This is a genomic window from Mesorhizobium sp. M0317, from assembly GCF_040321555.1.
In the GTDB taxonomy this organism is placed as follows: Bacteria; Pseudomonadota; Alphaproteobacteria; order Rhizobiales; family Rhizobiaceae; genus Mesorhizobium.
Map to the genome: position 1 here is coordinate 1 of NZ_JAMYRV010000001.1, position 55,738 is coordinate 55,738.

General features: G+C 63.2%; 58 protein-coding genes (1 of these 58 cut by a window edge). 38 read left to right on the forward strand and 20 right to left on the reverse strand.

Annotation, left to right across the window (positions count from 1 at the left end; genetic code table 11):
* Window positions 1-268: 268 nt before the first annotated feature.
* Complete coding sequence (locus NKI88_RS00005) at window positions 269-991, forward strand: RlmE family RNA methyltransferase (protein WP_023711559.1); 723 nt, start codon at window positions 269-271, stop codon at window positions 989-991.
* Between the two features lie 191 nt (window positions 992-1,182).
* On the opposite strand, the gene NKI88_RS00010 is transcribed toward NKI88_RS00005, so the two are convergent.
* Window positions 1,183-2,604: an MFS transporter gene (locus tag NKI88_RS00010; RefSeq protein ID WP_023673037.1), complete on the reverse strand. Its 1,422-nt coding sequence runs from the start codon at window positions 2,602-2,604 to the stop codon at window positions 1,183-1,185.
* 240 nt (window positions 2,605-2,844) lie between these two features.
* Between NKI88_RS00010 and NKI88_RS00015 the strand changes: the two genes are divergently transcribed.
* The 5 genes from NKI88_RS00015 (at window position 2,845) to NKI88_RS00035 (ending at window position 6,218) form a co-directional block, all read left to right on the forward strand.
* Complete coding sequence (locus NKI88_RS00015; protein ID WP_023673036.1) at window positions 2,845-3,090, forward strand: type II toxin-antitoxin system Phd/YefM family antitoxin; 246 nt, start codon at window positions 2,845-2,847, stop codon at window positions 3,088-3,090.
* A complete protein-coding gene (locus tag NKI88_RS00020; RefSeq protein ID WP_023673035.1) occupies window positions 3,087-3,542 on the forward strand; it encodes a PIN domain-containing protein in 456 nt (151 codons plus the stop codon). Before NKI88_RS00015 ends, NKI88_RS00020 begins: the two co-directional genes overlap by 4 nt.
* A gap of 142 nt (window positions 3,543-3,684) precedes the next feature.
* Entirely contained in the window at window positions 3,685-5,187 is a 1,503-nt protein-coding gene (gene guaB, locus NKI88_RS00025; protein ID WP_023742866.1) for an IMP dehydrogenase, read from the forward strand.
* Between the two features lie 19 nt (window positions 5,188-5,206).
* Window positions 5,207-5,776 (forward strand): hypothetical protein, encoded by a 570-nt coding sequence (locus NKI88_RS00030; RefSeq protein ID WP_023673033.1) that lies wholly within the window; start codon window positions 5,207-5,209, stop codon window positions 5,774-5,776.
* A gap of 22 nt (window positions 5,777-5,798) precedes the next feature.
* On the forward strand, window positions 5,799-6,218 hold the full coding sequence (locus NKI88_RS00035) for an MAPEG family protein (protein WP_023682427.1): 420 nt from the start codon (window positions 5,799-5,801) through the stop codon (window positions 6,216-6,218).
* 63 nt (window positions 6,219-6,281) lie between these two features.
* Here NKI88_RS00035 and rnd read toward each other — a convergent pair whose 3' ends face one another.
* The 3 genes from rnd to NKI88_RS00050 all read right to left on the reverse strand — a co-directional run bounded on the left by rnd (window position 6,282) and on the right by NKI88_RS00050 (window position 10,161).
* Window positions 6,282-7,433: a ribonuclease D gene (rnd, locus tag NKI88_RS00040; RefSeq protein ID WP_023708785.1), complete on the reverse strand. Its 1,152-nt coding sequence runs from the start codon at window positions 7,431-7,433 to the stop codon at window positions 6,282-6,284.
* A 75-nt stretch (window positions 7,434-7,508) separates the two neighbouring features.
* Complete coding sequence (locus NKI88_RS00045) at window positions 7,509-8,753, reverse strand: MFS transporter (RefSeq protein ID WP_352653459.1); 1,245 nt, start codon at window positions 8,751-8,753, stop codon at window positions 7,509-7,511.
* Window positions 8,754-8,958: 205 nt separating this feature from the next.
* Entirely contained in the window at window positions 8,959-10,161 is a 1,203-nt protein-coding gene (locus tag NKI88_RS00050; protein ID WP_352653460.1) for an MFS transporter, read from the reverse strand.
* Window positions 10,162-10,251: 90 nt separating this feature from the next.
* Here NKI88_RS00050 and NKI88_RS00055 point away from each other — a divergent pair, with 90 nt between their 5' ends.
* Complete coding sequence (locus NKI88_RS00055) at window positions 10,252-11,031, forward strand: DeoR/GlpR family DNA-binding transcription regulator (protein ID WP_352653461.1); 780 nt, start codon at window positions 10,252-10,254, stop codon at window positions 11,029-11,031.
* Between the two features lie 117 nt (window positions 11,032-11,148).
* On the opposite strand, the gene NKI88_RS00060 is transcribed toward NKI88_RS00055, so the two are convergent.
* Window positions 11,149-12,324: a hypothetical protein gene (locus tag NKI88_RS00060; RefSeq protein ID WP_352653462.1), complete on the reverse strand. Its 1,176-nt coding sequence runs from the start codon at window positions 12,322-12,324 to the stop codon at window positions 11,149-11,151.
* A 481-nt stretch (window positions 12,325-12,805) separates the two neighbouring features.
* On the opposite strand from NKI88_RS00060, the gene aspS reads away from it, so the two are divergent.
* Entirely contained in the window at window positions 12,806-14,599 is a 1,794-nt protein-coding gene (aspS, locus tag NKI88_RS00065; RefSeq protein ID WP_352653463.1) for an aspartate--tRNA ligase, read from the forward strand.
* Window positions 14,600-14,829: 230 nt separating this feature from the next.
* Here the strand turns inward: aspS and NKI88_RS00070 are convergent, their stop codons facing one another.
* A complete protein-coding gene (locus NKI88_RS00070) occupies window positions 14,830-16,020 on the reverse strand; it encodes an aq_1923 C-terminal domain (RefSeq protein WP_023697470.1) in 1,191 nt (396 codons plus the stop codon).
* A gap of 404 nt (window positions 16,021-16,424) precedes the next feature.
* On the opposite strand from NKI88_RS00070, the gene parC reads away from it, so the two are divergent.
* Entirely contained in the window at window positions 16,425-18,677 is a 2,253-nt protein-coding gene (gene parC, locus NKI88_RS00075) for a DNA topoisomerase IV subunit A (protein WP_352653464.1), read from the forward strand.
* 280 nt (window positions 18,678-18,957) lie between these two features.
* Window positions 18,958-20,172, forward strand: coding sequence for an AI-2E family transporter (locus NKI88_RS00080; RefSeq protein WP_023730840.1), 1,215 nt, complete (start codon window positions 18,958-18,960; stop codon window positions 20,170-20,172).
* Here NKI88_RS00080 and NKI88_RS00085 read toward each other — a convergent pair.
* From NKI88_RS00085 to NKI88_RS00095, 3 genes are all read right to left on the reverse strand, one after another.
* Window positions 20,160-21,056: a DMT family transporter gene (locus tag NKI88_RS00085; RefSeq protein WP_023689526.1), complete on the reverse strand. Its 897-nt coding sequence runs from the start codon at window positions 21,054-21,056 to the stop codon at window positions 20,160-20,162. The genes NKI88_RS00080 and NKI88_RS00085 overlap by 13 nt on opposite strands.
* Window positions 21,057-21,177: 121 nt before the next feature.
* Entirely contained in the window at window positions 21,178-21,942 is a 765-nt protein-coding gene (locus NKI88_RS00090) for an arginyltransferase (protein ID WP_023682417.1), read from the reverse strand.
* Window positions 21,943-22,081: 139 nt separating this feature from the next.
* Window positions 22,082-22,552: an RDD family protein gene (locus tag NKI88_RS00095; protein WP_352653465.1), complete on the reverse strand. Its 471-nt coding sequence runs from the start codon at window positions 22,550-22,552 to the stop codon at window positions 22,082-22,084.
* Between the two features lie 190 nt (window positions 22,553-22,742).
* Here NKI88_RS00095 and sthA point away from each other — a divergent pair, with 190 nt between their 5' ends.
* The gene (gene sthA, locus NKI88_RS00100) at window positions 22,743-24,131 is read left to right on the forward strand and encodes a Si-specific NAD(P)(+) transhydrogenase (protein WP_352653466.1); all 1,389 of its coding nucleotides are present in this window, start codon (window positions 22,743-22,745) and stop codon (window positions 24,129-24,131) included.
* 57 nt (window positions 24,132-24,188) lie between these two features.
* Here the strand turns inward: sthA and NKI88_RS00105 are convergent, their stop codons facing one another.
* Window positions 24,189-24,860 carry an alpha/beta hydrolase gene (locus tag NKI88_RS00105; protein ID WP_352653467.1) on the reverse strand — a complete coding sequence of 224 codons (672 nt, stop codon included), beginning with the start codon at window positions 24,858-24,860 and terminating at the stop codon, window positions 24,189-24,191.
* Between the two features lie 217 nt (window positions 24,861-25,077).
* Between NKI88_RS00105 and NKI88_RS00110 the strand changes: the two genes are divergently transcribed.
* Window positions 25,078-26,292, forward strand: coding sequence for an OpgC family protein (locus NKI88_RS00110; RefSeq protein ID WP_352653468.1), 1,215 nt, complete (start codon window positions 25,078-25,080; stop codon window positions 26,290-26,292).
* 15 nt (window positions 26,293-26,307) lie between these two features.
* On the opposite strand, the gene NKI88_RS00115 is transcribed toward NKI88_RS00110, so the two are convergent.
* A complete protein-coding gene (locus NKI88_RS00115; RefSeq protein ID WP_352653469.1) occupies window positions 26,308-27,390 on the reverse strand; it encodes a LacI family DNA-binding transcriptional regulator in 1,083 nt (360 codons plus the stop codon).
* Window positions 27,391-27,535: 145 nt separating this feature from the next.
* Here NKI88_RS00115 and NKI88_RS00120 point away from each other — a divergent pair, with 145 nt between their 5' ends.
* Together NKI88_RS00120 and NKI88_RS00125 are read left to right on the forward strand one after the other, a co-directional pair.
* Window positions 27,536-27,679 (forward strand): hypothetical protein, encoded by a 144-nt coding sequence (locus tag NKI88_RS00120; RefSeq protein WP_352538762.1) that lies wholly within the window; start codon window positions 27,536-27,538, stop codon window positions 27,677-27,679.
* A 64-nt stretch (window positions 27,680-27,743) separates the two neighbouring features.
* The gene (locus tag NKI88_RS00125) at window positions 27,744-27,887 is read left to right on the forward strand and encodes a hypothetical protein (RefSeq protein ID WP_352653470.1); all 144 of its coding nucleotides are present in this window, start codon (window positions 27,744-27,746) and stop codon (window positions 27,885-27,887) included.
* 36 nt (window positions 27,888-27,923) lie between these two features.
* Here NKI88_RS00125 and NKI88_RS00130 read toward each other — a convergent pair whose 3' ends face one another.
* Together NKI88_RS00130 and NKI88_RS00135 are read right to left on the reverse strand one after the other, a co-directional pair.
* On the reverse strand, window positions 27,924-28,298 hold the full coding sequence (locus tag NKI88_RS00130) for a DUF423 domain-containing protein (RefSeq protein WP_023673013.1): 375 nt from the start codon (window positions 28,296-28,298) through the stop codon (window positions 27,924-27,926).
* A 43-nt stretch (window positions 28,299-28,341) separates the two neighbouring features.
* A complete protein-coding gene (locus NKI88_RS00135) occupies window positions 28,342-29,607 on the reverse strand; it encodes a multidrug efflux MFS transporter (protein ID WP_352653471.1) in 1,266 nt (421 codons plus the stop codon).
* Window positions 29,608-29,757: 150 nt separating this feature from the next.
* On the opposite strand from NKI88_RS00135, the gene NKI88_RS00140 reads away from it, so the two are divergent.
* Both NKI88_RS00140 and NKI88_RS00145 read left to right on the forward strand, forming a co-directional pair.
* Window positions 29,758-30,423, forward strand: coding sequence for a GntR family transcriptional regulator (locus NKI88_RS00140; RefSeq protein WP_352653472.1), 666 nt, complete (start codon window positions 29,758-29,760; stop codon window positions 30,421-30,423).
* A gap of 109 nt (window positions 30,424-30,532) precedes the next feature.
* Window positions 30,533-30,766, forward strand: coding sequence for a DUF982 domain-containing protein (locus NKI88_RS00145; protein ID WP_245259900.1), 234 nt, complete (start codon window positions 30,533-30,535; stop codon window positions 30,764-30,766).
* Window positions 30,767-30,838: 72 nt separating this feature from the next.
* Here NKI88_RS00145 and NKI88_RS00150 read toward each other — a convergent pair whose 3' ends face one another.
* Window positions 30,839-30,997, reverse strand: a complete 159-nt coding sequence (locus NKI88_RS00150) for a hypothetical protein (RefSeq protein ID WP_023673009.1) — start codon at window positions 30,995-30,997, stop codon at window positions 30,839-30,841.
* A gap of 178 nt (window positions 30,998-31,175) precedes the next feature.
* Here NKI88_RS00150 and NKI88_RS00155 point away from each other — a divergent pair, with 178 nt between their 5' ends.
* Window positions 31,176-32,147, forward strand: a complete 972-nt coding sequence (locus NKI88_RS00155; RefSeq protein WP_352498389.1) for a glycosyl transferase family 90 — start codon at window positions 31,176-31,178, stop codon at window positions 32,145-32,147.
* A 20-nt stretch (window positions 32,148-32,167) separates the two neighbouring features.
* Here the strand turns inward: NKI88_RS00155 and NKI88_RS00160 are convergent, their stop codons facing one another.
* Entirely contained in the window at window positions 32,168-33,211 is a 1,044-nt protein-coding gene (locus NKI88_RS00160) for an aldo/keto reductase (RefSeq protein WP_352653473.1), read from the reverse strand.
* 244 nt (window positions 33,212-33,455) lie between these two features.
* Between NKI88_RS00160 and ppk2 the strand changes: the two genes are divergently transcribed.
* Entirely contained in the window at window positions 33,456-34,376 is a 921-nt protein-coding gene (ppk2, locus tag NKI88_RS00165) for a polyphosphate kinase 2 (protein WP_023689516.1), read from the forward strand.
* A gap of 189 nt (window positions 34,377-34,565) precedes the next feature.
* Here ppk2 and NKI88_RS00170 read toward each other — a convergent pair whose 3' ends face one another.
* Both NKI88_RS00170 and NKI88_RS00175 read right to left on the reverse strand, forming a co-directional pair.
* Entirely contained in the window at window positions 34,566-35,210 is a 645-nt protein-coding gene (locus NKI88_RS00170; RefSeq protein ID WP_023750459.1) for a dihydrofolate reductase family protein, read from the reverse strand.
* Window positions 35,211-35,320: 110 nt separating this feature from the next.
* Window positions 35,321-36,016, reverse strand: coding sequence for a winged helix-turn-helix transcriptional regulator (locus NKI88_RS00175; RefSeq protein WP_023682403.1), 696 nt, complete (start codon window positions 36,014-36,016; stop codon window positions 35,321-35,323).
* A 176-nt stretch (window positions 36,017-36,192) separates the two neighbouring features.
* Between NKI88_RS00175 and NKI88_RS00180 the strand changes: the two genes are divergently transcribed.
* Window positions 36,193-36,519 (forward strand): DUF1330 domain-containing protein, encoded by a 327-nt coding sequence (locus NKI88_RS00180; protein ID WP_023673003.1) that lies wholly within the window; start codon window positions 36,193-36,195, stop codon window positions 36,517-36,519.
* A 34-nt stretch (window positions 36,520-36,553) separates the two neighbouring features.
* Here NKI88_RS00180 and hemB read toward each other — a convergent pair whose 3' ends face one another.
* Together hemB and NKI88_RS00190 are read right to left on the reverse strand one after the other, a co-directional pair.
* A complete protein-coding gene (gene hemB, locus NKI88_RS00185) occupies window positions 36,554-37,606 on the reverse strand; it encodes a porphobilinogen synthase (protein ID WP_023673001.1) in 1,053 nt (350 codons plus the stop codon).
* Between the two features lie 88 nt (window positions 37,607-37,694).
* Complete coding sequence (locus tag NKI88_RS00190) at window positions 37,695-38,201, reverse strand: pyridoxamine 5'-phosphate oxidase family protein (protein ID WP_023750458.1); 507 nt, start codon at window positions 38,199-38,201, stop codon at window positions 37,695-37,697.
* A 180-nt stretch (window positions 38,202-38,381) separates the two neighbouring features.
* Here NKI88_RS00190 and NKI88_RS00195 point away from each other — a divergent pair, with 180 nt between their 5' ends.
* The 3 genes from NKI88_RS00195 (at window position 38,382) to ldtR (ending at window position 40,557) form a co-directional block, all read left to right on the forward strand.
* Window positions 38,382-39,419, forward strand: coding sequence for an enoyl-CoA hydratase/isomerase family protein (locus NKI88_RS00195; RefSeq protein ID WP_023697452.1), 1,038 nt, complete (start codon window positions 38,382-38,384; stop codon window positions 39,417-39,419).
* On the forward strand, window positions 39,416-39,838 hold the full coding sequence (locus tag NKI88_RS00200; protein ID WP_023736468.1) for a DUF6163 family protein: 423 nt from the start codon (window positions 39,416-39,418) through the stop codon (window positions 39,836-39,838). The genes NKI88_RS00195 and NKI88_RS00200 overlap by 4 nt, the downstream gene beginning before the upstream one ends.
* Before the next feature lie 203 nt (window positions 39,839-40,041).
* A complete protein-coding gene (ldtR, locus tag NKI88_RS00205; protein WP_023672997.1) occupies window positions 40,042-40,557 on the forward strand; it encodes a transcriptional regulator LdtR in 516 nt (171 codons plus the stop codon).
* Here the strand turns inward: ldtR and NKI88_RS00210 are convergent, their stop codons facing one another.
* On the reverse strand, window positions 40,558-40,809 hold the full coding sequence (locus NKI88_RS00210; RefSeq protein ID WP_023711543.1) for a hypothetical protein: 252 nt from the start codon (window positions 40,807-40,809) through the stop codon (window positions 40,558-40,560).
* Between the two features lie 127 nt (window positions 40,810-40,936).
* Here NKI88_RS00210 and NKI88_RS00215 point away from each other — a divergent pair, with 127 nt between their 5' ends.
* From NKI88_RS00215 to NKI88_RS00285, 16 genes are all read left to right on the forward strand, one after another.
* Window positions 40,937-42,190 carry a L,D-transpeptidase family protein gene (locus tag NKI88_RS00215; RefSeq protein WP_023711542.1) on the forward strand — a complete coding sequence of 418 codons (1,254 nt, stop codon included), beginning with the start codon at window positions 40,937-40,939 and terminating at the stop codon, window positions 42,188-42,190.
* Between the two features lie 183 nt (window positions 42,191-42,373).
* Window positions 42,374-44,020, forward strand: coding sequence for a Na+/H+ antiporter (locus tag NKI88_RS00220; RefSeq protein WP_023700554.1), 1,647 nt, complete (start codon window positions 42,374-42,376; stop codon window positions 44,018-44,020).
* Between the two features lie 171 nt (window positions 44,021-44,191).
* Entirely contained in the window at window positions 44,192-45,505 is a 1,314-nt protein-coding gene (gene glyA / locus NKI88_RS00225) for a serine hydroxymethyltransferase (protein WP_023669349.1), read from the forward strand.
* An 80-nt stretch (window positions 45,506-45,585) separates the two neighbouring features.
* Complete coding sequence (locus NKI88_RS00230; protein WP_023669350.1) at window positions 45,586-46,170, forward strand: invasion associated locus B family protein; 585 nt, start codon at window positions 45,586-45,588, stop codon at window positions 46,168-46,170.
* A gap of 138 nt (window positions 46,171-46,308) precedes the next feature.
* Window positions 46,309-46,803 (forward strand): transcriptional regulator NrdR, encoded by a 495-nt coding sequence (gene nrdR, locus NKI88_RS00235; protein WP_352653474.1) that lies wholly within the window; start codon window positions 46,309-46,311, stop codon window positions 46,801-46,803.
* 2 nt (window positions 46,804-46,805) lie between these two features.
* Window positions 46,806-47,936 (forward strand): bifunctional diaminohydroxyphosphoribosylaminopyrimidine deaminase/5-amino-6-(5-phosphoribosylamino)uracil reductase RibD, encoded by a 1,131-nt coding sequence (ribD, locus tag NKI88_RS00240; protein ID WP_352653475.1) that lies wholly within the window; start codon window positions 46,806-46,808, stop codon window positions 47,934-47,936.
* Window positions 47,937-47,948: 12 nt separating this feature from the next.
* On the forward strand, window positions 47,949-48,566 hold the full coding sequence (locus NKI88_RS00245; protein ID WP_352653476.1) for a riboflavin synthase: 618 nt from the start codon (window positions 47,949-47,951) through the stop codon (window positions 48,564-48,566).
* Between the two features lie 50 nt (window positions 48,567-48,616).
* Entirely contained in the window at window positions 48,617-48,727 is a 111-nt protein-coding gene (locus tag NKI88_RS31795; protein WP_488492023.1) for a hypothetical protein, read from the forward strand.
* An 81-nt stretch (window positions 48,728-48,808) separates the two neighbouring features.
* The gene (gene ribH, locus NKI88_RS00250) at window positions 48,809-49,303 is read left to right on the forward strand and encodes a 6,7-dimethyl-8-ribityllumazine synthase (RefSeq protein ID WP_352498380.1); all 495 of its coding nucleotides are present in this window, start codon (window positions 48,809-48,811) and stop codon (window positions 49,301-49,303) included.
* On the forward strand, window positions 49,300-49,800 hold the full coding sequence (gene nusB / locus NKI88_RS00255; RefSeq protein ID WP_023682390.1) for a transcription antitermination factor NusB: 501 nt from the start codon (window positions 49,300-49,302) through the stop codon (window positions 49,798-49,800). Before ribH ends, nusB begins: the two co-directional genes overlap by 4 nt.
* A complete protein-coding gene (locus NKI88_RS00260; RefSeq protein ID WP_352653477.1) occupies window positions 49,797-51,014 on the forward strand; it encodes an MFS transporter in 1,218 nt (405 codons plus the stop codon). The genes nusB and NKI88_RS00260 overlap by 4 nt, the downstream gene beginning before the upstream one ends.
* 177 nt (window positions 51,015-51,191) lie before the next feature.
* Window positions 51,192-52,103, forward strand: a complete 912-nt coding sequence (gene osmF, locus NKI88_RS00265; RefSeq protein ID WP_023689505.1) for a glycine betaine ABC transporter substrate-binding protein OsmF — start codon at window positions 51,192-51,194, stop codon at window positions 52,101-52,103.
* 316 nt (window positions 52,104-52,419) lie between these two features.
* The gene (locus NKI88_RS00270; RefSeq protein WP_352653478.1) at window positions 52,420-53,583 is read left to right on the forward strand and encodes an ABC transporter permease; all 1,164 of its coding nucleotides are present in this window, start codon (window positions 52,420-52,422) and stop codon (window positions 53,581-53,583) included.
* The gene (locus NKI88_RS00275; RefSeq protein WP_352653479.1) at window positions 53,580-54,518 is read left to right on the forward strand and encodes an ABC transporter ATP-binding protein; all 939 of its coding nucleotides are present in this window, start codon (window positions 53,580-53,582) and stop codon (window positions 54,516-54,518) included. Before NKI88_RS00270 ends, NKI88_RS00275 begins: the two co-directional genes overlap by 4 nt.
* Complete coding sequence (locus tag NKI88_RS00280) at window positions 54,515-55,282, forward strand: ABC transporter permease (RefSeq protein ID WP_023700549.1); 768 nt, start codon at window positions 54,515-54,517, stop codon at window positions 55,280-55,282. The genes NKI88_RS00275 and NKI88_RS00280 overlap by 4 nt, the downstream gene beginning before the upstream one ends.
* A gap of 261 nt (window positions 55,283-55,543) precedes the next feature.
* On the forward strand, window positions 55,544-55,738 hold the 5' end (the start) of the coding sequence (locus NKI88_RS00285) for a sodium-translocating pyrophosphatase (RefSeq protein WP_352653480.1). It continues 1,947 nt past the right edge of the window; only the first 195 of its 2,142 coding nucleotides appear in the window; its start codon is at window positions 55,544-55,546; the stop codon falls past the right edge of the window.

Below are 55,738 nucleotides of genomic sequence, written 5' to 3' on the forward strand. Positions count from 1 at the left end.
GGGGGGGGGGGCCGACATTCAGCGTTTTGGGTGTGGGCCCCGCCCCCCCCCCCCGCCTTCGTGCTGCCCCCCCCACCTCTCCCCCGATCGACGGGGTAGAGGAAGGGCGCGAACTTATGCAGACCGGCGCCTTTCCTCTCCCTCCGGAGGGGGGAGAGGTGGCGCCGCGAAGCGGCGCCGGAGTGGGGGAAGCCCTTCGCGAAACGCGAAGCCGCCGAAAAACGGCGGCAACTCGGCCAGCGCAAAAACTCAAACAAGAAATAACGTCATGACCAAGAAGCCGGAAAAGCCGGGCTCCGCCAGCATTCGTGTCCTCAAGACGCGGATCAAGAAGAAGAGCGGCCTGAAGGAATCGTCGCGCCGCTGGCTGCAGCGCCACATCAATGATCCCTATGTCCAGCGCTCCAAGGCCGACGGCTATCGCTCGCGCGCGGCCTACAAGCTGATCGAGATCGATGACAAGCATCATCTGCTGAAACCCGGCATGAAGGTCATCGATCTCGGTGCGGCCCCCGGCGGCTGGTGCCAGGTGGCGGCCGCGAGGACGAAATCGACGGCTGATAATCCACATGTCATCGGCATCGACTATCTCGAAATGGATGCGGTGCCGGGTGCGCCGGTGCTGCTGATGGATTTCCTCGACCCGGAAGCGCCGCAAAAGCTCGCCGAGGCGTTGGGCGGCGACCCCGATGTCGTGTTGTCGGACATGGCCGCGCCGACGACGGGTCATAAGCGAACCGACCACATCCGCACCATGCATTTGTGCGAGGTGGCCGCCGATTTCGCGCTGTCGGTGCTGAAGCCGGGCGGGCATTTCCTCGCCAAGACCTTCCAGGGTGGCGCCGAAAACGAGCTGCTGTCGATGCTCAAGAAGAACTTCCGCTCGGTGCACCACGTCAAGCCGCCGGCGTCGCGCGATGAGTCGGTGGAACTGTATTTGCTGGCGAAGGATTTTAAGGGCAGAGAGCCACCAGTGGCATCGTCATCCTAGGGCGAAGCAAGGAGCGAAGCGACGCAGCGCAGACCCTAGGATCCATGCCGTGACGTTAACGCGTTGAAAACGCTCAGAATTCTGTGCCGCTGCATCCTTCGATCAAGATCACGGCATGGATCCCAGGGTCTGCGCGACGCTTTGAGTCGCTTCGCCCTAGGATGAACGAAGCGATGAGGGGCGCTCGCCCCTTACTTTCCAGCCGTGCTCACCGGCTCCAGTGTCTTCGGCGTCGTCATCCGGCCATGACCCGACACGGCGTTGCCGGCATCCGGCGCCAGCCGCGTGAACGACACCGACGCCGCCGCTGACACTGCCGCCACGATGAAGAAGGCGATGTGGAAATCGCCGAGCGCCAGCGGTCCGCCATGGATCGAGGTCGAGACTTCCAGGATGCCGCCGGCCAGCGCCACGCCGAGCGCGATCGACAGTTGCTGGAACACCGCCGTGATCGGCGTTGCCTTGCTGGTGTCTTCAGCCGTCACCTCGGCATAGGAGAGCGCGTTGACGCCGGTGAAGAACATCGAGCGGATGAAGCCGCCGACCAGCAATATCGCCAGCATCAGCGCGTAAGGCGTCTCCGGCGTGAACAGGCCGTATATGGCGATCGATGCCGCGGCGATCAGCGAGCCCCAGATCAGCACCCGGCGGAACCCCGCAAGCCGGAAGATCAGCGCGGTAACGAATTTCATTCCGATGGCGCCGATAGCCGAGACGAAGGTGATCATGCCCGACTGGAACGGCGTCAGCCCGAAGCCGATCTGGAACATGAGGGGCAACAGGAACGGCACCGCCCCGATGCCGATGCGAAACAGCGAGCCGCCGAGCACCGAGGAGCGGAACACCGGGTTGCGGAACAGTTCCAGCGCCAGCAGCGGGTTCTTGGCGCGCCGCGCATGCAGGAGATAGAGCACGCCGGAAATCAGCCCGACCGCCACGGTGATGAGGCCGGTCGCCGGCGGCAGATAGGGCAGGCTGACCACCGACAGGCCGAAGATGACGCCGGAGGCCGCCAGCCCGCTCAGTACGAAACCGACGAAATCGAGCGGCGGCGTCTCCATCGAGTCGGTTTGCGGCAGGAAGCGCGTCGCCAGCCAGATGCCGATCAGGCCGATCGGCACGTTGATCAGAAAGATCCAGTGCCAGGTGAAATAGGTGGTGATGAAGCCGCCGATCGGTGGTCCCACAAGCGGGCCGACCAGCGCCGGCACCGTCAGCCACGACATGGCCGCGACCAGCTCGCTCTTCGGCGTCGCGCGCACCAGGACCAGCCGGCCGACCGGCGTCATCATGGCGCCGCCTATGCCTTGCAGGAAGCGCGAGACGACAAAGGCCGGCAGTGAATTGGAGATGGCGCAGCAGACCGAGCCGACGATGAAGACGCCGATCGCGGCGCGAAAAATGGTCTTCGCGCCGAACCGGTCGGCCATCCAGCCGCTGATCGGAATGAAGATCGCCAGCGCCACCAGATAGGCGGTCAGCGCCAGCTTGAGCGCGATCGGGCTGGTGTGGATGTCGACGGCAATCGCCGGCAGCGATGTCGCGATGACGGTCGAATCCATGTTTTCCATGAACAAGGCGACCGCCAGAATGAGCGGAATGATGCGGTTCAACGAACGCGTCCGAACTGGTCTAAATCCTGCCGGCCAATCCAAACAATGAAAAGGCGGGCAAGCCGATACAAACGGGCGGTTATCACGCCTCAGGCGCGATGTCGCATTAATTTGCTGTCACTTTTGTGCGACCGTGGGCGGACAAGAGGCGTCGCTGCGTTTCGCCACATTGAATGAACTTGCGAAAATTGACCTGGTTCACTATGCTGTAGTGAATATAACTACTATATGGACAATGCTATGGAAGAAGCCGTTTCCGCAGCCGACGCCAACCGCAAATTCTCGCTCCTCCTGCGCGGTGTCCGCGAAGGACAGAGCTATGTCGTGACCAGCCATGGGCGCCCCGTGGCGCGGATCGTGCCTGCAGGGCAGCCCGACCCTGCGGCGTCTCGTTCGCGCACAGCGCTGCTGTCGCGCCTCGAACGCCAGCCTGTTGTAGAAGCCGGGCGCTGGAGCCGCGACGAGCTTTACGAGGACGAGCGGTGAAGGTCGCGCTCGATACCAACATCCTTGTTTATGCCGAGGGGATCAACGGAGCCGAGAAGCGCGACATCGTTTTCGGCCTGCTGCACGACATTGCGCAAGAGGCAGCCGTCATTCCAGTCCAAGTGCTCGGCGAATTGTTCACCGTTCTCACACGCAAGGCCGGACGATCACGTGCACAAGCGCGCGACGCCCTGTTGAGCTGGCGCGACGCGTTTCCGGTTGTCGGCACGACGCCGGAGGTGATGACGGTCGCGGCTGATCTTGCGACCGATCACCATTTCGGCATCTGGGATGCGACCATCCTGTCTGTTGCCTCGCAAACCGGTTGCCGGCTGCTGCTGTCGGAAGATCTGCAGGACGGCTTCACCTGGGGCGGCGTAACGGTCGTCAATCCTTTCGCGTCACCGCGCCATGTCTTGCTCGATGCCCTGTTGGGCAAGTCCGCCGAATAGGCCAGGACCGGCTTTTCAACCACGCCGCGACGTGTTACCAGCCAGCGCCAATCCTGAAAGGGAAGAAACGAGTCGGCGCTGTCCATTTCGGTCCAGCGCTTTTTTGTATTCTCCCAGCGCTTTTCGTATCCGAGGACTGGCCATGGCAAAAATCATCGAAACGTCCACCGGCGCGCTGGCGCTGACCTTTGACGACGTGCTGTTGCAGCCCGGTCATTCCGAGGTCATGCCCGGTGAGACCGACATCCGCACCCGCATCGCCACCGACATCGACCTCAACGTGCCGATCCTGTCGGCCGCCATGGACACCGTCACCGAGGCGCGGCTCGCCATCGCCATGGCGCAGGCCGGCGGCATCGGCGTCATCCACCGCAATTTCTCGCCGGCCGAACAGGCCGAGCAGGTGCGTCAGGTCAAGAAGTTCGAATCGGGCATGGTCATCAATCCGGTCACCATCGGCCCCGACGCCACGCTCGCGGACGCGCTGGCGCTGATGCGCACCTATTCCATCTCGGGCATTCCGGTGGTCGAGAATGGCGGCAGCGGCGGCCAGAAGATCGGCCGCCTGGTCGGCATCCTGACCAACCGCGACGTGCGCTTCGCCTCCGATCCGGGGCAGAAAGTCTACGAATTGATGACCCGTGAGAACCTGATCACGGTCAAGGAGAATGTCGACCAGGACGAGGCCAAGCGGCTGCTGCACCAGCACCGCATCGAAAAGCTCGTCGTCGTGGACAAGTCCGGCAATTGCGTCGGCCTGATCACCGTCAAGGACATCGAGAAGTCGCAGCTCAACCCGCACGCCACCAAGGATGCGCAGGGGCGCCTGCGGGCGGCGGCCGCCACCAGCGTCGGCGATGACGGCTTCGAGCGCGCCGAGCGGTTGATCGACGCCGGTGTCGACCTCCTGGTCATCGACACCGCGCATGGCCATTCGCAGCGCGTGCTCGATGCGGTGACGCGGGCCAAGAAGCTTTCCAATTCCGTGCGCATCCTGGCCGGCAACGTCGCCACCGCCGAAGGCACGCAGGCGCTGATCGACGCCGGCGCCGATGCCGTCAAGGTCGGCATCGGCCCGGGCTCGATCTGCACCACGCGCATCGTCGCCGGTGTCGGCGTGCCGCAGCTTTCGGCGATCATGTCGGCGGTGGAGACGGCGCATAGATCAGGCGTGTCGGTCATCGCCGACGGCGGCATCAAATATTCGGGCGATCTGGCCAAGGCGCTTGCCGCCGGCGCCAGTGCGGCCATGATCGGTTCGCTGCTGGCCGGCACCGACGAAAGCCCGGGCGAGGTCTATCTGCATCAGGGCCGCTCCTTCAAGGCCTATCGCGGCATGGGCTCTGTCGGCGCCATGGCGCGCGGCTCGGCCGACCGCTACTTCCAGGCCGAGGTTCGCGACACGCTGAAACTGGTCCCGGAAGGCATTGAAGGGCAGGTGCCCTACAAGGGACCTGTGTCTGGCGTGCTGCACCAGCTTGCGGGCGGGCTAAAAGCCGCTATGGGTTATGTCGGTGGCCGCGACCTTGCCGATTTTCGCGAACGCGCCACCTTTGTGCGCATATCCAACGCCGGACTTCGTGAAAGCCACGCCCATGACGTCACGATTACCCGCGAAAGCCCGAACTATCCTGGCGGAGCCTGACCGGCAGCCAGAGCGGTACATGCTCTGGCGCCACCAGGCGACGATCGTGCTGCGGCTGGCGCGCCATGCCGGCGCGCTGTGCTTTGCCGCCGCGGCGGTTTTCATCATCATGACGCTGCTGGAATTCTTCTATTTCCGCCGGCTGAGCGGTGGCCTGCCGTCGCTCGACGTGCGCCTTGGCGGGTTCACGCCCGACGAGGGCATGGCCTGGCTGACGGCACTCGGCCGGCGCGGCAGCGAGATCATCCTGGTCTGGCACTATTTGACTTTCGACCTTCTCTTCCCGGCGCTGCTGTCGCTGACCATGGTCAGCTTGATCCTGGCAACCGGGCGGCGGCTGAAGAGTTTTCGTGCCATGCCGGTGCAGCTTCAGGCACTGTTCGCGCTGGTCATCGTGCTGCCCTACACGTGCGCCGACTACGCCCAGAACATTGCGGTGGCGCGGCTTCTGTCCGATGCGCTGTCGGCCAACCCGGATTCTCTGTCTTTCGCCTCGTCGCTGATCGTCACCAAATTCGCGCTGCTGGCGATCCCCGTCATCGTCATCGCGTTTTTGATCCTTGCCGCCCAGCGGCGTCCACAGGCATGAACGACAGAGCAGGGGCAACGCCATGAGCCAGACCGCGATTTTCTGGCCGATGCTGGCGCAGGTGTTCCTCGTCTATATCGTCTATGTCGTGATGGGCCGGCGCCGCTACGGCGCGGTCAAATCGGGCGAGGCCAAGGTCGGTCAATACAAGGTGCGCACGACCGAGCCCGGGTCGAGCGTCACGGTTGCCAACAATCTCATCAACCAGTTCGAACTGCCGGTGCTGTTCTATGTGCTGTGTCTGGCGCTGCACGCGACCAATGGCGTCAATTATCTGACCCTGGCCTTGATGTGGATTTTCGTGATTTCCCGCTATGGCCACGCCTGGGTCCACCTCACCAGCAACAATCTGCGGTTTCGCAGCCGCGCCTTCTACGTCGGCGCGATCATTCTCTTGCTGGCATGGATCTGGTTCGCGCTACACCTGCTCGGAGCGGTGTAGGGCAGTTGTTTACCCTCCCCCTTGTGGGGAGGGTCGCTACGCGCAGCGGAGCGGGGTGGGGGTCTACAAATCGAACACCGCGATCTTGCGCTTGTCGAACTTGATGCCGATTTCGCCGCGCACCAGCTTCAGCGCGGCTTCGCCGAACACCGTACGCCGCCATCCCTGCAGCGCCGGCACGTCTGCGGCTTCGCCTTCGGCGGCGATGCGGTCGATGTCGTCGCTAGACGCCAGCACTTTCGAGGCGACGCCTTCCTTCTCGGCGACGATCCGCAACAGAACTTTCAGCAGCTCGGAGGCGGCATTGGAGCCCTCGGGCGGCTGAAAGCTCTTGGGCAGCTTCGGCATCTCTTCGCGGGGCAAAGCGAGCGCCGTGTTGACCGCGCCAAGCAATGCGGTAGCCGTCGACGAACGCTCCCAGCCTTTCGGCGTCGTGCGCAGCTTGCCAAGGGCTGCCGCATCGCGCGGCGCCTGCTGGGCGACCTCGTATATGGCGTCGTCCTTGAGCACCCGGCCGCGCGGCACGTCACGCTCGCGCGCCTCGCGTTCGCGCCATGCCGCCACCGTCTGCACGATCGCCAGCTCCTGGGGCTTGCGCAGCCGCATCTTCAGCCGCTTCCAGGCGTCTTCGGGGTGCGGATCGTAGGTTTCGCGCGAAGTCAGCACCTCCATTTCCTCGTTCAGCCAATGGGCGCGGTTTTCCCGCTCCAGTTCGGCGCTGAGATGCTTGTAGACGTCGATCAGATGGGTGACGTCGGCCAAGGCATAGTCGAGCTGCTTGTCCGACAGCGGCCGGTGGCGCCAGTCGGTGAAACGCGAAGATTTGTCGAGCCGTGCGCCGGTGATGCGCTGCACCAGCTGATCGTAGGAGACGCTGTCGCCGAAGCCGCAGACCATGGCCGCGACCTGGGTGTCGAACACCGGATGCGGCACCAGATCGCCGAGATGGACGATGATTTCAATGTCCTGGCGGGCGGCATGGAAAACCTTGACCACCGCCTCATTGGCCATCAGCCGGAAGAATGGGGCGAGGTTGATGTCGGGCGCCAGCGGGTCGATCAGCGCGGTGACGCCGGGCGCCGCCATCTGGATCAGGCACAGAATCGGCCAGAATGTCGTTTCGCGGATGAATTCGGTGTCGACGGTGACGAAATCCGACTTTTCAAAAGCGGCGAGAACGGACTCGAGCTCATTTTGGGTGGTGATGACGTGCATCAAATCGCTTTTTAGTAACGGGTAAGGTTCTCTTTCAATTTCAGCCATGGGCGCTTTCGTCAAGCCGCCCTTCGGTCAAGTATCGGCCGATCCGTCGGAATCGCCATTTCTGCGCGCCAGCCGCGCGAAGACGGTTGATGTGCGCAGCAGCGCCGTGAAGCGGCTGCGCTTGCCCGCCGGCACGCTGCCGCGCACCTGCATGCGGTAGAGAATGACGGCGATGAGGGTGGCGTAGACGACTGCGCTGAAGACAAACAGGGCGCCCGGTCCGAAATGTTGCATCACTGCGGACGCCGCGAAGGGGCCACCAATGGCGCCGAAGGAATAGAACAGCATCAAGGAGGCGTTGATCAGCACGAACTCGCCCTTGTCGGCGCGGTCGTTGGAATGCGCCGCCGATAGCGAATAGAGCGGCATGGCGAAGCTGCCGAAGATGAAGACGATGATCAAATTGAGGGTCGGATCGGCGCCGGCGACGAAGACCAGCGCAAGCGCGGCGAACATGGCGCCGCATGTCGTGGCCAAAAGCACCGCGCGCCGATCCCAGCGGTCGGAGAGGTAGCCCAGCGGATACTGGATGAGGGCGCCGCCGAAGATGCCGACGCTGACGAAGGTGACGACATCGGCCACCGACATGCCGATCTGCTCGGCATAGACTGGCGACAGCGTGCGGAACGCGCTGTTGGTGACGCCGACGCAGATGCAGCCGAAGCAGCCGAGCGGCGAAATCCGCCAGACGCGGGCGAGATCGAGCTTGACGTCTTCCGGCGGCGTCGGGTTGGAGCGGTCGCCGAGCGACACCGGAACCAGCGACAGCGTGATCATCATCGACATGATGGCGAAGATGGCAAAGCCGCCGGGGCCGAAGATCGGGATCAGGAACTGCGCGCCGGTTACCGAGCCGATATCGACCATGCGGTAGACGGCGAGCACCCGCGCACGATCCTTGTTTTCGACGCCGGAGTTCAGCCAGGCTTCCATGACGGTGAACAGGCCGGCAAAGCAGAAACCGCCGGCAAAGCGCACCGCGCACCACATCACCGGATCGATCACCAGCACCAGGAGCAGCGTACTGGCAGCGGCGATGGCGGCGAGCGCTGAAAACGTCCGGACATGGCCGACTGCCTTGAGGATACGGGTGACGGCCAAGCACCCCAACAGGAAGCCGGCGAAATAGAACGTACCCATCAGGCCGATGTCGGAGGCCGAAAATCCTTCCTGCGCGCCGCGCAGCGCGATCAGCGTGCCCTGCAGCCCGTTGCCGCCAAGCAGGATGCCGGCGGCGATGAGGAGCGGGATCAGCGGGCGGATGGAGGACATACGGAACCGTTGATTAGAGCATGATCCCGAAAAGTGGGAACCGGTTTTCGGAAAAGATCATGCTTCGAGAAAGAGTTGGATGAGTGTGACGATCGACGAAACGTCATACTCGTCCAGGTGCCTCCACAGTTCTGAACCATCGATGTGGCCAATGCCAGTGGCTTATCCCGCCGCTAACAGGTGTGTGGCTTTCAGGTAGGGCCGTTCAGGCTTCGTAAGCCCTCGTCAAAGCTTCATCCGCTTGTGCGGCCGGGCGGGACGCCCTTCGGCCAAGCGAGCCGGCGGTCAGCAGGCTGAGGATGATGAACGGAATGCCGATGCCGAAGGCCGAACGGATGCCCCAATGGTCGGAGACGAAGCCGAGCAACGGCGGGCCGAGCAGGAAGGCGACGAAGGAGATCTGCGACAGCGCCGCGACATTGATTGCCGCGGAGCGGTCCGTGCGTTGGGCCGCCGCCGAGATCGCCAGCGGAAAGATCGCGCTGCTGCCAATGCCAAGTAGCGCAAAGCCCAGCATCGATACAAGCGGGGCAGGCGAGAAGAAGACGAGCAGCACGCCGACCGCCATCGTCGCCAGCAGCACCCGCGCCACGCCGCTCGGCGAGTGGCGGTCGACAAAGGAGTCGGCAAAGAAGCGCGTGGCCGCTTGCGAGAATGCAAACAGCGCCACCGTGAAACCGGCGACGAAAGGGCCCGCATCGAACACGGTGCGCATGTAGATTGCCGACCAGTCGATGCTGGCGCCTTCCATCAGCATCGCCGACAGCGTCACCGCGACGAGGACGAGGATAGGCAGCGTCGGCCGCGCCAGCCTTGGCGCCGTCTCGTCATTGCCGGCGAAGCGGCTCGGCGCCGGTTCGTAACCGCCGAGAAACAGCGCGATTCCTGTCGCAACCATCGGTACGACAATCGCCAGGTGCAGTTGCGGCGATATGCCGAGATGCGCAAGCGCGGCGCCGAACAGGCCAGCGCCGAAAAAGCCAATGCTCCAGAACGAATGCGCCCGGTTCATGATCCGGCGCTTGAGCAGGAATTCGGTTCTGTCGGCCTCGACGTTGAGAATGATCTCGACGCTGCCGATCATCAGGCCGACCGGAAACAGCATCAGGAACAGCGCAAGCGGCCCAGGCGCATGCACGGCAATGGCAAAGACAACCGACAAAAGCGGCACCAGCCCGAGCAGCGCGCGGCGGAAGCCGATGCGCTCCAGGATCGGCGCCGCCAGCGTCAGCGCGGTCAAGGTGCCGATTGGCGTCCCGATCAGGCTTAGCCCGAGCGTGCCGTCCCCGATGCCCATGGCGTGCTTGATGTCGGGCAGCCGCGGGAAGATTTGGCCCATGGCGAACGAATAGATCGCAAAGCCGGCGTAGACCCGGTGTTGCGGAGCGAGGCGGAGGCCAAAGGTCATGAAGATGCTTTCAAGGCAAGAGAGTCGACGGTTGTCACTGTTTGACATGCCTACATCTTGCACAAACATGCAAATCGTGCAAGAACGTGCATGAAAAAACAGGATCATGCAATGCTGACCGATGAGCGGCATCAAATTATTCGCGATCGCCTGGCCGTCGAGGGAAGGGTGCTGGCCGGCGAGCTGGCAGGCCGCTTCGGCGTTTCGGAAGACACGGTTCGCCGCGACCTCAGGGAGTTGGCCAAGGCCGGGCAGTGCCGCCGCGTCTATGGCGGCGCGGTCGCGGCCGCACCCTTCGCGGCCACGCCGGTCGGCCTGCGCGCCGGCCATGCGGTCGAAGAAAAGACGCGGCTGGCCCGCGCGACCGTGGCACTGCTTTCGCGCGGACAGACCCTGTTCATCGACAGCGGCTCGACCAATGCCGCGATCGCCAGGGCCATCCCGCGCGACATCGATCTGACCGTCGCCACCAATTCGCTCGAAATTGCCTCCGTCCTGTCAGACCACGCTTTGGTCGAACTGATTGTGCTGGGCGGGCGGTTCGACCGCCATCTCGGCGCCTGCGTCGGCGCCGACACGCTTGCCGCTGTCGCGCAACTTGGCGCGGACCTGTTTGTTCTCGGATCCTGCGGTCTCGAGGCGTCGCGCGGCGTCACGGCCTTCGATTCGGCTGAGGCCGAGGTAAAGCGGGCGATGGCCAAGAACAGCGCAGGCATCGTCATCGCTGTAACCAACGACAAGCTAGCCACAGCCGCACCCTACCGGGTCGCCAGGCCAGAGGCGATCCGCCACCTCGTGGTCGAAAAGACCGCGCCGGCCGCGATCCTCGCCGACTTCGAACGCCAGGGCGCTGAGATCCATTTGGCTTGAATGCGGGCTAGGTCGACAATGTTAGCGCCAATGACCGACCGAATTGGCGGTCGAACACGTCCTATCGTTCAAACTCCGCCACCGCTCGGCGCAAGAGTTCGCTCTGCTCGGGTGGCATCAGTCTATGCGCTTCTCGCAGAAGATTGAGGACGTCCGGTTCGGAAAAATGAGTCGGCACTGGTAACACATGAACCCTCCGCACATCGGTGTCGGCAGGTAATGCGCGCGAACCGTTATCTCGATGGCCGAAGGAGTGTTGGGATCAGCCGATAGAAAGAGATCAAAAAATTCTTTTTCTGTCCCATGCTGGAATCTTTTGCATAAGTAGCGTTTGGTCCTCCCGCCGGACTCGTTCGATACGTCGACGAATTCATGATCTTGGCCGTGGCGAGTTGCAAGTTGGTCCGCGAAGCTAGAAAAGTCTGTCATAAGCGGAGCAGGGGGTGATGGCACCTCCAGTCCAAGATTCATTGAGTCATGGAGGGCTTCCGGATCAATGAAGTTGCCTTCCGAGACGAATGCCAGTTCCACGGACACGGATTCATCTGGTTTTGTCCCTTGGTTGGCGAGCACCATGGCGAAACTGCCAATCAGTGCCAAGTTCTCGATCAATTGATAGAAAACGGCCGCGTCCAACTCTCCTATGTTTTCGGTAAAAACCGAGATTTCTTCAGCATAATTGTTGATATCTTTCATAGAAACTTTTCCGAGCCTGGGTATGTCGAAACCCCAAGGATCAGCAACGACATCATGTTGCCTCGCCACGGACTCGGGCGTCTGGAGGCCATGGCATTTCAGCAACTTCGCCTTGAGCTTTTTAAAAAAAGTATCTGGATCGAAATGGCTATCAAAGCCCGCGAAAATGCGATGTTCGATCTGTTCCTCCAGCCGCGCGAGTACGGTGTTCGGATGGGCCGAAAGCCTTTCTCGTAGTTCCTTATTCTCAGCCCGCAGCCGCATTGTAGCTGGGCTCTCAAGTTCGGTTCGCACCTGTTCCCAAGCATCGGGCCTCACGGCCTTCATTCCGTGCTGTCGGGCGACCCTAATTGGCCTTGCGTCATTCGCGACCATTATCATTTCGAGGCCGCCGGAATCTGAAGCATGAAGTAACTGGGCGACGATCCTCGAGTCGGGTTCCGTCAGATCGAAAGCCTGGTCGTCTAATTCGGAATCACGGGGGCGGTCTAGAAAAACAAACTCAACGCCTATGTTGATATTGGAGCGATATCGATAATCGGCGTTGGCTTCAGCCGAGCGAAGTATTTTTTGATACTCTCTCGTCCGATTATCCATGTATCCGGTTACGGTTCCCTTGTGACTATCAATTTCCTTCCTGAACTTGGGCGCATATAAACACAGTTACTGAACTAGAATCTGGAAAGAGCTCGTTCCACTTAAGGTTTTCAACGTTCCCGAAGTGGAGAAGGATGTTAGAGTCGACGCCCACGTTGATGTGAGTCATTGATGAAGCCGATTTGTTCGAATGAATCGCCAAGACGATACCGCCACGGCCAGCCAGCATCAATGTTAGTGGAATCAGCGTGTCGCGAGAAGACAATATGGCATGCGGCAGCCTAGCCACTCATTAGCAACCCTGCGAGAGTTTTAGAGGCCCCTGGCAGCTAACTGCGGAAAACTTCGCCGGATCCGTCTACCGCGATGGCGCCCGATCGCCCGGCTTGCCTTGACAAATCCGGCCTCCCATGCGCTTTTCGCGCAAATTTTGGACCGGGCTTTGAGCTCGGCCCACAACCCAGCACCCCGGACTTTTGACATGACAATGCATCGTTACCGCAGCCACACCTGTGCCCAGTTGAGAAAGAGCGATGTCGGCTCTTCCGTCCGCCTGTCGGGCTGGGTGCATCGCGTGCGTGACCATGGCGGCCTGCTGTTCATCGATCTGCGTGACCATTACGGCTTGACCCAGATCGTCGCCGATCCGGATTCGCCCGCCTTCAAGGTCGCCGAGACGCTGCGTGGCGAATGGGTGATCCGCGTCGACGGCGAGGTCAAGGCGCGCCTGCCGGACACCACCAACGCCAACTTGCCGACCGGCGAGATCGAAATCTTTGCCCGCGAGGTCGAGGTGCTGTCGGCAGCCAAGGAATTGCCGCTGCCGGTGTTCGGCGAGCCGGACTATCCCGAAGACATCCGCCTGAAGTATCGCTTCCTCGACCTGCGCCGCGAGACGCTGCACAGGAACATCGTGGCGCGCACCAAGATCATCGCTGAGATGCGCAAGCGCATGACCGATGTCGGCTTCACCGAGTTCTCGACGCCGATCCTGACGGCTTCCTCGCCGGAAGGCGCACGCGACTTCCTGGTGCCGTCGCGCATCCATCCCGGCACCTTCTACGCGCTGCCGCAGGCGCCGCAGCAGTACAAGCAGCTGATCATGGTTTCGGGCTTCGACCGCTATTTCCAGATCGCGCCCTGCTTCCGCGACGAGGACCCGCGCGCCGACCGCCTGCCCGGCGAATTCTACCAGCTCGACCTCGAGATGAGCTTCGTCGAGCAGGACGACGTGCTGTCGACCATGGAACCGGTGATGCGCGGCGTCTTCGAGACCTTCGCCAACGGCAAGCCGGTGACGCAGACATTCCAGCGCATCCCGTACGATGTCGCGATGCGCAAATACGGTTCCGACAAGCCGGACCTGCGCAACCCGATCGAGATGCAGGCCGTCTCCGACCATTTCCGCGATTCCGGCTTCAAGGTCTTCGCCAACATCCTGGCCAACGATCCGAAGGCCGAAGTGTGGGGCATTCCGGCCAAGACCGGCGGCAGCCGCGCCTTCTGCGACCGCATGAACTCGTGGGCGCAGGGCGAGGGCCAGCCGGGACTGGGTTACATCTTCTGGCGCAAGGAAGGCGACAAGCTTGAAGGCGCCGGTCCGCTGGCCAAGAACATCGGCGAGGAGCGCACCGAGGCGATCCGCCAGCAGCTCGGCCTTGCCGATGGCGACGCCGCCTTCTTCGTCGCAGGCGATCCGAAGAAGTTCGTCACCTTCGCCGGTGCCGCGCGTACGCGTGCCGGCGAAGAACTGAACCTTGTCGACCGCGAGCGCTTCGAATTGTGCTGGATCGTCGACTTCCCGTTCTTCGAATGGAGCGAGGAGGAGAAGAAGATCGACTTCGCCCACAACCCGTTCTCGATGCCGCAAGGCGGTATCGACGCGCTCAACGGCGACGACCTGCTCGGCATCAAGGCCTTCCAGTACGACATGGTCTGCAACGGCTTCGAGATCGCCTCTGGCGGTATCCGCAACCATTTGCCGGAAACCATGGTCAAGGCGTTCGAGACGGTTGGCCTCGACCGCGCCACGGTGGAAGAACGCTTTGGTGGCCTCTACCGCGCCTTCCAGTATGGCGCCCCGCCGCATGGCGGCATGGCGGCCGGCGTCGACCGTGTCGTCATGCTGCTGGTCGGCGCCAAGAACCTGCGAGAGATCACCATGTTCCCGATGAACCAGCAGGCCTACGATTTGTTGATGAACGCGCCTTCGGAAGCCTCGCCGCAGCAGTTGCGTGATCTGTCGCTGCGTGTCGCGGCAGTGAAGAAGGACTGACAGCAGCGTTGCAGCTGCCCTTTCTCCCCGTCTCTATACGGGCAGAAATGTCCGGCAGGACAATGAGGGGCAGCACGCATGCAGGCGATTGGCGAACGGCCTTAGCAGTTGGCGCCTTCTGACAATCGGTTCAGCATCGAACTACAATTTGCACGCGTTGGCGCCGCCCCTCATCCGCCTGCCGGCACCTTCTCCCCGTATAGTGACGGGGAGAAGGGAGCGAACTTCGATCAGTCTTCGTTGGCCTTGACGTGGACGCCCAGCGTCTTGGTCAGGTCGGCCGGGTTGGACATGGCGCCGGCCATGATCAGCGCGAACGGCACCGCTGCCGGCGGCTCGGCCGAAATCTCGAGGCTCTTCGGATCGTCGAGGTACTTGCTCACCGCGGCCGTCACTTCGGCGGTCAGTTCGGGATTGTTGAGCTGCGCCATGCCGAACGGCACGATCGCCTTGGCCTGGTTGGCGATGTCCTTGCCCGACATGCCCTGCTGCTTGCCGACATACTCAAGCACTTTGCCGGTGAGCGAATCGTCATCGAAGCGGATCGATGCGCTGTTGAAGGAGAGCTGCTGCAACAGGCCGAGCAGCGCCATGCCTTGCGCCGAATTGTCGGCGCCTTCGGGCTGCGCCGCCATCTTCTTCTGCATCTCCTGCAGCGACTTGACGAAGTCGACCGTGTAGCCGCCGAGGCCGAAGGTCATGCCGAGCGTGCCGGCATTCTCGACCGAGATGTCGTATTTCGACAGGTCCATCTTGCCGTCGCTCGGCTGCCAGGTGCCGCCGATCTCGATATTGCCCGAGATGTTCTGGTAGCCGAGGGCCTCGATGGCTTCCTTGGACTTCGCATCGTCGACCAGGGTCAGGTCGGCGTTGAACTTTTCCGTGGTGGCGGAGAACTCCATCGCCTTGCCGTCGGCCGGCGGCGTGATCTGGACAGCAAGCCCATCCACCGAGAAGGCGGTCTTGTCGGCAACCTTGACCGTAAGGTTTTCGAGTTCGGCCGACTTGTAGATCATCATCGAGCCGAGCGGGCCTGTAGCGCCCTCTGCCGGGATGTTGGCGTCATGAATGACGAAGGGGGTGAGGTTGAGCGTGACGCCGTCCTTGCTGTGCTCGAAGGCCGAAGTCGTGATGGTCGCGACATCGAAGCCGCCATTGGCTTCGGTCACGCCTTCGAGCTTGACGTCGCCGATCGGCAGCGCCTCCTTTTCGGCCGCCGGTTTGACCGACACGCCCTGCAGCACCATGCTGGAATTGTCGCCGGTAACGCCGGTCCAGGTGATATCGACGCCCTGGACGGCAAGTGCGGCCTTCAGTCGGTCGGCAACCGCCGTGTCTTGCGCAAAGGCGGCATTCAGCGGCAGCGTCAGCAAAAAGGTCGAAAAAGCAAGTTTCTTGAGTGTCGAACGTTGGATTGTCATCGCGAGTTCCCTGAGAGAGTCCTGAAAAAGTGTTTTCTCAATTCTACGCCATCACCATTCCGTGACGAACTGGACGGGAAAAAGGCGCTTTCCCGCAGAGTTGTCGAAAATCACGGCGAAAGGCAAATCGGAGCGGGAGCCTTCGCCCGATGCGGTGAATATGTCATGAAGGTCGGGCTCCCCTGCGTACCGTCTCCTGCCTTAGAGAGGGCGTGTAACAGATTGATGTTGGTTGGCAACAGCACTGCTACCGTTGCTGTTGCACAGGGACGGCAAGGGGGAACATGAAGTCCGTCACATCCATTGTCGGACCTTGAGCCGCCCTCGTAAGCCCAAAGGCTGCAAAGTGCGGATTTCCGCAGCCCCGCCTTGCCGCGAATCACCCGCTCGGCTAGTCCAGCCGTATGGGAAAAAGGATTTTGCCGCCTGAAAATGGCGACGGTGACCACATCGAACCGGTCGATCTTAAGAAGGCGCTGGAAGAGCGCTATCTCGCCTATGCGCTCTCGACCATCATGCACCGGGCGCTGCCTGACGTGCGCGACGGGCTGAAGCCTGTGCATCGCCGCATCATGCATGCGATGCGGCTGCTCAGGCTCAACCCCGACCAGGGCTTTGCCAAATGCGCCCGCATCGTCGGCGACGTGATGGGCAAGTTCCATCCGCATGGCGACCAGTCGATCTACGACGCGCTGGTGCGCCTGGCGCAGGATTTCTCCATGCGCTATCCCCTCGTCGACGGGCAGGGCAATTTCGGCAATATCGACGGCGATAACGCCGCCGCCATGCGCTATACCGAGGCGCGCATGACCGAGGTGGCGAGCGATTTGCTTGCCGGCATCACCGAGGACGCCGTCGATTTCCGGCCAACCTACAATGAGGAGGACGAGGAGCCCGTAGTGCTTCCCGGCGCCTTCCCGAATCTGCTCGCCAACGGTTCCTCCGGCATTGCGGTCGGCATGGCCACGTCCATCCCGCCGCACAATGCCGCCGAGCTTTGCAACGCGGCGCTGCAGTTGATCGAGCAGCCGGACGCGCCCGTGACAAAGCTGATGGAGTTCGTCCAAGGGCCGGATTTCCCGACCGGCGGCATCATCGTCGACAGCCGCGCATCCATCCTGGAGGCCTATGAGACCGGCCGCGGCGGTTTTCGCGTGCGCGCCAAATGGGGCCAGGAGGATCAGGGCAGGGGCACCTGGAGCATCGTCGTCACCGAAATCCCCTACGGCATCCAGAAGGCCAGGCTGATCGAGAAGATCGCCGAGCTGTTGATCGCGCGCAAATTGCCGCTGCTCGAGGATGTCAGAGACGAAAGCGCCGAGGACGTCCGCATTGTGCTCGTACCGAAGAGCCGTTCGGTCGATCCCGGCATTCTGATGGAATCGCTGTTCAAGCTGACCGAGCTCGAAAGCCGATTTCCCCTCAACATGAACGTTTTGTCGCGGGGCAAGGTGCCTAACGTCCTGTCGCTGAAGGGCGTGCTGAAGGAGTGGCTCGACCATCGGCGCGATGTGCTGATCCGCCGCTCGAAGCATCGGCTTGGCGAGATCGAGAAGCGGCTGGAAATCCTTGCCGGCTACCTGATCGCCTATCTCAACATCGACGAGGTCATCAGGATCATCCGCGAGGAGGATGAGCCCAAGCAGGTGATGATGGCCCGTTGGTCGCTCACCGACACCCAGGCCGAAGCCATCCTCAACATGCGGCTGCGGGCCTTGCGCAAGCTGGAAGAGTTCGAGATCCGCAAGGAGTTCGACGGTCTCACCACCGAGAAGAAGCAGATCGAGGCATTGCTCGCATCCGACGCCAAGCAATGGTCGACGATCAAATGGGAAGTCACGCAGGTTCGCGACAAGTTCGGCCCCGAGACCGAACTCGGCAAGCGCCGCACCCAGTTCGCCGACGCGCCGGAGCATGATCTGACCGACATTGCCCACGCCATGATCGAGCGCGAGCCGGTCACCGTGGTGGTCTCGGAAAAGGGCTGGCTGCGGGCGATGAAAGGCCATTTGGCCGACCATTCCACGCTCACCTTCAAGGAAGGCGACAGCCTCAAGCTCGCCTTCCATGCCCAGACCACCGACAAGATCCTGGTCTTCACCACCGGCGGCAAATTCTACACCATCGGCGCCGACCGGCTGCCGGGCGGCCGCGGCCATGGCGAACCGATCCGCATCATCGTCGACATGGACAACGACCAGGACATCGTCACCGCCTTTGTCCACGACCCCAAGCGCAAGCTGCTGCTCGTCTCCTACGATGCCAATGGTTTCGTCGTGCCGGAGGAGGAGGTCGTCGCCAACACCCGAAAGGGCAAGCAGGTGATGAACGTCAAGGCGCCCGACGAGGCCAAGGCCTGCGTCCCGGTGTCAGGCGATCATCTCGCAATTGTCGGCGAGAACCGCAAGATGCTGGTGTTTGCGCTCTCCGAAATTCCCGAGATGGGCCGCGGCAAGGGCGTTCGCCTGCAGAAATACAAGGATGGCGGTCTGCTCGACCTGAAACCCTTCACGCTGGCGAGCGGCCTGTCCTGGCAGGATTCCGCCGACCGCACCTTCGTCAGGTCGCGCGAGGAACTGGCGGAATGGATCGGCGCGAGAGCGTCGGCCGGACGGATGGTGCCGAAGGGGTTTCCGCGGACGGGGAAATTTGGTTGAAGCTGCTGATCTCCCCCCAAGTGGGGGAGATGGCCGGCAGGCCAGAGGGGGGCGCTGTCCCGCCAGCTCATCAAATGGTCATGGCTCGCCACTCGGTCGCAACTCTTGGGTCTTCAATGTCGGGTGCCAGGCTGGCGATCCTTCGCGCCCCCCTCTGTCCTGCCGGACATCTCCCCCACAAGGGGGGAGATTGGCAGCTTCACCAACCATTTGGACTATCGTCACGATTGCGGCACTATAACAGTGCATAAACGCTGTTAGGCCGGGGAGAATTGACCGTTTGAAGGAAGCGAAGATCCAGAAGCCTGAGCGTCAGCAGCGCCTGTTCGGCCTGTCGACTCCGTTGCGAGCCGCCGTCATCCCGCCGCTGTCGGCGGCGCGCTGGCTGTTGGTGCTGATCGTCGCCGCCGGCGTTTATTTCTTCCACGGGTTCCTGTTTCCCGTGCTGGCAGCCCTCGTCATTGCTTTTGCCAGCTGGCCGCTCTACCGCCGACTGCTTGCCGGTGTCGGCGGTAACCGCACCGTCGCCGCGACGCTCGCCATCCTGTTCATCCTCGCCTTCCTGGTGGTGCCGATAGCGCTCGCCGGCACCTACGCCATCAACGAGGTCCGCGAATGGGTCGGCTGGGCGATCGAGACCAACAGGCACGGCGCGGTCACACCGCACTGGATCACCTCGCTGCCTGTCGTCGGCGAGTGGCTGAACGAACAGTGGATCGACAATTTCGGCCATCCCGGCGGCATCGGCGAGCTGATCCAGCTGGTCAGCGGCGCCAATATCGGCAGCATCTATCGCGGCGTGCTGGCTGCCGGCGGCAGCGCCTTCGGCCTGTTGCTGACGCTGCTGTTCATGATGATCGCGCTGTTCTTCGCCTACCGCGACGGCGAACACTTTGCCAGCCAGATCGACCGGCTCGGCGAACGCATCCTGCCGACGCGCTGGGAGCGGATTTCGCGCGTCGTGCCGGCGACCATTTCCTCGACCGTTACCGGCATGACCGTGATCGCCATCGGCGAGGGGCTGGTGCTCGGCATCGCCTACTGGCTGGCCGGGGTGCCGTCGCCGGTGACGCTGGGCGCATTGACCGGCGTGATGGCGCTGATCCCCGGCGGCGCGCCGCTGTCGTTTACGCTTGTGTCGATCTACCTCGCCGCCAGCGGCTCGCCGATGGCGGGTCTGGCGCTGTTCATCTGGGGCGCGGTGGAACTGTTCATCGTCGACAAGACCTTGCGCCCGAAGCTGGTCGGCGGACCGATCAAATTGCCCTTCCTGCCCACCTTTTTCGGCCTGATCGGCGGCGTCAAGACGATGGGCTTTCTCGGCCTGTTCATCGGCCCCGTGCTGATGGCGCTGCTGGTGGCGATCTGGCGCGAATGGCTGCGCGAGGTGGAACTGGCCGAAGACACCGTTCCCGACACGGCGGCCGAGCTCGAAGGCGGGCCGCCGCAGATCGAGATTGTCGCCGGCCCCGCGAAGAAAAGTCAGGCTGGGTAAGCGACGGCGAGCGCTGCCCGGCGCTTGCGCCCTTCATGCAACTGCCACAGGGAATGCGCGACCAGCGTGACGATCAGGATCACGCCGCCGATCAGGCTGTTGCGCGACGGCGTCTCGGCAAAGATCATCCATATCCAGACCGGCGCCAGAACCGTTTCCAGGAGATAGAACATCGCCACTTCCGGGCCTGAAATGTATTTCGGCCCGTTGGCCAGGCAGAAGAAGGCGAACGGCATGATGACGGCGCCGTTGAAAACGATCCACCATGGCGCCTCCACCTGGAAACCGGTCCTGGAGACCATGAGCGCCGCCAGCCCGAACGGCAGCAGGACGCCGGTCAGCGCGGTGAATCCCATATCCCTGCCGCTGGCGCGTGAAACGGTGATGGCGCAGGCAATCGCCAAGGCCGAACACAGCGCCATCACATCGCCGAACAGATTTCCCGTGCCGACGGAATCGCCGACGATGATCGCGATGCCGACGATCATCAGCGCCATTGCCGCAAGCGTCAGCGGCTGCGGTCGCTCCTTCAGGAACAGCCACGACAGCAGCGCCGAGAACATGGTGGAGAAGGCCAGGATGAAAACCAGATTGGCGGTCGAGGTGTTGTAGACGGCAGTGATGAAGGCGATTGCGCCGAGCCCGTAGAGGGTGGCGACGACGAGCCCCGACCAGCCGGGTATCAGCTGCGGAGCATTCTTGCTGAACGAGCGCCAGATGGCCCATACGATCAGCCCCGCCACGAAGGTGCAGCCGGTGCGCAGCAAAAGGATCGTCCAGGCTTCGCCATGGGCGAGCCGGATCAGGGGAATGTCGATGGTCAGCGCCAGCCCGCCAAGCGCGGTGAGCAGAAGTCCTTTGGTGTGGGCATTGTGAGAGGACATGCAACGGCTTTCGCAATGATTTGAGCAGATGCCGGTCGGCGCAATCGCCCCGCCAACGGGCGGAAAGACCAGCATCGTCTCGGCTGAAAATGTTTAGATCAGGATTTGGTAAGAAGAAAAATCAGCGCGTGACCGCTTCGTGGTCGTAGCGTTCCCAGCCCTTCGGGCCGAGATGCTCCTGCGGCATGAAGCGCATTTTATAGTTCATCTTGCGCGAGCCGTTGACCCAGTAGCCGAGATAGACATGGGGCAAGCCCATGGCCCGGGCGCGGGCGATATGGTCGAGGATCATGAAGGTGCCGAGCGAACGGTCCTCGAACTCGGGATTGAAGTAGGAATAGACCATCGACAGGCCATCGGCCATCTTGTCGGTCAGCGCCACGGCGATCAGCTCGCCCTGGCCCTTGCCGGTGATGAATGTGTCGGGGCCGCGGCGCCGGTATTCGATCACCTTGGTGTCGACATGGGTATCCTCGACCATCATGGCGTAGTCGAGCACCGTCATGTCGGACATGCCGCCGCGGCGATGGCGAGCGTCGAGATAGCCGCGAAACAGCGAATACTGCTCGGTCGACGGCTGCGCGTCGTGCATGGCGCCGATCAGATCGGAATTGCGCTGGATCACCCGCTTCATGTTGCGGCTGGCGGTGAACTCCTGCGCCAGGATACGCACCGAGACGCAGGCGCGGCAGGTCTCGCAGGCGGGACGGTAAGCGATGTTCTGCGAGCGCCGGAAACCGCCTTGCGTCAACAGATCGTTCATCTCCGGCGCCTTGTCGCCGACCAGATGCGTGAACACCTTGCGTTCGAACTGGCCCTCGAGATACGGGCACGGCGATGGCGCGGTCAGGAAGAACTGCGGCGACTGGGTCGGATGGTGCGTCATCGAACCTTGGGAACACTCCTGCGAATCGCTCTACCTTTGGCTTGGCTGGCGAAAAATTCAACAGGATTGTGAAGGCGGGGTTGAACGGACCCCTTCACATTTGCGCACAAATGCCTGTTGGCGTCGGTTGGACGCCGGTTCAACGGTCGCTGCGGCTGACGACCGTGCCAAGCAGCAGGTCGTGCAGTGTGCGCTTGCGATCGGAAAACAGCGTCACCAGGAGGACGAGCGGCGTCAGGATGATCGTGCTCGCCCAGAACAGCACCGAATGGACAACGGCGGTGAGGCCGTCGATACGGCTGCCGTCGAGACGATCGAGCCGAATGCCCATCATCTTCATGCCTGATGTGGCCTGGTTGCGACCGCCCAGCGTGTTCCAGATGTAGAGAATGGCGACCGCCGGCACGAGGATGGAATACAGCGCCCAGCCAAGACCGAATGTCAAAAGGCCAAGCACGGCCACCAGGATCGCGAACGGAATGGTGAGCAGCGCCACGATGCAATAGTCGATGATGAAGGCCAGGATGCGCCGCGTGCGCACACCGTCATAGGCCCTGACGTCGTCGAGCCTGCTGGTGATGATTTCGCCGTCAAGTACGCGCGCGTTCATGTCATGTCCTCGTAACAGGCGCCACGCTAGGGTGCGCCGCCACTGAAATGGTGAAGACCGCGGGCGGAATCAAGATCGGTTCGTCCATCGGTCCGGCTCGGCAGTGTGACGCGGTTGAGCCGATTGAATTCGGTGGACGGATGGCGTTAGCTTGCTGCGGCGCAACAAGACGCCGAGGGGACGGGGTTACATGGATTACGACATGGTGGTCATCGGCAGCGGCCCTTCCGGGCGCCGCGCCGCGGTGCAATCGGCCAAGCTCGGCAAATCGGTGCTGGTGGTCGACAGGGGCCGGCGCCTCGGCGGCGTCTCGGTGCACACCGGCACCATCCCGTCGAAGACGCTGCGCGAGACGGTGCTGAACCTGTCCGGCTGGCGCGAGCGGGGCTTTTACGGCCGCGGCTACCGGGTCAAGCAGGACATCTCCATCGCCGACCTGGTCGAGCGGCTGCACAAGACGCTCGACCACGAGGTCGAGGTGCTGCAGCACCAGTTTATGCGCAACGCCGTCAAAAGCGTGCGCGCCATGGCGAAATTCGTCGGCCCAAACAAGGTCAGCCTGACGGCAGACAATGGCGACTACTCGGAGGTTGGTTTCACCAATGCGCTGATCGCGGTCGGCACCAGGCCGCACCGGCCGCGCGACGTGCCTTTCGACAAGATCCGCGTCTTCGACAGCGACGAGATGCTGGAACTCGACCATCTGCCGCGCACGCTGACGGTGATCGGCGCCGGCGTCATCGGCGTTGAATATGCGACGATCTTTTCGGCGCTCGACGTGCCGGTGACGCTGGTGGAGCCGCGCAACACCATCCTCGATTTCGTCGACCGCGAGATCGTCGACGACTTCATCCACCAGATGCGCGACCGCGGCATGACCATTCGCCTCGGCAGTACGGTCAAGGAAATCGTCTCAAAACCCGACTATGCCGAAGTGACGCTCGCCGATGGCCGCACCATCCGCTCCGAGATCGTGCTTTACGCCGCCGGCCGCAGCGGCAATCTCGGCAGCCTCGGCCTCGACGTGGTCGGCATCGAGGCCGATTCCCGGGGCCGCATCAAGGTCGATCCGCAGACCTTCCAGACCAGTGCGCCCAACATCTATGCCACCGGCGACGTCATCGGTTTCCCCAGCCTTGCCTCGACATCGATGGAGCAGGGCAGGGTGGCCGCCTGCCACGCCTTCGGCGTGCAACTGCCACCGCCGCCGGAAACCTTCCCCTATGGCATCTACGCCGTGCCGGAAATCTCCACCGTTGGTCAGTCGGAGGAGCAGGTGCGCGAGAGCGGCGCTGCTTATGAAGTCGGTCTGGCGCGGTTCCGCGAAACCTCGCGCGGCCACATAATGGGCGTCAACTCCGGCTTTCTGAAACTGCTGTTCTCGGTCGAAACGCGCCGCCTGCTCGGCGCCCACATCGTCGGCGAAGGCGCCACCGAACTGATCCATATCGGCCAGGCGGTGATCAACCTCGGCGGCACGGTTGATTTCTTCGTCAACAACACCTTCAACTATCCGACGCTGGCCGAAGCCTACAAGATCGCCGGGCTCGATGCCTGGAACCGGATGGGACAGGGCTAGGCGACGAGCATCTGCTCAGCCGTTCCGCCGGGCGCCGATGCGGTCTACCAAGGTCTCTTAGCCTGCCTGGCGTGCGACCAATGCTGGTCCCGCCAGCCATTGCCGGACGATGGCGGCATCCGGGCCGCCGATTTCGTGACCTGAAGGCACGATGCGCGCATCGACCTCGGCGCCATGTTTGTTGAGCAGCCTCACCAGTGGCGGCGCAAACGGCCCGTAGGTCTCGTCCGCGGCACCGGCGACAATCAGGACGCGCCTTCCTGTCAGATCGGTTGCCGGCGCATCGTCAAGCACGGGCATTGCTCTCAGCAACGCCGCTTTTCGCACGAGGCCGGAGTTGAGCAGCATCAGGCTGGAAACCAGATTGGCGCCATTGGAATAGCCGAGGAAAGTCGCCCGGGCGAGGTCGAGCCCGTGGCGCTTTGCGGCCTCGCTTGCGAAGGCGGCAAAGTACGATGTTTCGGCACGGATGCTCGCCTGTTCGAAACTGGTCGGCGTGATCCGCTCGAACCAGCGGAAGCCGTCTTCTTGGCGGATGCGGCCACGCACCGCGACCAGCGTGGCGTTGGGGGCGATCTGCCTCGCAATCGGCACCATCGTCGTTTCGTCGACACCCGATCCGTGCAGTAAAAACAGGCTCTCGCCGCCGGCATTCTCCGGCTTGAGGAGGCGGTAGGGAAACGCCAGATCCTGATGCAGAAAGGCGTTCTCGTCGCTATATCGATGCACGCTCATATCTCATTGATTTCTCGGAGACATTGGTCCTTTGCCAGCTTCAAAACGGAATATTTTCACGCTCCGCGAAATGTGATTGCAACAGGCTCATTTCAGACCGTTTCTGCGCCGATATGCTCCCTGCGGGAGGAATCGAAGCGGTGTGCGCCGATGGTCGCATCCCGGCATGAACAACGCGAGCACCCTTGCTCTCCTTTGAGGCCTTTTGTCGATGACCCTGCCAGTTCCGCCCGATCGCGCCCCGCGTATCGCCGATCGCGCTCCGCGTATCCCCGATCGCGACACGCGCATTGACGTGTTCCGTGCGCTCGCACTCCTGACCATCTATATCGACCACGTGCCAGGCACCGTCTTCGAAACGCTGACCTACAAGAATTTCGGATTCTCGGACGCGGCGGAAGCCTTCGTGCTGATTTCCGGCATGTCGGTCGCACTCGCATATGGCACCAAGTTCCAGCCGGGCGGCCGGCTGCTGGCGATGTTGAAGATGTGGCGCCGGGCCGGCGTGCTTTACAGCGCCCACATCGTCACCACCATGGTTGTGATGGCGTTGTTCTGCGCCGCGGCGGTGTTCGGCCGGCGGCCGGAACTGCTCAAGCTGATCAACATCGAGCCGCTGATGAAGAACACGCCGGAGGTCATGATCGGCATTGTCACGCTCGGCCACCAGCTTGGCTACAACAACATCCTGCCGGTCTATGCGGCGCTGCTGTTGATGGCGCCGCTCTTCCTGCTCTTCGTCAGCTACCGGCCGCTGCCGGCGCTGGTCTTTTCCGGCGCGCTGTGGCTCGTCGCCGGCCTCTGGCAGATCGCGCCGCCGAACTATCCGGAGCCCGGCTTCTGGTTCCTCAACCCGCTGTCCTGGCAATTCCTGTTCAACATCGGCCTTGCCGGCATGCTGCATGTCAGGCGCGGCGGCACAATTCCCGTCAATCGTTGGCTGGTGGGCGCCGCGGCGACCTATGTCGCGGCAGCGGCGGTCTGGGTGCACAGCCCGCTCTGGGGCGAGATAACGTGGTTTAACCTGCCCGTGGTGATCGGCGGCTTCGACAAGACGTTCCTGTCGCTGCCGCGGCTCCTGCACATATTGGCGGTGAGCTATCTGATCGTCGCCCTGCCGGCTTTCTCGAACCTGTTCCGTCTCAGCCCGGACCATCCGCTTGCCCTGCTCGGCAAGCGCTCCTTGCCGGTGTTCCTCGCCGGCACGCTGATCGCCATGGCGGCGCAGGTGATGAAGCTGATCAATCCGGGCGGCTTTGCCTATGACGTCTTGCTGATTTCGGCCGGCATCGCCATGCAATTCGCGCTCGCCTTCTATCTTGAGTGGCTGTCCGGCATCGGCTTGGGCAAAAAGCCGGTTCGCAAAGAAGCGCCAGCCGTTCACCAGACCTTCGGCATGCCCGCGATGCCAAGGCTAAGCCGATGATCCCACATCAGCCGCCTAGCTAGCAGGCGAGGGGCCGGACGACCCCCGCACCACAAGATCGACCGGCAGCAATTGCCGGTGCTGCGAGCCGTCATTTTCGAGGATCGCCTTGACGGCCAGCCGGCCCATCTCGGCGATCGGCTGGGCGACAGTGGTTAGTGGCGGCTCGGAGTCGGCGCCTTCCGGCACGCCGTCGAAGCCGACGATTGACACATCGCCCGGCACGGCAATGTTACGCTCGCGCAGCCAGTCGAGCGCATGCAGCGCGATCTTGTCCGACATGGCCAGGATTGCCGTCGGCGTCTGCGGCAGCGCGAAAATATGATCGAGGCCGGCCCGAACGCTCGCCTCGTCATTGAGGGTTTCGTAGATTGGCACTTGCGAGACGTCGATGCCGAAGCGGGAGAGCTCGCCGAAATAGCCACGCAGACGGTCGCGTGTGCCCGAGTAGAGGGATGTCGTCTCGACTTGCTCCTGCGTGACGGGACCAAAGCCAGCGCCGGCAGATTCCAGGGCGAGTACGGCAAAGCTGCGATGGCCGAACTCGGCCAGATGGCGCGCCGCCAGACCCGCGCCGGCGACGTTGTCGACGCCGATCGCAGCGACCGCCTCATTTTCCGAATCGAGATCAAGCGCCACGAAAGGCAGTTTGCGTTCGCGCGCCAGTTCGACCAGCCGCGACCCACCCTCGATGCAGAACACGATGAAGCCGTCGACCAGGGCGCTCTGGATGTTCCAGGCGAGCTGCTCGCTGTTGGCGGCCGAGACCAGCGAAATTCCGGCGCCGGTGGCGTCGCAGGCCTGCGAAATGCTGGCCATCATGACGCGGGCAAAGGGATCGTCGAAGAAATAGGACAATGGTTCTGCCGTTGCCACGCCGATGGCGTTGACCTTGCCGGCGCGCAGCAGCCGGCCCTTGGGATCCGGGCCGGCATAGCCCATCGCTTCCGCCGCCGCCTTGACCCGCTCGCGGACCTCTTCGCGCACGATTTCCGGGCGAGCGAACACGTTGGACGCGGTACCGTGCGAGACCCCGGCCGCCTTGGCGATGTCGGCAAGCCGCACTGGTCTCGTCTTGCCGGAGGTCAATGCCGTCATTTTCGTCTCCTGAACCGGAGCCTGTTTAGCACTTTCGTTGGATCGGTTCAAATTTTCCCTTGATCGGACGGCGGAGAGGGTCTATATTTGAATCGATCCAAGGGATGCATCAAGTACACTTGGATCGATTCAAGAGGAGGGTGCCATGCATCCCGTGAATTATCTGTTCGAAGACATCTACGGCAATGATTGGGGCATAGTCTCCGACGCCGCCACCCGCAGGTGCCGCGACAAGGTCGGGCCGTGGAGGCGTGACCTGCAATACCTTGTGAAACGCAAGCGCAGCTGATCGGTCCCGGCATTTTCGTGCCAGCTGATTGGATCGATTCAAGTTCTTGAAGAGGAGAACGAACATGCATCCCGTGAAACATCTGTTCGAAGACATTTATCGCAATTACTGGGGTATCTCGCCTGCCACGGAGCAGCCGCAACGGCGGCGGCCGACCAAGGCTGCCAAGCGCAACCGTGACCTGCTGCCGGAAAGCCGGCAGGATTAAATCTGCGATACTTGATGGGGCAGGGTTCTTGCCCCGTCAGGACCGTTGTCGCACGAGCGCCGAGGCCGCGATCACCAGCCAGCCCGCGATGAGCAAGGTGCCGCCGATCGGCGCCGACATCGGGAACAGCCGCGATCCCACGAAATCCCGTGCCAGCAGATCGCCGCAGAACAGAACAAGCCCGACGAGCAGCACCAGGCTGCCGATTCGCAAGATCCGGTTTGCGCCGGCGAGGCCGACGGCCAAAAACACCGGCGCATGCATGAGCAGGAAGGATGCGGCCGTGCCGACGAACGCGCCGCCGAGATGCGCTGAAGCCGCCGACAGCGCCACGCCCGCCGCGCCGGCAATGCCGCCGGCGAAAACAAGGATGCGCGCGCTGTTTGCTGGTGCTGACTCGGCGATGCTCATGTCTCGGGCTCCGTGATTGACGATAGGCGGCGCGACCTGTCTGTCAGGATTTTTCCGATATCGCCAGCATGTCGCGCGTGCGGCGCGCCTGGGCCAGCCAATTATACGCGGCACCGCCCGCCATCAGCACCGACGTGCCGAGAAACACCGCGCGCATGCCGAAATGGCCGCCGACGAAGCCGCCCAGCAGCGGCCCCGCAACCTGGCCGACATATTGCGCCGAGATTGCCAGGCCCAGCACATTGCCGCCGACCCCATCGGGAACATTGTGGCGGATGACGCTGGTGATGCAGGGCAACAGCCCGCCCAGCACCAGACCCATAAGGAACCGCAGCCCGACCAACTGCCAGCTCTCGGTGACGAAGGCCTGCGGTATCAACAGCAGCGCCGAGACGGCCAGCGATGCGACGATGACGTTCCAGTGGCCGATGCGGTCGGCGAGCTTACCCAGCCGTGACGCCGACAGGATGGCGCCGAGTGCGGCCGCCGACATGACGACACCTGAGACCAGGGTCACCCGGCTTGCGTCCGCGACCAGTTGCTGGACGTAAACGGTGATGATCGGCTCGATCGACATGTTGGCGAAGGTGAACAGCATGCCGGTCGCCAGCATGGCCACGACAGGGCGTTTGTCGGGGATCTGCGCCCAACTTCCCTTTGGTTTCTCCTCGCGTTTTGCCTGTACTGGCGGGCGAGGCATCTCCTTGATCAGGAACGTCGTCGCCAGCGCCGCCAGGAAAATGACGCCGCCCGCGATGAGGAAGGTGGCGCGAATACCGATCAATGGCGGCAGCGCGCCGCCAAGCAACGGGCCGACCAGGGAGCCTGCGGTGATGCCGGCCGACAGCACGCCAAGCGCCCAGCCGGAGCGCTCCTTCGGCGTCTGCATGGCGACAAGGATCGTCGAGCCTGAGGAATAACCGCCGGCAAAGCCGATCAACAGGCGCAAAAGCACCAATTGCCAGACGGTCTGCACCATGCCGGTCAGCGACATGCAGATCGCCATGCCGAAACTGGCGCGCACCAGCATCACCTTGCGGCCATAACGGTCACCCAGCCGTCCCCACAGTGGCGCGACAAGGGCGGCGGCAAGGAAGGTGGCGCCGAAAGCGATGCCGGACCATTGCACGATCGCCGCGTGGCCGACGGCGCCCAGTTGCTCGACATAGAGCGGCAGGAACGGCAACAATAGCGTCATCGCCACAAGCGTGCTGAACGATCCGGCAAAGCACACGAACAGGTTGCGCCGCCAATGAATGTTGTGGGTGGAAGGCGCTTCGGCGGCCTGCGCTGCACTGTCCTGCGGCATGTCCTGTCCTGTCCGCTTGCTGCGGATACCATTTTGGGATACCAACTTGGTACCCTCATGGACGCAAAGCCCGGCTGCTGTCAATCAGGCGCCATCAATGTGATCGGCAAGACCAACGGGCAAGGCCGGTCGCCAGCAATGGAAGCAACTATGTCGCAGATGCAGATCGTCGAAAAAGCGCTTCGCGAGATGATCCTTGGCCTCGAGCTCGGTCCTGGCGAGCGGCTGACGGAGCGCTGGATGGAGAGCCGCTTCGGCGCCTCGCGTACGCCGGTCAGGGCAGCCCTGCTGCGGCTGGAGACGGAAGGGCTGATCTGCCGCGACGGGCGCGGCTGGACCGTGTCGCCGATCAACCTTGCCGAACTGGAACAGATCGCGGTGTACCGCGAAGCGGTCGAGGTCGCGGCGGTCAGGCTGACTTCGGCGCTGGCCGACAGGAGCGCAGCCGATGTCATCGAGGCGATGCTGGACTCCTGCGACACTGCCACGCCGCGCGAGGAATGGCACCGCGTCGGCATGGATTTCCATATCGAACTGGCGCGGCTCTCCGGCAACGAGTTCCTGTTTCGGGCCGTGCGCGATGCCATGACGCGGCTGTCGCGGGCGCGCTGGCTGGAGGTGCGCGACGAGGCGGCCCTTGGCCGCGCCTGGAGCGAGCATCACGCCATTCTGGCGGCGGTGCGGGCCGGCGATGCCGATGCGGCGGCGGCGCGACTTTCCGCCCATATAGCCGGCAGCCGCGCCCGCCTGGTGACGTCGTTGCACAATGACCGGCGCGGCCTACGCGCCAGGGGTTTTGCCGTCGTCGCCGCTTGATACTGGTCACGAAAACGAAAGAACGCCGTCGCGATCCGCTTTCGGCCTCGCTTCGCGGACGCCGATGGCGTAAGAGGCGGCCATGGAAAACAACCGATTTGAAACACCCGTGACCGTTAAGTCGGGCACGGAGGGAAGCACTCAGCTCTTGCGTACGGTGCGCGAGGCTTCCGATTACCTGCTCAACAGCTGGCCCGGCAAGCGCAGCCCCAAGCACCGCGAAGCGCTGCAGGCCTGCCATGACGCGCTGGCCGGCGACAAGCCGGCGATGATTGCAAGACGCGCCTTCATCGCCGCCGCGCGCGAGGTCAACGTCTTCGTCAGCGACAAGGCCCCGGCCTGATCACATCGGCCTGATCAGACCGGCATTTTGCCAGGATCCGGCCCGTTTCGCGGGCCGGTGATCCTGTCTTGCCTATTTTTCTGTCTCGGTGTCGGTTTTCGAACTTGCCTCGTTCTCAGGCTCGGCGCGCTCCTTGGCCGCGACCTTGGCGGCGAGCTTCTCCGCCTTCTTGGCGGCCTTCTGCCGGTCGCGCTCTTTGCGTTCCTGACCGTAATTCGGTGGTCGAGCCATATCGTTTCCTTTCGCTGTGCCTGATCCTGCCTAGAAGCATTGGCCGGCAAACACAACAGCGCCGCGAGGGCAGATGCCAGCGGTTCTGGACTTGCGTGATGGCGAACACAATGGTTTAGAAAAGGCTGCGGGACAGTTGCTGGAGCCGCCGCCGACCGATTTCGAATCAAAACGACCGATGGCCACGCTTCAAAGAAACGCACAGAAGCTGATCTACTATGCGCGCAACGCCATGCGCGACATCGCGCCGCCGGTTCTTTTCCGGCGCCGGCTCGGCCGGCTGCTCGATCAGGCCAGGCTTTCCGACGCATCGGTCCGCCAGCGGCTCAATTACTACAACACGCTGCGGGAGCCTTTTAGCTCCAGCCCCGAGGCCGTGCCGGTCAGCCGGCTGCCGTCGGACCGCAGCATGTACTATTACGATCTGAAGGAGTTCACCCGTTATTTCGACCCAGATCTGCGCATCGACCTGGAATTCGGCGACGTCATCGAAGTGCCGAAGATGCCGTCGATCGTCAAGGACCGGCCGATAGCCGGCGACAACAGCAACGGCGTCCTGTTCAAGTTGAACAAGTTCCGCCATTTCCACATGCCGGCCGACGATGTCGCCTTCGCCGACAAACATCCGCTCGTCGTTTGGCGCGGCGAACTCAACAATCCGATCCGCACCTTGTTGCTGGATGCAGCCCGCAATCTGCCGTTCTGCGATGTCGGCACGCCGAGGGCGACAGCACCGGCGGAATACCGCAAGCCCTATCTCAGCATCGATCAGCAGCGCCGCTACCGCTACATTATCTCGCTCGAAGGCAATGATGTCGCGACCAATCTGAAATGGATCATGAGCTCGAACTCGCTCTGCCTGATGCCGCCGCCGACTTACGAGACCTGGTTCGCCGAGGGGCAGCTCGAGCCCGATGTCCATTATGTGCCGCTGGCGCCCGACTTCAGCGATCTGGCCGAGCGGGTGCATCATCTCGAGCAGCATCCGGCCGAGGCCCAGCGCATCGTTGCGGCGGCCAACGCCTATTGCCGCAAATTCGCCGACGAGCGGGCCGAGCAGGCGATCTGCCTGCTCGTGCTCTACAAATATTTCGTGCTCAGCGGCCAGATCGAGCCCGATCCGCAGGTCTGGCGGTTTATCGCGGGCTAGCGGCTTCCGGCGCCCTTAAGTCAGATGACGCTGCGGTCCATAACCAGATCGGCCGGGCCGAAGCGGTCCTTCGCCGTAAACTGCTGGTGCCAGTAGGGATAGAGCACCGGCGGCCGGCTGACGGCATCGAGACGCTGGCGTTCATCAAAGGACAGCGTCAGGCTTGCCGCGGCGAGATTGTCTTTCAACTGGGCCTCGTTGCGTGCGCCGATCACCAGCGAACTGACGGCTGGCCGGCCGAGCAGCCAGGTCAGCGCCACCTGGGCCGCCGAAACGCCGCGTGCCGCACCGATATCGACCAGCACATCGACGATCCGCCACAGCCGGTCTTCGTCGCGGATCGGCGGTTCCGACCAGCCGCCGATCTGGCGCGCCGTCGGGCTGTCGCGGCGGTATTTTCCCGACAGGAGGCCGCCGGCGAGCGGGCTCCACACCAAAACGCCAAGGCCCTGGTCGACCGAGATCGGCAAGAGCTCATACTCGGCCTCGCGTGCTTCCAGCGTGTAGTGGATCTGCTGGGTGACGAAGCGCGGCTGGTGCTGGCTGTCGCTGATGCCCAGCGCCTTCATGACCTGCCAGCCGGAATAGTTGGAGCAGCCGACATTGCGGATCTTGCCCTGGGCAACCAGCGTGTCGAGCGCGGCGATGGTTTCCTCGAGCGGCGTCGCGCCATCCCATTCGTGCAGGAAATAGATGTCGATGACATCTGTCCTGAGGCGCTTCAGGCTCTTCTCGCATTCGCGGATCAGATGATGGCGCGACAGGCCTTCGTCATTGGGGCCCTTGCCGATCCGCATGCGCGCCTTGGAGGCGATCAGCACGTGGTTCTTGCGCTTGCCGCCGAGCGCCTCGCCGATGATCTCTTCCGACAATCCGTTCGAATAGACATTGGCGGTGTCGATGAGATTGATGCCGGCATCGATGCAAGTGTCGATGATGCGCGAGGCCTCCGCGAGATCGGAATTGCCGACGGCAGCGAACGGCCCGCTGCCGCCGAAGGTCATGGTTCCCAAGGTCAGCGCCGAAACTTTCAAGCCGGAACGGCCAAGCGTGCGGTATTCCATGTCTGATCCTCGTAGTTTTGGTGGGGAGGCGGTTTTAGCAGGAAAGGGCGGGGAAGCCCGAACGGGTCCGCTATTTGTAGGACAATTTGAGCGGCTTGTCGCCATGCCAGGGCGCTGGATCGGCAATGCCTCGCTGCTTTGCAGTGAAGACCGGCTGGCCGGCGGCTTGCAATAAAACCGTCATTGCCGGCCTATATCAAGTCGGCTCAGGGTTTCATGTCAGCCGGCAAGCGGAGCAGTGGAAATGAATGAGCTAAAGCAGAATTCTGCGGCCAGGGATTGGCTGGAAGCCGAACTCGCCGACACGCTCGACGAGGACTATGAGCTGGAAATCTCGGAGCCGGCGCTGTCGTTGGAGATCGCCAAGATCTACAAGAACGCGCATCCGCCGTCGATCGATCGCATGCAGTATTTCCGCGACCTGATCGGCTTGCAGTCGGAACTGATCAAGCTGCAGTCCTGGGTTGCCTACCACAAGAAGAAGCTGGTGGTGGTTTTCGAGGGCCGTGATTCCGCCGGCAAGGGCGGCGTCATCAAGCGCATCACCCAGCGCCTCAACCCGCGCATCTGCCGCGTCGTGGCGCTGCCGGCGCCGACCGAGCGCGAAAAGTCACAATGGTATTTCCAGCGCTACGTGCCGCATCTGCCGGCCGGCGGCGAGATCGTGCTGTTCGACCGCTCCTGGTACAACCGCTCCGGCGTCGAGCGGGTGATGGGCTTTGCCGAACCCGATCAGGTCGAAGAGTTCTTCCGCGACGTGCCGGAGTTCGAGCGCATGCTGGTCCGCTCCGGCGTCACGCTGGTCAAATACTGGTTCTCGATCACCGACGAGGAACAGCAGATGCGCTTCATGATGCGCATCCACGATCCGATGAAGCAGTGGAAGCTGTCGCCGATGGACCTGCAGTCGCGCGTGCGCTGGGAGCAGTACACCAAGGCCAAGGAAGAGACGTTTGCCCGCACCAACATCCCAGAGGCACCGTGGTACATCGTCGAAGGCAACGACAAGAAGCGGGCGCGGCTGAACTGCATCGACCATCTCCTCAAACAGCTGCCCTATGAGGACGTGCCGCACGAAGAAATCACGCTGCCCGAGCGGGTGTTCAACCCGGAGTACGAGCGCCAGGTCCTGCCGCGCGAGCTTTACGTGCCGGAGAAGTATTGAGCACTTTTCCTTCTCCCCGTTTCACGGGGAGAAGGTGCCCGAAGGGCGGATGAGGGGCAGCGCCGGCATCGGCGAATTCACAGTCGTCGGACGCTGCTAACCTCCAAAAGCAGCGCTGCCCCTCATTGCCTGCCGGGCATTTCTCCCCGTAGAACGGGGAGAAAGAAGCCTGCGCCTATCACTTCGCCACTACACCCGCTTGATCGTCACATGCGTGGCGAGCGCTGTCGCCACCTGCTCGGTGCACTGGTAACCCAGCTTCAGCATATCCAGCCCGGCAAACAGGCTCTCGCCCCTCCCGAGCAACACCGGCGACACCGCCAGATGCAACTCGTCGATGAGCTTCTCTTGCAGATATTGCCGGATGGTGGAAACGCCGCCGCCGACGCGGACATCCTTGCCGCCGGCCGCGGCCTTTGCTTGTTCGAGCGCGGCGTGGATGCCGCCGGCAACGAAGTGGAAAACGGTGCCGCCTTCCATCACAATGGGGTCGCGCTTGTAGTGGGTCAGCACGAAGGTCGGCACGTGATAGGGCGGGTTGTCGCCCCACCAGCCTTTCCAGCTCTCGTCTGGCCATTCGCCGCGGATTGGGCCGAACATGTTGCGGCCGAGGATCCAGGCGCCGACATTGTCGAAGCTGCGGACAGTGAACCGGTCGTCCACATCGGTGGTGCCGCCATCCTTGCCGACCATCTCGTGGAAGGTGCGGGTGCCGGTCATCCATTTGTGCAAATGTTCGCCGCCAACGCCGAGCGGATCTTGCAGGTCCTGGTCAGGACCGGCGCCGAAACCGTCGAGCGACAAGGTGAAGGCATTGACGCGAAGTTTGGACATGGAGACTCCCTTTCGGTGACCAGTTGTGATTTGCAATCAGTATTCAAACTGATTGCATTTTGCAACTAGTATTTTTAGAGGCAAGCCGATCTGTGGAATGCGCAGGGACCTCAAGCCGCCACGCGCTTCGGCATCACCGCAAACGGGCTGAGCCCAAGCCAGATCTGCATCTTGCCGGCGACGTCGAGATCGCCGGTCAGGCTGATCTTGTCGCGTTCCTTGTGAACTGTCGTCAGCCCCATCCAGATCGAGGTCATGGTGCACAGATCGGTCGAGACGTAGAGATCGACGTCGAAGCCCGGATCGTACCAGCAAAGATCGACCTCGCCCTGCTTTTCGACGATCAGCCACCACGATCGTTTTGACGCCGGCAGGTCATGGTACAGGAATTGTATCACGGTGCGCCCGTCCGGCAGCGGACTGGGGTTCAGATTGCGCCGCATGTCCCACATCAGCAGCGACGGATCGAGGTTTTTGAGCGACAGCCTGGCCTCGACCCATTTCTGGCCCCAAAACCCCATCGCCTCGACAACCGGGCGCAAATCCCGGCCCGCCTCGGTCAGCCGGTATTCGAACACGCCCTTCTCGGTCGCGATCTCGGTCCGCTCGACGATGCCGCCGGCCTCGAGGTCCTTGAGCCGTTGCGACAGAAGGGTTGGCGACATTTTCGGCACGCCGCGGCGCAAATCGTTGAAGCGGGTCGATCCCGCCACCAGTTCGCGCAGCAGCACCATGGTCCAGCGTGTGCAGAGCAGCTCGGCGGCCATGGAGAGCGGGCAGAATTGCTTGTAACCGGCTTGTGTCATGTGGTGAGCTCCAAAAGATGTTGCCGGACCTTATTCAGAAAACCTGAGTTCAGCCAGTACAGAAGCTGTACTGGCACCCCCGGTACAGTTCTGTGACTGGAGCGGTCCGGCGCCGCCATGCGAGGCAGCGGTCACGTCACCGGGCAGTCCGGTGCCGATCCATGAGGAGTTGGACAATGACCGCTTACGTGATCGCAGACATCAAGGTGAAGGACGACAAATGGGTGCCGGCCTATGCCGCTTCGGTGCATGACCTCGTCCACAAGCATGGCGGCAAGTATCTCGCCCGCAGCGGCAATGTGAAGACGCTGGAGGGCAAGCCGCTCGACACCAGCCTGATCGCCATCATGGCGTTTCCGTCGGCAAAGGCAGCCGAAGCCTTCACCAACGATCCGCAATACGCTCCGTTTGTGGCGGAGCGCCGGAAGGGCAGCGACAGCCGCTTCCAACTGATCGACGATACCGATCTCGCCGGAACGATTCCTTATTTGCCAAAGGCGTGAGGAAAAGCCGGAACCCGGAGCATCCAGGTTCCGGCTAACCCTTCAGCATTTGCGCCACTTCCGGCGCGAAGTAAGTCAGGATGCCGTCGCAGCCGGCGCGCTTGAAGGCGAGCAGGCTCTCCAGCATTGCCTTTTCGCCGTCGATCCAGCCATTGGCGGCCGCCGCCTTGATCATCGAATATTCGCCTGACACCTGGTAGGCGAAGGTCGGCATCTGGAACTCGTCCTTCAGCCGGCGGATGATGTCGAGATAGGGCAGGCCGGGCTTGACCATCAGCATGTCGGCGCCCTCGGCGATATCCTGCTCGGCCTCGCGCACCGCTTCGTCGGAATTGGCGTGGTCGAGATAGTAGGTCTTCTTGTCGCCCTTGAGCAGGCCGGCGGTGCCGACCGCCTCGCGGTAGGGGCCGTAGAAGGCGGAGGCGAATTTCGTCGCATAGGACATGATCGCCACATCCGAAAAACCGTTGGCGTCGAGTGCGTCGCGGATGGCGCCGATGCGGCCGTCCATCATGTCGGACGGCGCGATGATGTCGGCGCCGGCCGCTGCCTGGATGACGGCCGCGGCGGTCACCTGTTCCACTGTCTCGTCATTGACGATGATGCCGTCGCGCAAGATGCCGTCATGGCCGTGCGAGGTGAACGGATCGAGCGCGGCATCGGTGATGATGCCGATCTCGGGCACTGCGTCCTTGATGGCGCGGGTGGCGCGGTTGATGATGTTTTCCGGGTCGAGGATGTGCGATCCCGTCTGGTCGCGCAGGCTGAGTTCAACATTGGGGAAGGTGGCGATCGCCGGAATGCCGAGCTTAGCGGCCCGCTCGGCCTCCTTGACGGCGAGGTCCAGCGACAGGCGGAAGACGCCGGGCATGGCGGCGATCGGCTCGCGCGTGTTCTTGCCGTCGATCACGAAGATCGGCCAGATCAGATCGTTCACCGTAAGCCGGTTTTCCTGCACCAGGCGGCGCGACCAGTCGGCCTTGCGCATGCGCCGCAAGCGGCGGCTGCCGGTGATCTCGTCGACGCTGCGTGCGCCGAGCTTTGCCGGCGCGAATTTGTTGCTCGTCGCGGGGGTGAATTTGTTCATCGCAAAAACTCCGGGTCGAGGCGGCTTTTACCACGAGGCCTTGCCGCTGACCAATGCGACACGATTGTGCCAGCCGATGACGCGGTGCTTACGGCTTTGGCGGCCACGCCAGTTCTGGGCCGGTTTTGAAGAACGACACATTGTTGGTGAAGGTGCTCTCCGGGGCGAGCCGGATCAGGCGCCCGTCCGGATGGCCGATGTCGGCGACATTGTCGATGAACCAGCGGTTCCAGGTCGCCTCCGGGCCGAGATATTTGTGCAGCAGCCGTTTGAAGCGGTTCGGCGCCATAGCTTCTATGGTGGCGACGCCGCGCAGGCCGAGATGCAGCAGGATGCCGGCCTCATTGTCGAAATGGACGATCTCCACGGCGCAGCGCGGGTCACGTTCGAGGTGTTTGACAGCACTTGCGCCGGTCGAGCCGAGCAGCCAGATCGCAGCGTCCTCCCAGATGAACCACATCGGCGCGTTGCGCGGCGCGCCGTCAGCGGTCACGGTCGCCAGATTGGCCATCAGCGGGCGGCTGAGAACATCATCCGGGTCGAACTTTTTCGGCATCTCCCAGCCATGGCTCGGCGCTGCGGTTTCAAGCGTCATGCGTTTGTCCCTGCATCAGAAGAAAGGCTGTTTTGCCCGGCAATTTTGCGCGCATTTCTGTCGGGGGCAAAGCACGGTCGCGTTCCCTTGCGAAAATCCAAACCGCGCCCGCCGGTTGACGCACCCATGCGCCACCTTTAGCACTTCAGTCCCGCAGGCGCGGGGAGGGATTCTCTGACGATGGTTTTTGGCGGCGGCGACGAGATCCGCTTCGAACGGTTGGGCAAGGCGGGCGTCGTCACGCTGACGCGGCCGCAGGCGCTCAATGCGCTGACACATCGCATGATCAAGGCGCTGGACAAGGCGCTCGACGCTTTTGAGCGCGATACCGGCGTCGATGTCGTCATCGTCAAGGCCGAGGGCAGGGCGTTTTGCGCCGGCGGCGACATCATGCACGTCTACGAGGCCCGCGCCGGAAAGCCGCCGGTCGAGTTCTTCGCCGACGAATACCGGCTCAACGCCCGCATCAACAGTTACAAAAAGCCCTATGTCGCGCTGATCGACGGGATCGTTATGGGCGGCGGCGTCGGCATCTCTTTCCACGGTTCGCAGCGTGTGCTGACCGAGAACGCCCAGTTCGCCATGCCCGAAGTCGGCATCGGTTTCTTCCCCGATGTCGGCGGCAGCCATCTTCTGCCCGACCTTGGCGGCAGCTTCGGCATGTATCTGGCGCTGACCGGCAACCGCATTCGCTATGGCGATGCGCTGTGGTCTGGCCTGGCCACCCACACCATCAAGGCCGCCGACCAGGCTGCCTTTCTCGATCGGCTCTGCGCCAATGGCGATCCGGAATCGGTGCTGCGCGGCTTTTTCGTGCCGGCCAGGCGGGAGACCGGCCAGCCGGTGCTGGAAGCCATTGCCCGGCATTTTTCCCAACCCTCGCTCGCCGAAATCCTCGAGAGCCTGGAGCGGGCGGCAGGCGCCGACGAGTTTGCCGCCAAGACGCTGGCCACCATCCGCACCCGCTCGCCGACCAGCCTCAATGTCGCGTGGCGCCAGATCAGCGCCGGGCTGACGCTGTCGATGGAAGCCTGCATGAAGATGGAGTTCCGCATCCTCAACCGCATGCTGGCCGGGCACGACTTCTATGAAGGCATCCGCGCCGTCCTCGTCGACAAGGGTTCGACGCCGCAGTGGCGGCCGGCAAGCCTGGCCGAGGTCGACGCTGCTTCGGTGGACGCCTATTTCGCGCCGCTCGAACGGGAGCTCGAACTGTGAGCGAGGTCACGTCGCGGCGCATCGTGCTGCAGCCCTCGGGTGTCGAGATCATCTTCGCCTGGTTCCAGCGCGTCATAGCGGGCTATTGCCTGCTGTTCGGCATCCTGTACTGGATCCGGCTGATCGGCTTTTATCCCGGCCCGCTGTGGCGCTTCGACCTGATGCCGGTGCACTGGCAGGTCGTGGCGGTGATGCTGGCCGTGTTCTTCCCCTTCGCCGCCGCCGGCCTCTGGATGCTGGCGTCGTGGGGCCCGGTGATCTGGTTCATCTGCGCGGTGACCGAGACCATCATGTATGCCGGCTTCCCCGATCTGTACGGCCACCGGCCGCTGATCGTCTTCTCGCATGCCGCGGTGGCGCTGCTCTACATCGCCTTCCGCGCCGTTATCTGGATGCGCAAGCGCCCCGCGCGCGCCTGAAACGCCGCCCCGCAGCCATTGGGTAAATCTTTAGGTTAATTATCCTTGCTCGGGTGACCGTTCGTTAAGCGTCTTGCGAAACCTATTACCGGTAAGCTCTTGTTAGCCCTAGCGTTTAAGTCGAATTTTATGAGTATTCGATAGTGTCGCAATCAAGGTGAAAAACAAAAAATCACCAGGGCGACAAACGAGAGGCAAAGACAATGATCAATTCGCGTCCGGCGGCGAAGACCGCCAACGTATCCGACGATCGCCGCGAGGCTATCCGTTCGCTTTACATGGAATCGCTGCAGCTGGTGGAGCGTCTGCATCGCCGTCTGCTTGACGTGATCAAGGACGAGTTCGACCGCAACGGCCGTTCCGACATCAATGCCATCCAGGCGCTGCTTCTGTTCAATATCGGCAATTCCGAACTGACCGCCGGCGAGCTGCGCTCGCGTGGCTACTATCTCGGCTCGAACGTCTCCTACAATCTGAAGAAGCTGGTCGATCTCGGCTTCATCAACCACCAGCGCTCGCGCATCGACCGCCGTTCGGTCCGCGTTTCGCTGACGCCGAAGGGCAATGAAGTGGCGGAAGTCGTCGCCGGTCTCTATGAGCGCCATGTCGGCTCGATCGAACAGGTCGGCGGCATCAACAGCGAAGAGTTCAAGCAGATGAACCGCGCGCTGCAGCGCCTCGACCGCTTCTGGAACGACACGATTGCCTACAGGATGTAATCAGCGGGCCATTGAATAGCAGCTGCGCCGGAAGAAGCGCGGCCGGAGGCAAGTCTCAGCCAACAGGCCGGTGCCGAAAAGCACCGGCCTTTTCTTTTTCGAGCCGCCTGCGCTTCCAATTCGGCGCAAAGCCACGTTGCCGCCATATTCGCGGTGGAAGCGAGGGGTGTGGGTATGCGGCGGCGAAAGCTGTTCGCGCGCCTGTAAGGTCGCATCGCCGTCCGCTTTTGACGGCCAGGTGACGCAGGTCATGGTTGGCTAATTGTTAACAGTGCCAACTTTAAAGTGCGGGCGATATCGCCCAACATCGAGCACGTAGCCGAACGCTGCAACAGCCAAACGCTACAAGCCAAACACGACAAGAATGTCTGGAACGTCCATGAGAACCAGCCGCCGCTTTTTCCTTTCTGGAGCCTCCGCGCTCGCCGTCGCCATGGTTGCCAATGCCGCCAGCGCGCAGGATGTCATCGACGATATCCTGAAATCTTCGGCCCGCGGCAATTGGGACGACCAGTTCGACGCCCGGGCCTCGGAAGGCGGCAAGGTCGCCTCGACGCTGCCGATCTTCAGCCTGCAGACGGTCGCCTTCACCGAACAGGCGGTGGCGCAGTATCAGAACATCGTCGCCCAGGGCGGCTGGGGCGAGGTGCCGGCGACCAAGAAGCTGCAGCTTGGCGTCGACGATCCGGACGTGGTGCCGCTGCGCAAGCGGCTGATGATTTCGGGCGACCTGGCGCAGAGCGCCGGCATTTCGACGTCGTTCGATTCCTACGTCGACGCCGCGGTCAAGCGCTTCCAGGCGCGCCATGGCCTGCCGGCCGACGGCGCCATGGGCAAATACACTTATGCGGCGATGAACGTTTCGGCGCAGATCCGCCTCGGTCAGCTGCAGACCAACCTGGAGCGCCTGCGCGAAAAGGCCGGCACGCTGGGCAGCCGTTATGTGCTGGTCGATATCCCGGCGGCACAGATCGAGGCGGTCGAGAACGATCGCGTCGTGCTGCGCCACACCGCAATCGTCGGCAAGATCGACCGCCAGACCCCGGTGGTCAATTCCAAGATCAACGAGATCATCGTCAATCCTTACTGGAACGCGCCGGTCTCGATCGTGCGCAAGGACATCATTCCGCTGATGCGGAAGAACCCCGACTATCTCAAGGACAGCCACATCCGGCTGTTTGCGCCTGATGGCAGCGAAGTCGATCCGATGACTGTCGACTGGTCGACGGATGATGCCGCAAAATACCGCTTCCGCCAGGATCCGGGTTCCGGCAACGCCATGGCCTCGGTGAAGATCAACTTCCCCAGCCCCGACGGCGTCTACATGCACGATACGCCGCAGCAAAGCCTGTTCGGCAAGATGATGCGCTTCGATTCCTCGGGCTGCGTGCGTGTCCAGAACGTGCGCGACCTCGTCACATGGGTCCTGCGCGACACACCCGGCTGGGACCGCCAGCATTTCGAGGCGACCATCAAGACCGGCGAGAACACGCCGGTGCAGGTCGTCAACCCGGTTCCGGTCCACTTCCTCTATGTGTCGGCCTGGTCGACGGGTCCGGGCGTCGTGCAGTTCCGCGACGACGTCTACGCGCTCGATGGCGCCAGCGAACTGCAGATCACCTCTTCGCTCTAAGCGGCTGATCTCCTTCAGGAAAGGCCACCGCAAGGTGGCCTTTTCCGTTCGACATCCCAACAGAAGAAGACTGGTGGCCGCCAGCCATGCAGGCCATGAACACTGCCGGACGTTGCGCCGCAGGCCCATCTGGACGGACTAACGGCAATTGCGCATGGTCCTCAAAACAGCCGGAATCGCGCCATGCAGGTCGCAATCTTCATCCTCGCCGTGCTGGTCTTCGTCGCTCTTTCCGGCGCACTGGTGCGGTTGGTTCGGGTGCCGCTGCCGGTGCTGCAGATTGCCATCGGCGCCGCGCTCGCCTGGCCGGTGAAAGGCATCCATGTCGAGATCGACCCCGAACTCTTCCTGCTGGTGTTCATCCCGCCGCTTTTGTTCGGCGATGCCTATGGAGCGCCCAAACGCGAGCTGATCGCGCTGCGCGGACCGATCCTCGATCTGGCCATCGGGCTGGTCTTCTTTACCATTGTCGGCTTCGGTTATGCCTTGCACTGGTTGGTGCCGAGCATCCCGCTGGTCGTCGCCTTCGCGCTCGCTGCCGTGCTGTCCCCGACCGACGCCGTGGCGGTGTCCTCGATCGTCGACAGAAGCCTGGTGCCGGCGCGGCTGATGCATATTCTGGAAGGCGAGGCGCTGCTCAACGACGCCTCGGGCCTGGTCATGTTCCGCTTCGCCGTCGCCGCCGCCGTGACCGGCAGCTTTTCCTTCGCCGATGCATCGCTGAGCTTCTTTTATGCCGTCGCCATCGGCATCCTGGCCGGCATCGCCGCGTTGTTCATCGCCGCCAGGCTCCTGCAGCTTCTGAATCGCATCGGCGGCGTTCCGGCCGAGGCGCAGGTTCTGGTCATGGTCCTGCTGCCCTTCATTGCCTATCTCGTCGCCGAACATCTGCATGCCTCAGGCATTCTGGCGGCGGTCACCGCCGGGCTTTTGACCGGCGGCTCCGGCGTCTTCCGCTTCCTCGGCGTCTCGGCGCGCATGCAGACGATCTCGCTGTGGACAACCTTGTCCTTCGTCTACAATGGCGCGCTGTTCATCGTGCTCGGCATGCAGCTTCCCGAAATCATTCGCCGCGTGCCGCCCGAACTGACTGGCCATTACCCGATCATCCAGCCGGTCGCGACGGTGATTGCGCTGACGCTGTGCCTGATCGCGCTGCGCTTCCTCTGGATCTGGGTCGGCGACATCGCGGCAGGCCTCAAGGCAAAATGGGGAAAGCGCAAGGCCGAGCCGTTCGGGATGCGTGTGCGGCTTGCCGGCTCGGTGGCGGGCGTGCGCGGCGCGATCACGCTGGCCGGCATCCTGTCGCTCCCGCTCGCCATGCCGGACGGCTCGCCTTTTCCCGCGCGCGACCTGGTGATCTTCCTCGCCGCCGGCGTCATCATCTGTTCGCTCGCCATCGCCAGCGTGGCGCTGCCGAAGATAGCGCGCGGGCTGGTCGAGCCGGGCGAGGATGGCAGCGCCATCGAGGAGCGTCTCGCCCGCATCGGCGCCGCCAAGGCGGCCATCGCCCGCGTCGAAAGCATGGCGGGCGCCAGCGACGACGACCAGGGCGAGGTGCCCGGCGCCAGGCTTGCCGCCGCCGAAAACATCGTCGCCGGCTACCGGCGCCGGATCGCCACTTCGGACGAGGCCGACGACGCCCGGGCAGAGGCCCGCGAAGCCGGGCGGCTGGAGCTCGAAATGCGGCTTGCCGGCATCGAGGCCGAGCGCATCGCCGTGCGCGACATGTTAAGCAGCGGCGCGATCAACGACCATACGGCGCGGGCGCTGTTTACCGAGATCACGCTCACCGAAGCCTTGCTGCAGGGGCGGCAGGAGCGAAAATAGCGGTTCAGGGCCGCTCTGGCGCAATCCGGCCAGCAAATTTCGCGCTGCAAACGTGGCGAGGCGAAAACAACTGTGTTAATGGCGCGGCAATGCATGTCGCCCGGAACCGTGCAGCGGTTTCGGGGCAGCGATATGCATAGATAGATGCCCCGAACCGAAGGATTTCAGGCCATGGCAACTGCAGCGGCAGCGTCGAACAAGTTCGAATCCTTCTTCGAAACCACGCTGGAAGATGCCGATCCGGAGATCTTCGGCTCGATCCGCAACGAGCTTGGCCGCCAGCGTCACGAGATCGAGCTGATCGCCTCGGAAAACATCGTTTCGCGCGCCGTGCTCGAGGCGCAGGGCTCGATCATGACCAACAAATACGCCGAGGGTTATCCGGGCAAGCGCTATTATGGCGGCTGCCAGTTCGTCGACGTCGCCGAGGAACTCGCTATCGAGCGCGCCAAAAAGCTGTTCGGCTGCAACTTCGCCAATGTCCAGCCGAATTCCGGCAGCCAGATGAACCAGGCGGTCTTCCTGGCGCTGCTGCAGCCCGGCGACACCTTCATGGGCCTCGACCTGAATTCCGGCGGCCACCTGACGCACGGTTCGCCCGTCAATATGAGCGGCAAATGGTTCAAAGTCGTTTCCTACGGCGTGCGCAAGGACGACCATCTGCTCGACATGGACGCGATCGAAAAGACCGCACATGAGACCAAGCCAAAGCTGATCCTGGCCGGCGGCACCGCCTATTCGCGCATCTGGGACTGGAAGCGCTTTCGCGAGATCGCCGATGCGGTCGGCGCCTATCTGATGGTCGACATGGCCCATATCGCCGGCCTGGTTGCCGGCGGCGTGCATCCGTCACCGCTGCCGCACGCCCATGTCGTGACCACGACCACGCACAAATCGCTGCGCGGCCCGCGCGGCGGCATGATCCTGTGCAATGACGAGGACATCGCCAAGAAGATGAACTCGGCGGTTTTCCCCGGCCTGCAGGGCGGCCCGCTGATGCATGTCATCGCCGCCAAGGCGGTCGCCTTCGGCGAGGCGCTGAAGCCGAGCTTCAAGCTCTATGCCGAGAGTGTCGCCGCCAACGCGAAGGCGCTGGCGTCGAGCCTCAAGGAAACCGGCCTCGACATCGTCTCCGGCGGCACCGACAACCATCTGATGCTGGTCGATCTCAGGCCCAAGAACGCCACCGGCAAGCGCGCCGAGGCAGCGCTCGGCCGCGCCAACATCACCTGCAACAAGAACGGCATCCCGTTCGATCCGGAAAAGCCTTTCGTCACCTCGGGCGTGCGTCTGGGCACGCCGGCCGGCACCACGCGCGGCTTCGGCCAGGCCGAGTTCCGCGAGATCGGCAAGTTGATCGCCGAGGTGCTGGACGGGCTGAAGGTCGCCAATTCCGACGAAGGCAATGCGGCTGTGGAAGCAGCCGTGAAGGCCAAGGTCGTGGCGCTGACCGATCGTTTCCCGCTCTATCCCTATCTCGGTTGACCGCCAGCGGCGCATCGTCTTTTATCCCGCGCTCTGCGCCGCTTGCTGTTGGGGCGGCGCGGCCTGTTGGAGATCTGACGATGCGCGTGTTCCGTCCTGCCGTTCTGGCCTTCATCGGCTCGCTTGCCGCTGTCGCCGTGTCGGGCGCGATCGCCCAGGAGCAGCCGCAGCCGGGCACGGATATCCCCGCCACAAACACCTTTGGCAGGTGGACCACCATCATCGATGCGCTCGACACCGGCCAGGATTCCCACAAGACCTGCGCTGCCTCCACGGCCTTTGTCGATGGCGGCGGCAATGCCGGCACGCTGACGCTTTCGATCTCGACTGGCGACGCCCTGCCGCCCGATGCCTATCCGGCGATCATGTTCACCGTCGCGAACAAGGAGCTGCCGACCGGCAAGAAGATCGCCGCGACCTTCGGTGACCCCGGCGTCAAGGTTTCCGCGACCGTCTATTCCAATGATGCCGGCCGCCCGAGCTGGACCGTCGACAACCAGGCCAAGACCAGTCTCGCTTTGTTGCGGGCCATGCGCCAGGTCATCTCGCTCGACGTGACGTTCGGCAAGCAAGCCGTCGCCAGCATCCCTATGGACGGCTTCACCAAGGCCTACCGCAACCTCGGAACGTCCTGCGGCTTCCCGACCAAGGACGTCGCGCCCTGACATATCTGGCGCGGCTGGCAATTTTCCTCCCGCCTCGCTATCTCTGAGGGCGCGAGCGGCCGTTGCCGAACCTTTGCCGTCCCGGCAAAAACCTCTAAGCCTATCGTTCCGCCAGAATCGCCAACCTGAAGGCTCTCCATGCGCTGTCCCTATTGCCAGTCCGAAGATACGCAGGTGAAGGATTCGCGCCCCGCCGAGGATGGCGCGGCGATCCGCCGGCGGCGCGTCTGTCCCGATTGCGGTGGCCGTTTCACCACTTTCGAGCGCGTCCAGTTGCGCGACCTCGTGGTGGTGAAGAAGTCCGGCAGAAAGGTGCCGTTCGACCGCGACAAGCTCTTGCGTTCGGTGCAGATCGCGGTGCGCAAGCGCAATGTCGATCCCGAGCGCATCGACCGCGCCGTCACCGGCATCGTGCGCCAGCTCGAAAGCTCCGGCGAGACTGAAATCGCCTCGGGCGAGGTCGGCCGGCTCGTCATGGAAGCGCTGAAGTCGCTCGACGACGTCGCCTATGTCCGCTTCGCCTCGGTCTATCGCAATTTCCGTGAGGCCAAGGACTTCCATGACGTGCTGGGTGAGCTCAAAGGTGACGAACTCAAAGGCGACGAGCTGAAGAGCGAAGAGGACGCCGGCTGAGCATGGCAAGCCAAACGTCAGGGAAGGCCGATCAGCAGGCCCTCGATCGCCGCTTCATGGCCGCGGCGCTGAGGCTCTCGCGCAGAAATGCCGGCCGCACCTCGACCAACCCTTCCGTCGGCACCATAATCGTTCGCGACGATGGCGCCGGCCCGATGATCGTCGGCACCGGCGTCACCGCTGTTGGCGGCCGGCCGCATGCCGAGACCGAAGCGCTGGCTGAAGCCGGCGAGTTGGCGCGCGGTGCCACCGCCTATGTCACGCTGGAGCCCTGCGCCCACCATGGCCGCACCCCGCCTTGCGCCAACGCGCTGGTCAATGCCGGAGTGGCGCGGGTCGTCGGCGCCGCCAGCGATCCCGATCCGCGCGTCTCCGGCAAAGGCTATGCCATCCTGCGCGCCGCCGGCATCGAAGTGGTCGAAAAGGTGCTGGTCGAGGAAGCCGCCGAGCAGATGGCCGGCTATTTGATTCGATCCCTGAAAAAGCGTCCGGAAGTGACTCTGAAGCTTGCGCTTTCCAGCGACGGCAAGATCGGCAGGCATGGCGCCGGCCAGGTCGCGATCACCGGCGATATCGCCCGCCGCGAAGTCTATCTGATGCGCGCCGAAGCCGATGGCATACTGGTCGGCATCGGCACGGCGCTGGAGGATGATCCCGCGCTCACCGTGCGGCTGCCGGGGCTGGAGAACCGCTCGCCGGCACGCATCGTGCTCGACCGCCAGATCAGGCTGCCGGAAGCCTCGAAGCTGGTCTCCGGCACCGACCGGGTGCCGCTCTATGTCGCCGCGAGCCTGGAGGCCGACCCGCTGCGGCGGTCGGTGCTGGAGCGTGCCGGCGTGCGCTTCATCGGCACCGAAACCCATGAAGGCGGCGTGGCCTTGCCGGAACTGCTCGAGGATCTCGGCGCGCTCGGCATGGCCAGCGTTCTGGTCGAAGGCGGCGCCAAGGTGGCCAGCGCCTTCCTCGCCGAAGGACTGATCGACCGCATCGTGCTGTTCCAGGGACCGGAAGCGATCGGCGAGGGCGGCATTGTATCGCCCGTCGACGCCAACCATATCCCGGCAGGCTTCCGCAAATTGCGCGAGATGCGCTTCGGGGAAGATGTCTATGCGGAATGGATAAGGGACCTCTAGGGATCAGCATCGATGTTTACCGGAATTGTCACCGATATCGGCACCGTCGCGGCCGTCAAGCCGCTGAGCGAAGGTGTCGGCCTGCGCATCGACACTGCCTATGATCCCGCGACCATCGCCATTGGCGCCTCGATCTCTTGCGGCGGCGTCTGCCTGACGGTCACGGCTTTGCCCGACGATGGCTCGAACGCCCGCTGGTTCGAGGTCGAAGCCTGGGAAGAGGCACTGAGGTTGACCACGGCGTCGGGCTGGAAATCAGGCACCAGGGTCAATCTGGAGCGGGCGCTGAAGATCGGCGACGAGCTCGGCGGCCACATCGTCTCCGGCCATGTCGATGGCATGGCCGAAATCGTCGAACGCAAGGAAGAGGGCGATGCGGTGCGCTTTACGCTGGAGGCGCCGCGCGAACTGGCGAGATTCATCGCGCCAAAAGGCTCGGTCGCACTTGATGGCACCTCGCTTACCGTCAACAAGGTCGAGGGCACCCGTTTCGACGTGCTTTTGATCCATCATTCGCTGACCGTGACCACTTGGGGCGAGCGCAAGGTCGGCGACAAGGTCAACCTCGAGATCGACACCATGGCCCGCTACGCCGCGCGCCTAGTCGAGGCGGCGAAAGAGGGGCTTTGATGGCCGCAAGACTCACAATCGAACAGAAAAAGCGGCTTACGCGCGAAGCAATGGCCGATGTAGACGGGGGTCGTGTAGTGGATCACGAAGCTGTTCTCGTCTGGGCTGAAAGCCTCTGCAGCGAGTGCCCGCTACCGACGCCCAGCCCAAAGACGCGCTAGGCCAGGCTTCGCCTCCAGCAATCTTCCGCTTGCGATCAAACCGGCTTCGGCCTAAGTCACCGGCTACCCCCGGAGACATTTATGGCTGGCACATCCCAACACGGCAAAGCGTTCATTCGCCCGAAGAAGAAGGCCCACCTTCTGATCATCGAGGCGCGCTTTCATGACGACCTTGCCGACGCGCTGCTCGACGGCGCGACGACAGCACTCGACGAAGCCGGCGTGACCTATGACGTCGTCACCGTTCCCGGTTCGCTGGAAATTCCAGCAGTGATCACTTTTGCGCTCGACGGCATGGGCGAGGGCGGCAAGGACTATGATGGTTTTGTCGCGCTCGGCACCATCATCCGCGGCGACACTTATCATTTCGACATCGTCGCCAATGAATCGAGTCGCGCGCTGATGGATCTCTCGGTCCAGGAAGCGATTGCGATCGGCAACGGCATCCTGACCACCGAGAACGACGCGCAGGCCTGGACGCGCGCCAAGCGCTCGGAGGGTGACAAGGGCGGCTTTGCCGCGCGCGCGGCGCTGACCATGATCGCGCTCAAAGAGAAGCTGGGAGCGCAATCGTGAGCGAACCCGCTTCGCCCGGCCAGCCCGCGATACGCCACGCCAACAAGCGTGGCGCCGCCCGTCTGGCCGCCGTGCAGGCGCTTTACCAGATGGACGTGGCCGGCAGCGGCGTCTTCGAGATCACCGCCGAATACGAGGCGTTCCGGCTCGGCAAGGAAGTCGACGGCGCGCTTTATCGCGAGGCCGACGCGCAGTGGTTCCGCGCCATCCTGGCCGGCGTCGTCGAGAACCAGACGACCATCGATCCGATCATACGCCAGGCGCTGACGGAAGACTGGCCGCTGTCCAGACTCGATTCGACGTTGCGCGCCATCCTGCGCGCTGGCGTCTACGAACTGATGAAGCGCGACGACGTGCCGGTGGCCGTCATCGTTTCGGAATATGTCGACATCGCCAAGGCCTTCTACGAGGAAGACGAGCCGAAGCTGACCAACGCCGTGCTCGACCGTGTGTCGCGCCGGGTGCGGGGCGAGGGGCGCGGCAAGGACGCATTGTGACCGGCACCGTCGCCGGCGCAGCAAGGGAAGCGCGCCGCACGGCGATCATCCTGGCGACGTCGCAGGCGATTATCGGTTCGGCCGCGCCGATTGCCATTTCCATGGGCGGGCTGGCCGGGCAATATCTGCTTGGCCCCGATAAGTCGCTGGCAACGGCGCCAATCACCGGCTTCAACATCGGCGTGGCGCTCGGCGCGTTGCCGGCCGCGGCCATCATCCGCTGGCTTGGCCAGCGCGGCGGCTTCATGACCGGCACCATCGTGACCGCGCTTGGCGGCGTCATCTCCACGCTGGCACTGTTCCACGCCAGCTTCTGGCTGTTCGCTTTCGCGCTGCTGGTGATCGGCGTCGGCGGCGCCTTCGTCCAGCAGTTCCGCTTCGCCGCCGCCGATAATGCTCCGCCCGAATTCAAGGCGCGCGCCATTTCCTTCGTGCTGGCCGGCGGCGTCATCACCGCGATCCTCGGGCCGCAGATCGTCATCTTCACCCGCGAATTGCTGGCGCCGGTGATGTTTGCCGGCTCGTTCGTGGCCATTCCGGTTCTGGCGGCGGCCGGCGCCATCATCCTGTCATTCCTGCGCATCCCGGCCAAGGCTCCCGGCCACGCGCAAGTCGCGTCAAACGACGCCCGGCCGCTGTCCGAGATCGTCACCCGGCCGCGTTTCGTCGCGGCACTGTTTTGCGCCGTCGGCAGCTATGCGCTGATGAGTTTCGTCATGACCGGCGCGCCGCTGGCCATGGTCGGCTGCGGCCTGTCGACGGACGACGCCACGCTCGGCATTTCCTGGCATGTGATGGCGATGTTTGCGCCGAGCTTCTTCACCGGATCGCTGATCCATCGCTTCAGCGCCGAACGCATCGTCGCAACCGGCCTGGTCCTGCTCATCGGCTGCGCCGCTGTGGCATTGTCCGGCCTGCATTTGTGGCAGTTCTGGACGGCGCTGATCCTGCTTGGCCTCGGCTGGAATTTCGCCTTCATCGGCGCCACCTCCATGGTCGCCGACAGCTACCATCCGTCCGAAAAGAGCAAGGTGCAGGGCTTCCACGACTTCGTCCTGTTCGGCTCCGTCGCTTTCGCCTCGCTAATGTCGGGCGCCATCTACAATGCGTGGGGCTGGGAGATGCTGAACTGGCTGGTTTTCCCGGTCGTCGCCCTGTGTTTCGTCGCCCTTGGCGCGCTCAAACTGACCGGATCGCGCAAAGCCCGCGCCTGATCCGGTTCTATCTTTGGCTTGGCACGACCTGTCAGCATGGCGCCGACCGAATCGCGGCGACCGCACAAAATTATTGCGTCTGTACCCATTGTTATGAAACCGTGTGCCCCGACGGGGCGTTGAAGCCATGCTCATATGCGGCCACCGCATTTCGGTCCAAAGCAAGGGGTTTTCACAATGTTTTCAGTCAAGATTCTGGCCGGCGCGGCGTTGGCGCTCGGCATCACGGCCGCCTCCGCCAATGCCCAGGTGGTCGTCTCCTCGAAGATCGACACCGAGGGCGGCGTGCTCGGCAACATCATCCAGCTTGTGCTCAACGCCAACAACATCAAGACCACCGACCGCATCCAGCTCGGCGGCACGCCGGTGGTACGCAAGGCGATCACCGCCGGCGAGATCGACATCTATCCCGAGTACACCGGCAATGCCGCTTTCTTCTTCGAGAAGGCCGACGATCCGGTCTGGAAGGATGCCGCCAAGGCCTATGAGACCGCCAAGAAGCTCGACTATGACGCCAACAAGATCGTCTGGCTGTCGCCGTCACCGGCCAACAACACCTGGGCGATCGCGCTGCGCAAGGAGGTTGCCGAGACCAACAAGCTGGCGACCCTGACCGACTTCGGCAAATACGTCGCCGGCGGCGGCACGGTGGTTTTGGCGGCGTCGGCTGAGTTCGTCAATTCGGCGGCAGCCCTGCCGGCGTTCCAGACCACTTACGGCTTCACGCTGAAGCCGGAGCAGTTGATCACGCTTTCGGGCGGCGACACCGCCGCGACAATCGGTGCTGCCGCCAACCAGACCAACGGCGCCAACGCCGCCATGGTCTACGGCACCGACGGCGGCATCGCGCCGTCCGGCCTGGTCGTGCTCGCCGACGACAAGGGCGTGCAGCCGGTCTACCAGCCGGCGCCGATCATCCGCGAAGCGGTGCTGAAAGAGCATCCGGAGATCGAGACGCTGTTGAAGCCGGTGTTCGCCAAGCTCGACCTCGTCACGCTGCAGGAACTCAACGGCCGCGTCCAGGTCGGCGGCGAGCCGGTCAAGGGTGTCGCCGAGGACTTTTTGAAGAAGAACGGGTTTTTGAAGTAGTCAGCGCATAGCTGATCGTGACGCTGGTGCGAGACACCCCTCTCTGGAAGCTGCTGATCTCCCCCCTTGCGGGGGAGATGTCCGGCAGGACAGAGGGGGGTGCTGTCCCGCCGACCTCACAACCGGTAGCAGGTGCGTGCCTCGACAGGGTTGCTTCCGAACAGGCCGACGCTCGAAAGCTGACGATCCTTCACACCCCCCTCTGGCCTGCCGGCCATCTCCCCCTCAAGGGGGGAGATCGGACTTCGCGTCGGCTTGCGCCGATCAACAGCGTAGTCTGCGCAACGTGGAAAATCGCTCCTCATGAGGGGAATCCATGACCCTGCGTTTCGACAAGCTCGGCATGGTTATCGCGGCGATCGTTGCCTATGCGGCGTTTCTGGCTCCGTTCGCCACCTTCCGCGCCAATCGTATCGTTCCCGGTCAGGCGCGCTCGATCCTGGAGGCGCTGCCGGCCACAGTCGGGCCGCTACTGCTGGCGATCGTCGTCGTGGCCGCTATTGTTGCCTTGCTGAAAACCCCGCTTGTCCTGCGCCTGGCCGCAAGCGTCGTGGCGCTCGCCGCCCTTGCCATCCTGATCGGTGTCGCCGGCACCTTCCTGATGCCGGCCGGCAACACCTTCGCCCGCATCTCGCCGGCTTCCGGGTTCTGGCTGTTGATCTTTGCCTTCACATTGTTGCTCGCCGACGTGCTGACCAGGCTCAACCTGTCGCCACCGGCCCGCGTCGGCGTGCTCGTCGTCGCGGCGCTGGCCATCGGCTTGTTGCTGATATCGGGACAGTGGGACAGCCTGTCGATCCTCAAGGAATATGCAAACCGCGCCGATAGTTTCTGGGCCGAAGGCTCCAAGCACATCACACTGGCGCTGGGGTCGCTGGCGGCGGCGGTGATCGTCGGCCTGCCGCTCGGCATTCTATGCCATCGCGTCGAACGGTTGCGCGCCGGTGTGCTCAACGTGCTCAACATCGTCCAGACCATACCCTCGATCGCGCTGTTCGGCCTGCTGATCGCGCCGCTCGGCTGGGTCGCCACACATGTTCCGGGTGCCGCAGCGCTCGGTATCAGAGGCATCGGCACCGCGCCCGCCTTCGTTGCCTTGTTCCTCTATTCGCTGCTGCCGGTGGTGGCCAACACCGTGGTCGGGCTTGCCGGCGTACCCTGCGCGGCCAATGATGCAGCGCGCGGCATGGGCATGACCGATGGCCAGCGCCTGTTCGGCGTCGAGTTTCCGTTGGCCTTTCCGGTGATCCTCACCGGCATCCGCATCGTGCTGGTGCAGAACATCGGCCTGGCCACCATCGCAGCACTGATCGGCGGCGGCGGCTTTGGCGTCTTCGTGTTCCAGGGAGTTGGCCAGACGGCGATGGACCTGGTGCTGCTTGGCGCCGTGCCGACGGTGGCGTTGGCCTTCGCCGCGGCCATCATCCTCGACGCAGTGATCGAAATGACCGCCACCAGGCGCAGGGTTGAAACGGCATGATCGAGATCGAAGGCATTACCAAGCGCTATGACGCGACGACCGTGGTCAACGACGTGTCCATGGTCGTCGAGCCGCGCACGGTTTGCGTCATTGTCGGTACCTCCGGTTCCGGCAAGACGACGCTGCTGCGAATGATCAACCGGCTGGCCGAGCCGACCGCCGGCGCCATCAAGCTCGACGGCAACGACAACCGCTCGCTGCCCGGCTACGAACTGCGCCGCAGCATCGGCTACGCCATCCAGGGCCACGGCCTGTTCCCGCACCGCACCGTTGCGCAGAACATCGCCACCGTGCCGGTCCTGCTGGGCTGGGACAAGGACCGCATCAAGGCCCGCGTCGATGAGTTGATGACACTCTACCAGCTCGACCCCGAGGCTTATGGCCCGCGCTACCCGCACGAACTGTCCGGCGGGCAACAGCAGCGTGTCGGCGTCGCCCGCGCGCTCGCCGCCGAGCCCAATGTGCTTCTGATGGACGAGCCGTTCGGCGCACTCGACCCGATCATCCGCACCAAGGCGCAGGAGGACCTGCTGGCAATCCAGAAGCGCTTCGGTACCACCATCATCCTCGTCACCCACGACATGGAGGAGGCGGTCCATATGGGCGACAAGATCGCCGTCATGGATGCCGGAAAGCTGGTGCAATACGCCAAGCCGGAAGAGATCCTGGCGCGGCCGGCGAACGCCTTCGTCGAAACCCTGGTCGGCGCCAGCGAAAAGCCGTTCCGGCTCTTGTCGCTCGGCCGCGTGCGCGAGGCCGTGGAAAAGGGGTCTGCCGAAGGCGAGGCGATCCCAGGCGACGCCAGCCAGCGCGACGCGCTGGCCGAGCTTCTGTGGTCGGGCCGGCCGGCGCTGCCGGTCAAGGGCGAAGATGGCAAGCTGCTCGGCCGCGTCACCGTCGACGGGCTGGTGAAGCGCGCGGCGAGGCCGGCATGAAAGGGGCCGGTCTAAAAGCCTGGCTGCCTTCGCTGCTCAGGCTTGCCCTGGTGGTGCTTCTCATAGCCTTCGTCACCAATCCCGGCTGGTTCGAGCCGCTGTTGAAGCCGCTGACCGAAAACAATGCGCCGGCGATCTACAATCAGGGCAGCCTGCTGACGCTGACCCTGCTGCACCTCAGGACCGTGCTGATCGCTACCGTCGCCGCAACCATCGTTGCCGTGGCGCTTGCCATCCTGGTGACCAGGCCGGCGGGCGCCGAATTCCTGCCGCTGTCGCGCAGCTTGGTCAATATCGGCCAGACCTTTCCGCCGGTGGCGGTGCTGGCGCTGGCGGTGCCCGCCGTCGGTTTCGGCGAGAAGCCGACGCTGATTGCGCTGTTTCTCTACGGCCTGCTGCCGATCTTCGAGAACGCGCTGACCGGCCTCACGACGCTGCAGGGCAACATCATGGAGGCCGCGCGCGGCGCCGGCATGACTGGCTGGCAAAGGCTGATCAAGGTTGAATTGCCGCTGAGTGCGCCGATCATTCTGGGCGGCATAAGGCTGTCGGTGGTGATCAGCCTGGCCACGGCGACGATCGGTTCGACGGTTGCCGCCAAGACGCTGGGCGAGGTGATCATCGCCGGCCTGCTGTCCAACAATCTCGCCTTCGTCCTGCAAGGCGGCCTGATCGTCGCGGCGCTGGCGGTGCTGATCTATGACGGACTGTCCGCCATCGAGCGCTACACCGCGCGCAAGATGGGGCAGGAGACTGGCGACTGACCTTCGCTGGACTGCGGGCAAAGCATTGACTGACGCTGCGTCATTTCAACCGATCTAATAGCAAGGCATCGGCCACGGGAATGTTCTGGCCTAAACCTTTTGGCTGAAAGCGGGGCAAAAACCGAACAATATCTTGACGTTCCGAGCCCTGTTTCGCATACACCGCTGCGAAGGACGGATTCCGCCTAGGCTTTATCCGCTCCCCGCACCAACGGCCCAGGGAGGGGTTCTTTTGGGCCATCAATCGAGGAAAATTCGGCAATGACCATCATTTCTGCCGTCATCGCCTGCGGCTTGCTTTCAATCCTTTACGCCATCTGGGCGACACGATCGGTTCTTGCAGCCGATCAGGGCAATGCACGCATGCAGGAAATCTCCGCCGCCATCCGCGAAGGCGCGCAGGCCTATCTGGCGCGCCAGTACACCACCATCGCCATCGTCGGCGTGGTCGTGCTC

Coding starts and splice junctions, on each gene's coding strand:
- NKI88_RS00005 (WP_023711559.1), top strand. CDS start 269: ATGACCAAGAAGCCGGAAAAGCCGGGCTCCGCCAGCATTCGTGTCCTC.
- NKI88_RS00015 (WP_023673036.1), top strand. CDS start 2,845: ATGGAAGAAGCCGTTTCCGCAGCCGACGCCAACCGCAAATTCTCGCTC.
- guaB (WP_023742866.1), top strand. CDS start 3,685: ATGGCAAAAATCATCGAAACGTCCACCGGCGCGCTGGCGCTGACCTTT.
- NKI88_RS00030 (WP_023673033.1), top strand. CDS start 5,207: ATGCTCTGGCGCCACCAGGCGACGATCGTGCTGCGGCTGGCGCGCCAT.
- NKI88_RS00035 (WP_023682427.1), top strand. CDS start 5,799: ATGAGCCAGACCGCGATTTTCTGGCCGATGCTGGCGCAGGTGTTCCTC.
- rnd (WP_023708785.1), bottom strand. CDS start 7,433: ATGCACGTCATCACCACCCAAAATGAGCTCGAGTCCGTTCTCGCCGCT.
- NKI88_RS00045 (WP_352653459.1), bottom strand. CDS start 8,753: ATGTCCTCCATCCGCCCGCTGATCCCGCTCCTCATCGCCGCCGGCATC.
- NKI88_RS00050 (WP_352653460.1), bottom strand. CDS start 10,161: ATGACCTTTGGCCTCCGCCTCGCTCCGCAACACCGGGTCTACGCCGGC.
- NKI88_RS00055 (WP_352653461.1), top strand. CDS start 10,252: ATGAAAAAACAGGATCATGCAATGCTGACCGATGAGCGGCATCAAATT.
- NKI88_RS00060 (WP_352653462.1), bottom strand. CDS start 12,324: ATGGATAATCGGACGAGAGAGTATCAAAAAATACTTCGCTCGGCTGAA.
- aspS (WP_352653463.1), top strand. CDS start 12,806: ATGACAATGCATCGTTACCGCAGCCACACCTGTGCCCAGTTGAGAAAG.
- NKI88_RS00070 (WP_023697470.1), bottom strand. CDS start 16,020: ATGACAATCCAACGTTCGACACTCAAGAAACTTGCTTTTTCGACCTTT.
- parC (WP_352653464.1), top strand. CDS start 16,425: ATGGGAAAAAGGATTTTGCCGCCTGAAAATGGCGACGGTGACCACATC.
- NKI88_RS00085 (WP_023689526.1), bottom strand. CDS start 21,056: ATGTCCTCTCACAATGCCCACACCAAAGGACTTCTGCTCACCGCGCTT.
- NKI88_RS00090 (WP_023682417.1), bottom strand. CDS start 21,942: ATGACGCACCATCCGACCCAGTCGCCGCAGTTCTTCCTGACCGCGCCA.
- NKI88_RS00095 (WP_352653465.1), bottom strand. CDS start 22,552: ATGAACGCGCGCGTACTTGACGGCGAAATCATCACCAGCAGGCTCGAC.
- sthA (WP_352653466.1), top strand. CDS start 22,743: ATGGATTACGACATGGTGGTCATCGGCAGCGGCCCTTCCGGGCGCCGC.
- NKI88_RS00110 (WP_352653468.1), top strand. CDS start 25,078: ATGACCCTGCCAGTTCCGCCCGATCGCGCCCCGCGTATCGCCGATCGC.
- NKI88_RS00115 (WP_352653469.1), bottom strand. CDS start 27,390: ATGACGGCATTGACCTCCGGCAAGACGAGACCAGTGCGGCTTGCCGAC.
- NKI88_RS00120 (WP_352538762.1), top strand. CDS start 27,536: ATGCATCCCGTGAATTATCTGTTCGAAGACATCTACGGCAATGATTGG.
- NKI88_RS00125 (WP_352653470.1), top strand. CDS start 27,744: ATGCATCCCGTGAAACATCTGTTCGAAGACATTTATCGCAATTACTGG.
- NKI88_RS00130 (WP_023673013.1), bottom strand. CDS start 28,298: ATGAGCATCGCCGAGTCAGCACCAGCAAACAGCGCGCGCATCCTTGTT.
- NKI88_RS00135 (WP_352653471.1), bottom strand. CDS start 29,607: ATGCCGCAGGACAGTGCAGCGCAGGCCGCCGAAGCGCCTTCCACCCAC.
- NKI88_RS00140 (WP_352653472.1), top strand. CDS start 29,758: ATGTCGCAGATGCAGATCGTCGAAAAAGCGCTTCGCGAGATGATCCTT.
- NKI88_RS00150 (WP_023673009.1), bottom strand. CDS start 30,997: ATGGCTCGACCACCGAATTACGGTCAGGAACGCAAAGAGCGCGACCGG.
- NKI88_RS00155 (WP_352498389.1), top strand. CDS start 31,176: ATGGCCACGCTTCAAAGAAACGCACAGAAGCTGATCTACTATGCGCGC.
- NKI88_RS00160 (WP_352653473.1), bottom strand. CDS start 33,211: ATGGAATACCGCACGCTTGGCCGTTCCGGCTTGAAAGTTTCGGCGCTG.
- ppk2 (WP_023689516.1), top strand. CDS start 33,456: ATGAATGAGCTAAAGCAGAATTCTGCGGCCAGGGATTGGCTGGAAGCC.
- NKI88_RS00170 (WP_023750459.1), bottom strand. CDS start 35,210: ATGTCCAAACTTCGCGTCAATGCCTTCACCTTGTCGCTCGACGGTTTC.
- NKI88_RS00175 (WP_023682403.1), bottom strand. CDS start 36,016: ATGACACAAGCCGGTTACAAGCAATTCTGCCCGCTCTCCATGGCCGCC.
- NKI88_RS00180 (WP_023673003.1), top strand. CDS start 36,193: ATGACCGCTTACGTGATCGCAGACATCAAGGTGAAGGACGACAAATGG.
- hemB (WP_023673001.1), bottom strand. CDS start 37,606: ATGAACAAATTCACCCCCGCGACGAGCAACAAATTCGCGCCGGCAAAG.
- NKI88_RS00190 (WP_023750458.1), bottom strand. CDS start 38,201: ATGACGCTTGAAACCGCAGCGCCGAGCCATGGCTGGGAGATGCCGAAA.
- NKI88_RS00195 (WP_023697452.1), top strand. CDS start 38,382: ATGGTTTTTGGCGGCGGCGACGAGATCCGCTTCGAACGGTTGGGCAAG.
- ldtR (WP_023672997.1), top strand. CDS start 40,042: ATGATCAATTCGCGTCCGGCGGCGAAGACCGCCAACGTATCCGACGAT.
- NKI88_RS00210 (WP_023711543.1), bottom strand. CDS start 40,809: ATGACCTGCGTCACCTGGCCGTCAAAAGCGGACGGCGATGCGACCTTA.
- NKI88_RS00215 (WP_023711542.1), top strand. CDS start 40,937: ATGAGAACCAGCCGCCGCTTTTTCCTTTCTGGAGCCTCCGCGCTCGCC.
- NKI88_RS00220 (WP_023700554.1), top strand. CDS start 42,374: ATGCAGGTCGCAATCTTCATCCTCGCCGTGCTGGTCTTCGTCGCTCTT.
- glyA (WP_023669349.1), top strand. CDS start 44,192: ATGGCAACTGCAGCGGCAGCGTCGAACAAGTTCGAATCCTTCTTCGAA.
- NKI88_RS00230 (WP_023669350.1), top strand. CDS start 45,586: ATGCGCGTGTTCCGTCCTGCCGTTCTGGCCTTCATCGGCTCGCTTGCC.
- nrdR (WP_352653474.1), top strand. CDS start 46,309: ATGCGCTGTCCCTATTGCCAGTCCGAAGATACGCAGGTGAAGGATTCG.
- ribD (WP_352653475.1), top strand. CDS start 46,806: ATGGCAAGCCAAACGTCAGGGAAGGCCGATCAGCAGGCCCTCGATCGC.
- NKI88_RS00245 (WP_352653476.1), top strand. CDS start 47,949: ATGTTTACCGGAATTGTCACCGATATCGGCACCGTCGCGGCCGTCAAG.
- NKI88_RS31795 (WP_488492023.1), top strand. CDS start 48,617: ATGGCCGATGTAGACGGGGGTCGTGTAGTGGATCACGAAGCTGTTCTC.
- ribH (WP_352498380.1), top strand. CDS start 48,809: ATGGCTGGCACATCCCAACACGGCAAAGCGTTCATTCGCCCGAAGAAG.
- osmF (WP_023689505.1), top strand. CDS start 51,192: ATGTTTTCAGTCAAGATTCTGGCCGGCGCGGCGTTGGCGCTCGGCATC.
- NKI88_RS00270 (WP_352653478.1), top strand. CDS start 52,420: ATGACCCTGCGTTTCGACAAGCTCGGCATGGTTATCGCGGCGATCGTT.
- NKI88_RS00275 (WP_352653479.1), top strand. CDS start 53,580: ATGATCGAGATCGAAGGCATTACCAAGCGCTATGACGCGACGACCGTG.
- NKI88_RS00280 (WP_023700549.1), top strand. CDS start 54,515: ATGAAAGGGGCCGGTCTAAAAGCCTGGCTGCCTTCGCTGCTCAGGCTT.